A 57671-nucleotide genomic window follows, 5' to 3' on the forward strand; every position below is an offset into this window, starting at 1 on the left:
GCGGCTGGCGGGATAAAAGTGAATTTTCGGGCACATTCGGAGTTTGGCTCGCGGTCGGCGGCATGAAGGCGAAATTTTCGGGCACATTCGGAGTTTGGCTCGCGGTCGGCGGTATGAAGGCGAAATTTTCGGGCACATTCGGAGTTTGGCTGCGGTCGGCGGCATGAAGGCGAAATTTTCGGGTACATTCGGAGTTTGGCTCGCGGTCGGCGGTATGAAGGCGAAATTTTCGGGCACATTCGGAGTTTGGCTCGCGGTCGGCGGCATAAAGGCGAAATTTTCGGGCACATTCGGAGTTTGGCTCGCGGTCGGCGGCATGAAGGCGAAATTTTCGGGCACATTCGGAGTTTGGCTCGCGGTCGGCGGCATGAAGGCGAAATTTTCGGGTACACCATTTGCGGAAATGAAAGCGCGTCTTCCGAAGGACGGCACTGTCGGACGCATGCTTATCGTTTGAACGGCAAGCGGCATCCCCAACCTGCCAAACTCCATGCATGGTTAGAAATACCCCAGTTGAAAAAGCGCGGGGATCGCCTCCAGAAAGCGATCCCCGCTCCCCGCGTTAGCGCAACGCAGGCTGAAGCGTATGCGTCCGATCGTCGAACGTCCTTCCTTCCAACAGGCCGATCAGCGTATTCGTCACGATCACCTCGACCTTGTTGTCGCCCGTTCGAAGAAGCTCGACCGGTCCGAACCAGACGTACGGCGTCCATGGACGAACGCCGAGCGAGACGCCGTTCACCCGTATTTCGACGACGTCGTGGATGGCTTCGTCCCAGTCTTCGAACCGCAACTCGAAGCGATCGGCGGCGACCGGCAGGCTGTCGATCGCCGCCGTCCGCTCGAAAATCAGGCTGCCCGCGAAAAACGGAAACCCGTCCGTAACGCCGCCCCGCAGCTCTGCCGCTTCCGGAAGTACCGTCAACGCGACGCCCTGCTCTCCGCCGCGAACGCCAAAGTCGCCGAACAGGTAGATCGCGTCCGCGACCCCGTCCCAGTCCCGTTCGACCGTGACATCCACGGCGATCGTATTCCGCCCGAGCCGCAACGCGTTCCGAACATCGCGGACCCTGTTGGCATGATCGTACACGAACCGAGGCGCGAATTGATCCGGAGCGAACGGCGTATCGTTCACCCAAAGCGTATGCGCCCCGGAAATCGCGCCCGCGTCCCGGAGCGCGAAGCAGGCTTCCGGCAGCCGTTCGACGTCGAACGTTGCCTCGTATCTGCAGCGGACCGGATAGGCGATGCCCAGCCGCATCGGCGTGCCGAACAGTTGGCGGAACCGCAGCGGCAAAGCGAACGCCTCTTCGGAAGCGATGTCCTCGCATTGGTCGATAAACGTCTTTGCCTCGACGAGACCCGCGCGGACAAAGCCCTCCGCTCCCTCGACCGACAAGACGAACTTGTCGAACCGCACGGCGTTGGCTCGGTCCGCGGAGACGCGCCACGGTCCGGCGCTTTCGATCCGCCACGGCCACGGCGGCGAAGCCTCAGCCGAACTTGCGCCCGCGGCCGGAGCCGCATGCACGGGGTCCTCATGCACCGGGGCCACATGTACCGGAGCCGCATGCACCGGGGTCGCGTGCACCAGGGCCGATGCATACGGCGCCAATTCCAGCCGCACGTCCCACGACCCGTCGGGCCTTCGCTCCGCGGCGAGCGGGGACGACTCGCCTGTCTCGGGATCGAGCAGCTCGAACCGCATCCCCCGGGCGCCCGGCTCGCCTGCCACGCGCAAAACAGGCGCGATCCATCCGTCTTCCTGATGCGTCAGAAAGATGAGCGAAGCGCCGTCCTTCAACAAACGGCGATGCAGCAGAAGCGTCTTTCTCTCCGAATCCGCGCGAACGGCAGACGGCAGCCGCTTCTCCAGCAAAGGCACCAACGAAGACGGCGAAACCGGCGTCAGCGCCGCCCGCATCCCGGCAGGCACGGCGTCGCCGGGCCGCAACGATTCGGTCGGCAGCTCGCCGACCGCGATGACGAGTCCGCCCGCCTCGCGAAACGCGACCAGCTTCCGCCAAGCCGGCTCCTCCAAATTCGTCATCGGGGGCAGCACGACCGCTTCGTATCTCGCGTCCCCGAGACGCAGAGTCCCTTCTTCAATCGAGGCCTCCCCGAGCAGCTCCGGGTCCAGATGGTCGAAGTCCCGCTGGGCGATCGTCAGCGTTTTGCAGACGCCGGCCCATGCCTCTTTCAGCCGCTCGAGCTCGGCTCGTTCCGCTTCGTCGTTTCCGCCGTATTGAAACTCGTGAAACGGATTGCCGAGATGCGTCCAAAAGGTCGTGGTCGGATCGACGACGGCGATCGGGCGGTCCGGCCGCCCGCGGCTCATGACGTAAGAAATCCGTCTCACGTAGTCCCCCAGCTTCGCAAAATGCGACCAATACGGATTTTGATAAAACTGGGAAGGCGGCGCGTCGTGCTTCGCGAGTCCGTCGATCGAATAAAAAAAGGCATGAAAATTGAAAAAGTTCGTTCCGAGCGCGGCCAATCGGTCGATCATCCACCGCGCGTCCTGCAGCGTCATCGACCAGCCGACGCTGTGGAAGCATTCGATCAGCACCCGCTCGCGGGACAGCTGGTTCGCGAGCGAACTGATCATCTTCGGGTTGTAGCGCAGACTGTACGCGCAGCGCCCGTGGCCCAAAATCCAGTCGAGCGAGCGCCCCAGCTTCTCGTGGCCGCTGTCTCCGCCCGGCACATGGCTGAATCGTTGCGTCGTCATGCGCACCGAAGGCACCTCGGCGGCGTAACGCAAGCCGTGCTTCTCGCACCAATCGCAAACCTGCTTATGGTACGAGCTTCGCAGCAGCTCGTGCACGGTTTGATAATAATCGTAGCGTACCCGCGCAGCGCCCTCGGCCGCCGAATCGTAGAGCGCATGAATATGCTCCAGAAGGTCATACCCGTTTCGCGCAAGGAACGCATCCGGCAGCCTCGGAGACCACGGCATCGGTCCGAGCAGGCCGATCTCGTCGGTGAACATGCCCTGAATCGTCGAGCCGAAAAATTCGCCCAATTCTTCCGCGTACCGGTCGTGCGTCAACGCGATGAAGGCGGCCATCGCCTCTTCGTTGCAAGGATCGACGAACGTGCCGTAATACTTGAAATCCTTAACTTCCTCCTCGAGGAAGCAATGGACTTCCCAGGACTCCGCTCCCTTCGGGGCCGTCCATGCCAACCGCTTGACCGTGTCGTACGTAAAAAACCGTTTTCGATTGTACGCGGTCAGCCCGGCTTTCTGAAACACCGGCTCCGCCTGATGATTGCCGACATGGCGGGAAACGTCCACGGCCCGCGGCCAATCCCGCCGCCCCGTCGCCGCGTCGATCGGCACCGCCCGCGCGGAAAGCAGCCGCGCCCATGGCAGCATCGCGTCGCACGTGCCGCCGCCGGGAACCGGCACCGTGCGATGCTGAAGCGTATATTGCTTCGCCTCCGGATGCGCAAGCGTCACTTCTCCACCCGCGATCCCGCTTGGGTACGGGTACTCGTCATACAGCCATACCTCCAGCCCGTACCGGGCCGCCGTCGCGACCGCCAGCCGAACCTTGGCGAACCATAGATCCGATAAATACGGGATTTGCAAGCCTTGCCGCGGGCAAATGAAGAACCCTCCGAGCCGGCCGGACGCCATCTCTTCGATCTGACGAACGATCTCGCCGTCTTCCATCGCTCCGTTCCAAAACCAGAACGGATGAATGCCGTAAGCCGAAGCCGGCGACCGGAACGCCTCCATTTCAAACGCTCGCGTCGCCGCGGCTTTGCCATCCGATCTTGTTCTCATCATCCTACCGCCTTTCGGCGAAGGCGTCAGCCGCCGGTTCGGCTTATTTCCCGATAATGGGTCGGCGTGACGCCTTCCTTCTTTTTGAACAGCCGGTTGAAATAACTGTGCTGATAGCCGACGCTTTCGGCCACCTCGCTTATTTTTAGGTCCGTATCCCGCAGCAGCTCGCGCGCCTTTTCGAGCCGGATATCGGTCAAGTAATCGATGAAATTGACGCCGACGATTTCTTTAAACATCTTGCTCAAAATAAACGGGCTGATTTTCAATCGATCGGCGCACGAATCGAGCGAAATATCCGAACGGTACGATTCGCGCAGCAGCTCCGCCGCCTTCTCGATCGTTTGCCGCATTTGCGCATTCTGCTTTTGCGACAGCTCGCGAATGAACGGGCGAATCACCTTGCGGTCGAACCAATCGGGCAGCGCGTCGGATTCGCGAACGTGCAGCAGCTGCTCGTACAGATTCGCGCCTTCGTATACTTGCTGGGCGTTGAGGCCCGATTGCAGCACGACGCGCAGCAGGCTCCCGAGAAGATGCAGCATGCCCTGCTTCAACGCCCCCTCCTTGACCCCCGCCTCCGCGAACGCCTGCACAAACGCGCGCACGCCGGCAACCGCCTCGTCGGCGTTGCCGACTCGCACGGCGTGCAGCGTCTGCCGCTCAAGATCGAAGGGGTAATCCGGCGCATGGTCGCGCCCGGCGTCGTCCATCTTCTCGATGTCGATGATCAGATTCCCTTCCCCCGCGTGACGGAAGCCGGCCGCCAGCTTCGCCTCCTCGAACAGAACCGGCACCGACTTTATCGAGGCCGTCGTGCGGCCGATGCAGATGACGGCCTGCAGCTTCAAGTACCGCTCGATCGACGCGAGCAATTCCTCGCTCGCCCGGTAGACCGCTTCCTCGAACTGCTCCCTCGACATGCGGCTCGGAATCGCCACCAGCAGCCCCAGCGACAGGTCTTGAAAGTTGACGACGTCCGCCCGGATCGGGAACGTGGCGACGATCTCCTCCACCATATTGGCGGCGGCGAACGTCACGAGTCCCTCATCGCCGTCGGAGAATCGGCCCTCAAGCTTCGAGAAGCCGAGCAGCTGGATAAGCACGATGCAGAACCGACGGTCCCGAGCCTCGCCGCCGAACGATTCGATCCGGTTGATCAGTTCATCGTCCGTATACGCGTACATATAGCCGTGAAGCAGCTGCATAAGAAAACCTTCCCGCAGCTGCGGCAGCTGTTCGTCCAGTCGCCGCTGCAGGATTTGGCTTTCGCGGGACAGATGGTTCCAGTGGGTTTCAATGAGCTCGAACTCGTTCCTCGCTGCCCGCTCCGCCCCGGCCTCGGACTTGACGACGCCCGCCAGCTTCATCAGCCTGTCGATCGGCGAGTACAGCCGCCGCGAGACGAACCACGAGCCGACGGCCGCCAAAAGCAGCAAGCCGCCGCTCGTGTACAAAATCATTTTCGAAAGGAAAATGACCGGCGCGGTAATGCTCGTAAGCGGCGCGGCCGACGCGTAATGCCATTCGACGCCCATGCGCGCAAAGCTGCCGTGCGTGACGGAGTACCGATTCGATTCCCAGTCCAACAAAAATGTCTCGGCGCTTTTTTCGGTTCGTAAAATCTCTTCCATGATGACGGCATCAAGCTTCGACGGCGCGTTTCCCTCCGAAATCGTGTACAGCCACTGGCCCTTGGAGGCGTCATACAGAAAGGACGTTCCCTGGTTGTACGGCGTAAGCGTTTGGACGAGCTGCAGAACCTTTTCTTTTTCCAGATACAAAACGAGCGCGCCGAAGGGATCGGCCCCGCCTAGACTGTGGATCTTATGAACCAGCATGACCGTCCCGTTGCCGCCCGACCAATACAACGACTTCTCCGCGGACAGGAGCGCTTGATACGGCTCGCTTCGCTCCGGCGTCAGACGATCGTACCGATCCGGCGTAAATACGACCGATGCGGGCTCCCGCAAATACAACTCGACCCGGCCGATCAGCGGGTTCGATCCTTCCATTACGAGCAGCGTCCGGTAAATCTCGTGAATTTCCTGGTAGTTATTCGCAAAATCGAGGTTTTTCAGGTTTTCGGTAAACTGAGGGTCGAACGCCCAATGCGCCATGGACTGTTCCAAATACGAAAACTGTTCGTCCATCGTCTCCACGGTTTGGACGAACTGCTCGTCATGCACCTGCTGCAGCTCGGTTTCGATTTGGTTTTTGCTCACGATATACAGCACCCCGCCCACGATCAGGCCGGGCAGGCTGGCGAAAATAAGAAACGTGAGCAGGCTTTTGCGATAGTGTCCTCGGAGCATGGGCAGACCGTCCCCCCGGGCCAACGCCCTCCTCGTCGCGTTCGAAGGGAGGGCGTGCCGTTCGTTACTTGTTTTTATAGGCTTCGTTTATTTCTTCCGTCATCTTCTTGAAGGTTTCGTTCGATGCGAGCGAAGCGACGAAAGCATCCCAGTCTTCGATCGTCTTCTGGCCGAGAATGACCTTCGTCTTCAAATCCTGCACCGTTTTGCGGAATTCCGGCAAATACGACTGACCCGTTTCCGAAACCAAGGGGGCCCCGACGTTTTCGACGCTCGTCTTTTCCCGCTCGTCCTGGATTTTCTTGTAGAGCTCCTTCGCTTCGTCGGGGAACGTCACCTTCACCGAGCTCGCATAAGGGTCTGCGACGTATACGATTTGGCTGTATTCTCCGATCGCGTCGGCGGTGATCTTCTCGGCGTTCAGCACCGCTTCTCCGTTCTGCAACGTATGGTGGATGCCTTCGATGCCTTGCTGATGAAGCTTGAAGACGCCGTCCGCGCTCCAGCTGTCGAGCATGGCCAGAATTCTCTTCATCTTGTCCTCGGATACCGTTTTCGGAATCGCGTTCAAACCGGAGTAACCCGAGCCTTTCGGATTGTATTCGTTTACATTCGTAAGCGGATACAGATCGGTAAATGCCAAATCCGGCACGGTCGCTTTCAAGGCTTCGTAATATTCCTGCATCGCGCCCGCCTTCTCGACCAGAATGCCGGCTTTCCCCGCCTTGAACATATCCTTGACCTGCGAGAGCTTCAGCGACGCGAAGTCAAGCGGGATCAACCCTTCGCGATACGCATTCGTCAAATAGACAAGCGATTCGCGCGTTTCCGGGGTCACCGTCAAATTCACCAGCGTTCCGTCTTCTTGAAGCTTCCACTCGCCGTATGCCCGATTGAACATGCGCTCTACCTCGGCCAACAAGCCCATGCCGTCCGGATCCGCTTGCCCGGCGAGTCCGATCGTGTCGTTTTGGCCGTTGCCGTCGGGATCCTGCGTTGTGAACGCCTTCATAACCTCGTACAATTGTTCCGGCGTCGTCGGCTCCGGCAGCCCTACGTTCTCAAGCCAATCCTTGCGGATGATGTAGAACGCCTCTCCTTCGACAGGCCGCGGGCGCGGTACGCCGTAGTTGGCGCCCTTGATCGAAGTCATCTCCCACGCGATCGGAGCGATTTTGTCCTTCAAATTCGGGTACTGATCGATGTAGGGCGCCACATCCCAGAAAGCCCCTTGCTCCGCCGCTTTCCGGAAAACCGGATCGGACGGATTCGCAACGAGAATCAAATCCGGAATATCGCCCGAGGCAAGCGTGACGTTAAACTTGTCTTTATAGTTATTTGCGGATACCCACTCGATGTCCAATTTCGTGTTGGTGGCCTCTTCGATCTTGAGCTCGACCGGATTGTCGGCGGCAGGCGGCGCCGCGCCGAAAAACTGGCTCATGATTCGAATGCTCTCGGGCGTTGCCGCCTGCGACGACGGCCCGGATGACGCCCCTCCTTGCGTTTCGCCGGCTCCGCCTCCGTTGCCGCACGCCGACAGCGCGGCGGACATGGCCATCAGTCCGGCAAGCAGCCATGCCGCCGGCTTCTTCCTGTTTTTCCATAGACGAATCATCGAAGATCCTCCCTTGTCCATTTCATAATATATGATACGGTTTCATAGAGAAACCCTTATCATCCCTTGATCGAACCGACCATGGCGCCTTTCGCGAAATGCTTCTGCAAGAACGGATAGACCGCGACGATCGGGGCGATGGCGATGACGACGGCGGCCATCTTCAACGTTTCGCTTGGCGGAGGCTTCATGAGCGGATCCACTTCTCCGAGGCTGCTGCTTGACGCATCGATCAGCATGTTCTGCAGCAGCACCTGAATCGGCCATTTATCGGAGTCGTTCAGATACAACAGGGCGTTAAAATACTGGTTCCAGAAGGACACGGCGAAAAACAACCCGAAAGCCGCCAGCGCCGGCAGCGAGAGCGGCAAAATGATCCGGAAAAACGAAGCGATGTCGTTGCAGCCGTCGATCGCGGCGGCCTCGTCGAGCTCCTCCGGTATGCCGTCGTAGAAGCCCCGCATCAGAATGACGTACCATCCGCTCGTAAGCGAGACCAGGATGACCGACCAGATGCTGTTGATGAGCGACAGCTCTTTAATCAGCAAGTAGTTCGGGATGATGCCGGGGCCGAACAGAATCGTGAACAAGATGCACAGCTGGATTAAACGACGTCCTCTCATCCGCCGCCGGGACAGCGTGAAGGCGAGCGCAGACGTGACAATCAGGCTGCATGCCGTGCCGACCGTCGCCAGGAAGGCGCTGACGCCGAGCGCTTTCGGGAAGGCGGGCGTCGACAGCAGGTAGCTGTACGATGCGAGCGACCACCGCTCCGGAAACAGGACAAGAGGTTTCTGAAGATATTCGATCGGATCCGTGAAGGAAACGACGAACACGTAATACAGGGGGAACGCGGTCACGATCGACAGAAGCCCGAGCACGGCGGCATTTGCCATTTGAAACCCGCGATCCCCAAGCCTTTTCGACGGCATGGGAATGACCCTCCTTTTCTTCAATAGACGCCTTCTTCGCCGAAGCGCTTCGCGAGCGAGTTGGCGAGCAGGACGAGCGCAAGGCCGACGAGCGATTTGAAGAGGCCCACGGCGGTGCTGTAACTGAATTCTCCCTGCTGAACGCCGACGCGATAGACATACGTATCGAACACCTCGCCGACTTCGGACACCGCTCCGTTATACATAAGGAACACTTGCTCGAAGCCGACCTCCATGATGTCTCCCAGACGCAGGATCAGCAGGATGACGATCACGTTCCGGATCGCCGGCAGCGTAATGTGCCACATCTGGCGCAGGCGATTGGCGCCGTCCATGCGAGCCGCTTCGTACAGCTGCGGATTGACCCCCGCCATCGCGGCAAGAAAGACGATCGTGCCCCAGCCCGCTTCCTTCCAGATAGATTGGATCGTCAACAGGAGCCAGAATCCGTCGGGATTGGTCAGGAAGTCCACCCGTTCGAAGCCGAATGCCGCCAGCAGCTGATTGATGACGCCGTCCGCCCGAGAGAGCAGCATGAAGCTGAGACTGGCGATGATGACCCACGAGAGAAAGTGCGGCAAATAAATGATCGATTGCACCGTCCGTTTGTAAAGCTCGCTGCGCACCTCGTTGAGCAGGAGCGACAGCACGATCGGCAGCGGGAAGAAGAGAAACAGGTTCATCAGGCTGATGCCCATCGTATTGCGAAATAGCATGAAAAAATCGGGGTTCGAGAAAAATCGCTGAAAGTGCTCCAGGCCGACCCACTCGCTCTTTCCCATTCCAAGGAACGGAGAGTAGTCCTGGAACGCGATCAGGATGCCCCACATCGGCAAATATTTAAAAATCAGGAAATACAAAAGCCCCGGCAAGGCGAGCATATATAAATATTTGTCTTTGACGATGCTCCGCCATAAGCCGGGGGAAGCGGCTTTCGACGCCGCCGGCCGCACCCCTTGCATCGAAACCGGTTTTTCCAAGCGCATCACGACCTCTCCATCGACTGATCTGTTGATGCCCCTTATCGTAAGACTCGCGTGTTTTTCCTGCAATTGGACTTTATTGCCCGTCGCAAATTCCGGTTTGCACTTTGTTGCGGGATTTGACTTATTCTGAAAAAGCAGGCGCAGCAAGGGCCGCCCCGGTCGGGACGGCCCTTGCCGCAGCCCGGCGGAAGAGGGGAGTGGCGGAATTCGCGCGGCAACCGTACGATCGCATTCGGCCCGAGATTCGAATGGAAGACGAGGGCGGGAATCGGCTTGGATGCGAAGCCCGGTTTCGTCTCGCCGAAGAGAGCGAAAACGGGCCGACCGGCGCAAAGCGGATTATGCAAGGAGATAAAGGGGGAGTGAAGGCAAAGGGGGGACGGCTATGTCGGTTTCCGCCAATAATAAATGGCCAGCTGCGTGCGGTCGCGCAGCTGCAGCTTGTCGAGAACGACGGACAGCGTATTGCGAACGGTTCCTTCGCCGATCAAAAGCTGGGCGGCGATTTCGCGGTTGGAGCAGCCGTGCGCGACGAGCTCCGCGATCTCTTTCTCGCGCGGCGTCAGCTCCTCCGTCCGTTCCCGGTCCGGCTGCACGAGCCGTTTGAGCGCATCGCCGTCCAGCACCGACGTGCCGGACATGAGCAGCCGCAGCTGCTGGGCCATGCCGCTTGCCTTGCCCGACTTGATCAAATAGCCTTCGGCTCCGGCCAGCAGCGCGAGACGAATGCTTTGTTCGTCCTGGAACGTCGTCAGCATCATGATCCGGATTCGCGGCCATTGCGCTTTGATCTGGCGCGTCGCCTGGATGCCGTCGGCGCCGGGCATGCGGATATCCATCAGCGCGACGTCAGGCTGCGTCTTCGCGCAAAGCGCGATCGCGGCGGCGCCGTCGCTTGCCGTGCCGGCCACCTCGATGTCCCGCTCGCGCCCGAGCAGCAGCTCCAGGCTTTGGCAGACGAGCGGATCGTCGTCCACGATGACGATTTTCATCGCCGCATCTCCTTTCTCGCTCCTTGCTTGGCCGGATTTGGCCGAGCACCCTCCCGGATGAAACCTGCAATTACGCAGGCTTTTCCTGCAAACCGCGATGCTTGCGGAAGCAGAAATACAATAGTGCAGTTTTTCTGAACGAACGGGCTCAAAACAGAACCTTCGCTCCGGCAAAACCTGCACATTCGTATGAATTTCACCCTCTGTCGGCCGTTTCGGCTTAAAAGGATGCAGATTTGCAGGTTCCGATGATTCGCCGGTCAGATAACGAAAAGACGATTCCGCCGGCAAAAGCTCCCCGTCGCAAGCTTGAAGCCCCTCGCCGGCTGGCCGGAGACGTTCGCTCTTTATTAACCGTCTTGCCTAATCGCCAGAGCCGCCATTGCCGCACATGCTGCGGCGTCCTTGACGTCGAAGCGGCTTACAGGCCTTCGCGCTCCGTTTCCTCCGGCTCCAGCGGCAGCACGCACACCAGCTTGAAGCCCTCGCTCCTGTCGACGGAAAGGCTGCCGCCGACGGCGCGCGCCCGCCGACGCAAATTTCGCAGGCCGATGCCGCCGCCTTCGTTCGCGGCTTCGCCTTCGCTCCGCCCGATCGGGCCCGCGGCGCCGTCATCGTGCACGTCAAGCCGCACGATATGCGGACCGACGTCCAACGATACGTCGACCCTGTCGGCATCGGCATGGCGCGCAACGTTGGTCAGCGCCTCTTTCAGGCACGCCTCCAGTATCGTCCACTGGTAGGCGGGAATGCGCGCCGTATCTCCGAAGCGGTGAAACCGGATCGGACAGGCGGCAAAGTCGCGGCATACCTCTTCGAGAAGATCCGCGCCGACCGGCGTCGCCGGAATCATGGCGCGCACCGTCTCGCGCATATATGCCGTGCCGCTCGCCAGCCTTCGCTCGGCTTGACCGAACAGGTCGTCCGCCCGCGGATCGCCCTCCTTCCGCAGCTGGTCGAACGCCTGAAGCGCCAGCGCAGCCGCGGTCAGCTCGTGCCCCGCGTGGTCGTGCAGCTCGGCGGCAATCCGGCCGCGCTCGGTCAGCGCCGCAAGCCGCGCCGCATCGACGTTCGCCTGCAGCAGCTCGGTTTTCAGATGCTCCAGCTCGTAACGATCGCGTCGCGCGCGGTCGGCTTCCCGCCGGCTGGCGGTCAATTGCACCGACCACGCCCGCATCGCCCAGCCGCCCAACGCCCCCTGCGCGAGCACGGCAAGCGAGATCAGGGCGGGCCGATCGGACAGCAGCAGAACGCTTGCGGCCGGAAGCGCCAGCCACAGCCTGCCGGCGAGCGCCGCTTCGAACGCCGGCAGCGCCAGGGCGTACCACGCCTCGGGCCAGGCCGCGGTGCAAGCGAGACAAGCCGCCTGGTCGAGCAGCACCGTCCATCCGGGCAGCGCCAACCGCCAGCGGGCCGCCGCCATGATCGCAAGAAACAGCAGCAGGACGACTCCCGCGACGCCGCTTCGGCCGGACAGCCAAAGCGCGGCGAGCAGGAGCAATCCCGCGAAACGCCAGAGCGCGATGCCGGTTCCGGGCGTCCAGGCGTCCGATCCGGACGCCGCGCCAAACCCGCCGGGTCCGTTCGTCATGGTCGTGTCAGGCCATCCTCCTTTTGCTGCCGGTCAACACGAACAGCAGGGTAAACATCAGCAGCATGCCGACCGGGACGATCAGCTTCGTACAAGACGCTTCGAACGAAGCCAGCGTCATGCCTTCGGCCAGCCAGTACGTGGGCAAAATCATCGCCGCGCGCCGCATGAACGGCGGCATGATTTCCACGGGCCAAAATAATCCGCCTACCATACATAGTAGCATAATGACACCGCTCATGACGCTGAGCGACGCTTCCTTGTTGCGGAACAGAGAGCACCACGCGAGCGAAAAGCCGATCGCCGTCATCGCAAAGCAGGCAAATAGCAAAAACAGCGCGAACGGAGCGGGAAACGCCTCCCCGTGCGCGAGAATTCCGCCGGCGACGGCAACGGCGGCCTGCGCGATCAGCAGCAGCGCATAGGCCAGCAGATTTTGCAGCAAATACCGGAAATGGGTGACCGGCGCGGCTCCGATGCGCACGACGACCCGGCTCATCCGGTCTTCGAGGATGATATGCACCAGTTTGGCCGCGGCGAACAGCTGAACGATGCCGAAGTACCGGTAGCCGACGGGCAGCGGCGACCCCTCGTTCGGCGGCCAAAACATGACGAGCAGCGGGGCGACCAGCAGCAGGCCGAGGTTGTAAACATTCCGCAAGCTTCGCTTGAGCGCGAAAACGAAGATGGTCATATCAGCCTCTTTCTCCCCAGCAGCGCGGCAGCCCCGGCGCATATCGCCGTCGCGGCCAGCAGCAGTCCCAGAAAGACGTAAGCCGGGGCTTTATCCGTCTCGTGAGCCATCGCGAAAATCGCGTTCATCCCGAGCGAGATCGGGTTGCCGTACGTAGACAGAAAATCGAAAAACGGCGTATTCGGCAAAGGAAACATGATGCCCGCAAGCAGCATCGAACCGAGGCCGTAGACCTCGGACAGCCGTTCGGCCGTTTTGAAACGGCGGACCGTCAACACAAGAAGGAGGCATACCAGTTGCGACAGAAACGAAACCGTCAGAACGACGAGCATGACCCAGGGCAAAGGGCCCCAGTTCGCGCCGTAAACCCAGTCGGTAAACAGGATAAGAACGAGCCCCTGAAACGCGCTGAACAGCGTGCTGGCCAGAAGCAGCGAATAGCCGTACGCGTCGATGCGCAGCGGGAGCGAACGCATCCGCCATTTAAACGGACGGAACAAGTCTTCATGAAAATAATGCAGCGTATACGAGCCTCCGATCGTCTGGAAACCGATCACGAAGCTGGCCGCGATCCAGTCCATCCCCGTGCGGCCTTCCCCGCTTGCGCCGATTTGTCCGCTGACGAGTCCGATGACGGAAATGAGGCCAAGCGGGGTAAGAACGAGCAGCGCCATCGCCAAATAGGAGCGCGAAAGCCGCAGCAGCGAGTACCGGAAAAGATGCCAAAACATCGCTATTCCCTCCCGCCGTCGCGCAGCTGCTTGCCGGTCAGCGTCAGAAACACGTCCTCCAGGTTCGGCTTTTCCGCGTTAACCGAGCGAACCCCGCCGGCCTCCCTCGCGATCGCCAGTACCCGGTCGAGCGTATCCGTTCCCGCCCGGGAAACGATCAGCAGCCTGGAGCCGTCCCGCGCGACCGTCTTGACGCCGTGGATCGCCCGCAGCTTGGCGAGCAGCGGCTCGCCGGGCTCCGCCACTTCCAGCGTCATTTTTTCTTCGTGCTGGATATGGCGGACGAGGTCGTCGACCGTGCCCTGGGCGATGACGTGGCCTTGATCCAGAATGACGACGCGGGAGGCGAGCGCCTCGACCTCTTCCATGTAATGCGTCGTATACAATATCGTCGTCCCCCTGCGCCGAAGCTCCCGGACGGATTCGAGAATATGATTGCGGGACTGCGGATCGATGCCGACGGTCGGCTCGTCCATGATGAGCAGCTTCGGGCGGTGGACAAGCGCGCAGGCGATATTCAGGCGCCGCTTCATGCCGCCCGAAAACTTGGCCGGCGTCTTTTTGGCGTGCTCCGGCAGCCCGACGAACGCCAGCGTTTCCGCTATCCGCGTCTTCAGCGCGTTCCCCTTTAACCCGTAGATGCCGCCGAAAAAAGCAAGATTTTCCGCAGGAACCATATCTTCAAAAATGGCGATATCCTGCGCGACCAGGCCGATGTCCCGCTTGATGTCGAGAAGGTGGCGGCGCTGGTTTTTGCCGAAAACTTCGATGCTTCCGGAATCGATGCCGACCAGACCCGCCAGGGCGTGAATCAGCGTCGTTTTGCCTGCGCCGTTCGGGCCGAGCAGTCCGAGAATTTCGCCTTCGTGAATATCCAGATCGACATGATCGAGCGCCAGAGCGTTTCCGTACCGTTTGACGATATTGCGCAGCTTCGCGACTTGCATCCGATCCCTCCGTTCGACGATTGTCTTCTTTCATTATGACGGGAAGGACGGAAAAGTTTATAGTTACAAATGTAACGATTGCGGCGGAAAAACGCCGCCCCGGGGTACTACATTCCGTAGAACCCTCGTTTTCTTTCGATCTATGCAAGTTGGAACTGCACGCAAAGTCGGCAACGGTCTAAAATAAAACCATCAAACATGCATGGCGCCGCGCGGGTTCCATAAAAAAAGCCTGACGGCGTCCTTGGAAAAACAGAACTCCCGGGGATGGTGAAGGGTGGAGAATTCGGGCGGAAGGTCGAAGCGTGCGCGCGGCATGCGAAATGAGTCCTATTTACCCGACTGAGTGCTGCTGCATGCGTCTAATCGGTTCAGATGAGTAATCGTTACCCAACTGTGTGCGGCCACATGCGTCTAGCCCGTCCGGATGAGTCCTATTTACCCAACTGACTCCGGCCGCATGCGTCTAGCCGATTCAGATGAGTCCTATTTACCCAACCGGCTTCAGCCGCATGCGTCTGTCTGGTTCAGGTGAGTCCTATTTACCCAACCGGCTTCAGCCGCATGCGTCTAACCGGTTCTTTTATTCTGAAAAAGTTGCAAAGGGGGAACCCGGCATGGACATGCATCATGACGACGGCGGGCGCCCCGAGCGCCCCGCATCACGCCGGGAGCTCCGAACGCCCCGGAACGGCGAGCCCGCCATCCTGCTCGTGGACGGGCACTGCATCCTGTGCCAGGGCATAACCCGCTTCGTCGCCAGGCACGATCCGCGCGCCCGCTTCCGGTTCGCCTCGCTCCAGTCCCGGCTCGGAAAGCGATGGCTGGCCGAACGCGGCATGGCCGCCGACCGCCTCGATACGTTCGTCCTGATCGAACGCGGACGGCATTATACGAAGGCGGACGCCGCGCTTCGGGTATTCCGCGGGCTGCCCTGGCCGTGGCCGCTGCTGTACGGTTTGCGAATCGTCCCCTCCGGCTTGCGCAACGCGGTTTACGATTGGGTGGCGCGAAACCGGTACCGCTGGTTCGGAAGAAGCGAGGCGTGCTTGGTGCCTGACGAACGGCTGAAGAGCCGGTTTCTCGAAGACGAAGAGTAAAGGAGAAGCGTGATGAAAAAAGAACCCATTTACGTGGAGCTGCCCATCCGCGCCGACATGGACGCGCTGTGGCGGCATACCCAGACCCCGGAGCTGCACGAGCGTTGGGATTTGCGCTTTTCCTCGATAACGTATTTGCCCCGGCCGAACGACGGTTCCCCGCAGCGGTTTCGATATCGGACGCGGATCGGATTCGGCCTCGACATCGAGGGAACGGGAGAAACGAAAGCGCGGACGGATTTGCCGGACGGCGGACGGCTGTCGACGCTGCGGTTCGGCTCGGAGCAAACCATTTCGCTCATCCGGAGCGGCGGCGGCTACTGGCGCTACAAGCCTGCGATCGAGGGCGTCGTCTTTTCCACCCGGTTCGATTACGAGACGCGGTTCGGCGCGGCCGGACGCCTGTTCGACAAGCTGCTGTTCCGCCCGCTGTTCGGCTTCGCGACGGCGTGGAGCTTCGACCTGCTTCGCCTTTGGCTGGAGCGCGGGATTTCGCCCGCGTCCCTCATTCGCCAGGCTCTCGTTCATTACGGATGCGTCGCCGCGCTTTCGCTGCTCTGGCTGTATCAAGGCCTCGTGCCCAAGCTGCTGTTCGCCGAAACCGGAGAGGCGGAGCTGCTGCGGACGGCCGGCTTGTTCGCCGGCTTCGAAACGGAAGCCGCCTACGTTCTCGGCGCCGCCGAGATGTGCGCCGCGCTGCTGATCGCGGTCCTGCACCGCCGCCGCTGGCTGTACGCGCTTCATGGCGCGGCGCTCGCCATTCTTTGCGCCGTCGCCCTCGCGACGGCGCCCGAAACGGCGGCGGCTCCGTTCGGCCCCGTCCCCCTCACCCTATCCATGCTCGGGCTCGGCTCGCTCGCCGCCCTTACGCTTCGGGACTTGCCGGACGCCGGACGCTGCAAGCGAAAGCCCGAGGCCCCAGCCTTGTCCAACACCCCCTCGAACGGAGGAACGCGCGATGACATCCATTTATCGGCAAGCATTGGGAACTGATTTCGATCGGCTTCACCCCCGCATCCGGGAGCGCTTCGGCTTCGGCAGCGAGGATGGCGTCGCTTCGGTCGGCTTCGGGGTCATGGACCGGATCTGGTATTCCAAAATGGCCGCGCTGCCGCTTCATATCGGAACGTACCGCCGCATCCTGTTTCCGCAGGGCGGGGTGCGCGTACCTTTTTCCATCGACAACTACGCTTATAAAGACGGCTTCGGCCGGGAATCGGTCACCTGGTGCCGCTCCTTCCGGTTCCCTGATGCCGTGCGCCGGTTCGACGCCACGATGATTTACAGCCGCAAGCGCGGCAAAATCGTCGATTATCTGGGGACGAAGCAGCATTTGGCGGTCGACCTCGATGTATCCGTGGCCGAAAACGGCGGCATCCGCATCCGCTCGGGCGACCAGCGGTTTTACGAAGGGCGGCTCGCCTTTCGTTTTCCCGCGCCGTTTACCGGCGTTGCCGACGTTTGCGAATGGTACGACGACCGCCAGGAAACGTTTAAAATATCGGTTCAGGTCGTCAATCCGCTGATCGGGACCGTGTTTCGCTACTACGGCCGTTTTCAGGCGCAGCTTCGCGAGGTGGGGCCGGGCGGCATTCCGGCGGACGTGCTGCCGATGCGGGAGGAGATCCGGGAGTGACCCGGAGGGTTGCAGCGCGCGCTGCTTTGCGAACGGAGCATTTTCTATGCCGCGCAAGGAATGGTAAAATCAAGGGAACCCCATCCATTTCCGAAAGGATCGTGTTCCCATGAGTTACGCGGATTATTTCGCCGGTCAGCGCGAGCGGCATTTGGACGAATTGAAGCAATGGCTGGCCATTCCGAGCATCTCCGCCTTGTCGGAGCATAAGAAGGACATCCAGGCGGCCGCAAGCTGGCTCGCCGACGCCTTGACGAGGGCGGGTATGGAGCAGGTGGAAATCCATCAAACGGACGGGCATCCGATCGTGTATGCCGAGCATATGCACGCGCCCGGAAAGCCCACGCTGCTCATTTATGGCCATTACGACGTACAGCCGGTCGATCCGCTGCATCTGTGGACAAGCCCCCCCTTCGAACCGGAAATCCGCGACGGCAAGCTGTATGCGCGGGGAGCCACGGACGACAAGGGGCAGCTGTTCTTGCATATCAAAGCCGTAGAGGCGATTTTGCGGCAGGAAGGAAAGCTCCCGGTCAATATCAAGTTCTGCATCGAAGGCGAAGAGGAAATTTCGGGCAAAAGCCTGCCCCAATTTTTGACGGCCTATAAGGACAAGCTTTCGGCCGATGCGGTCGTCGTTTCGGATTCCTCGCTGCTCGAGCGCGGCAAGCCATCCATTTGCACCGGACTCAGGGGCCTCTGCTCGATGGAAGTGACCGTATCGACCGCCAATACCGACCTCCATTCCGGATCCTACGGCGGCGGAGTGCCGAATGCGCTGCACGCGATGGCGTCGCTGCTCGCCTCGCTTCACGACGAAAAGGGCCGCGTCGCCGTGGAAGGCTTCTACGAAGGCGTTCCCGAGCTGAGCGAAATGGAGAAGGCCGATATGGCCAGCTACAATCCGGACGAGCGGAAGCTCGCGGAAAAGCTGGGCCTGGACGCGCTGTACGGAGAGGAGGGCTTTTCGTTCGCCGAGCGGATCGGGGCAAGGCCCACCCTGGAAGTGAACGGCATGTACGGAGGGTTCCAGGGAGAAGGCAACAAGACGGTCATCCCGAAGGAAGCCCACGCCAAAATCACGTGCCGGCTCGTGGGCGGCATGGATCCGCAGCGGACGCTCGACCGGATCGAACGGCATATGAAAGCGTACATCCAGCCCGGCGCGAAGCTTCATTTCAAACCGGGCGAGAAAGCGCTCGCCTTCAGCTGCGATCCGACCCACCCTTTGCTGCAGCTGGCAGCCGACGCCTATGAGGAAGTGTACGGCGCGCGCGCCGTATTCACGAAGGACGGCGGCTCGATCCCGGTCGTGGCGACGTTCGCCAGCGTCCTGGGCGCCCCGGTCGTCATGATGGGCTTCGGCCTTCCGGACGAGAACCTGCACGCGCCGGACGAGCATCTCAACCTGGACAATTTCGATAAAGGGCTGCTGACGCTCGTCAACTACTTCCGCAAGGCGGCGCAAGAAGCCGTTTTTTGACCGTATGCCCACATGCATGCGCAAGCCCCCTCTCCCGCCGGGGCGGGTCAAGCGCCTTTGGAAAAAGGATGGACGAATTGCCGTTCATCCTTTTTTTGCCGATTTGACGCGCCGCCCGCCGTTCCCCCCTTCCGTTATTTTCATATCGTAATATGACTTTCTTTTATCCGACACGGAGGGGCTGATCGCATGGAGGCCCGCCAAGGCTCCGCGAACGCCCGCAAGGGCGTTTCCATCATTACGTGCACGAAGCGCCGGAACTATTTGGGGAACCTGCTGCAAAATTACGCCAGGCAGCGCTGGGCCAAAAAGGAGCTGATCGTCGTCGTCAACGCCGATACGATCCCTCTTGCGCCCTATCTCGAGCTGGCCAAAAAAGCGAAGCGCGTCCGCATCTACCGCCTGCCGGAGCACGTTTCGCTCGGCGCCTGCCTGAATTTTGCCGTCCGGCAAGCGAAATACGATTATATCGCCAAGTTCGACGACGACGACTATTACGCCCCCCTGTACGTAAGCGACGCAGTGCGGGCGATGGAAAAAACGGGCGCCGACATCGTCGGCAAACGATCTCACTATATGTACTTGAACGGAACGCGAACGCTCATTCACCGGTTCCCGGGCGACGAAAACCGGTTCGTTTCCAGGCTTCCGGGAGCGACTCTCTTTTTCAAGCGCGCCGTTTTCCGCAACGTTCGGTTTCCTCATCTCAACGTCGGGGAGGACGACCGGTTCTGCCTTCGAAGCAAAAAGAAGGGATACAAGATTTATTCCGCGGGCAAGCGCCACTTCGTCGCCATCCGCAGGAAAAATTCGTCGGGACACACTTGGATCGTCAGCGACAAAGAGCTGATTTCCCATCATCGGACGATTCCGAACGTGAAGGACTACAGACGGTTCGCGCAAGGCCGGAAGGGGTAACGGACATGCGTAAGGTAACGGTTATCACATGCACGAAGAGGCCGGGCCAGCTGCGGAATCTTTTTCGTAATTTTGCGAGGCAGAGCTACAAGAACAAGGAGTTGATCGTCATCCTCAATCATCGCGATCTGAGGAGGAGCGAATACGAAGCGGCGGCGGCCTTGTACGGCAACGCGAGAATTTACCGGCTTCCCGAGAAGGCCACGCTCGGAAGCTGCCTGAATTACGGCGTGCGGATGTCCGATTCGCCGTATATCGCCAAATTTGACGACGACGATTACTATTCGCCGCATTATTTGGCGGAATCGATGCGGATCATGGAACGGACGAAAGCGGACATCGTCGGAAAACGGGCCCACTTCATGTATTTGAACGGCAAAAAAACGCTGCTGCTGCGCTACTCCCGCATGGAGAATCGCTTTGTCCGTCTCGTGCAGGGCGCGACGCTGCTCGCGAGACGGCGCGTATTCGCCAAAGTGACGTTCCCGGACCGCACCCGCGGCGAGTGCGTCCGGTTTTGCGCGGACAGCGCGGCCAAAGGCTTTAAAATCTATGCCGGCAGCCGATATAACTTCGCCGCCGTCCGCCAGCCCGGTTCGAAGGGCCACACCTGGATCGTCAGCGACAAAAAGCTGCTGGCCCGGCGGGCCAAGGCGATCAAGGCGGCCGATTTCAAAACGGCGGTCACCCGGGAAGTCCGGTAAAGGCCGAATTTCCCTTCTTGGCCTGCGCGATCCGTCTAAATACTTCCAACAGACCCTGTTTTATCGAACATTTCTAATACGAACCTTAAAAAAAGACCGGCCGTGGGCGGCATGTACCGGTCCTCGACCCATGCGACGCCCATCTGCCTTCGGCAAGGGGATGGTCAACCGGCAACAACCTCAGCCGGTTTTCGTCCAATCCTTGCACCCCAGGGATCAGCGATACCCCGAGCCCCGAAGCGGTCAAACCGGCTACCGTATGCACCTCGTCCCCTTCGAATACAATCGACGGGGTTATCCCTGCTTCTTTAAGCAGATTGTCGGCAATCGTTCTCAGGCCGTATCCTTTTTTGAACGTAATCAACGGTTCGTCCCGAATTTCTTCAAGCCGGATGCTATTCCTGTCCGCCAGCCCATGGCCGGCGGGGACGGCGACGAACAGTTCCTCGGTCCACAGATGAGCCCAACGGAATTGTTCGGCCGCTCCGGGGGACGCGATCATGCAGATATCGATGCCCCCTTCCGCCAGTTGTTCCAGCAACGACGTCGTCGTGTTTTGGGACAATTTAACGCGAATTTGCGGATGGCGCTCGCGGAAGCCCCTTAACAAATCGGGGATGACGGACATGCCCATCGTATGCAAAAAACCGAGGGATACCTCCCCGGCCTCCGGATCCAGCATCCTTTGGAGCTCCTCCCTCCCTTCCTCGTACTCCCTCATCATGTTGTCTACGCGCTTCAGAAACCGACGTCCATACCGATTCAGCACGATCGAGCGGCCTTGACGTTCGAAAAGCGGGACGCCGAGCTCCTTTTCCAATCTCGAAATGGCCCGGCTCATGGCCGGCTGGGTGACGGATAACCGCTGCGCAGCTGCGGTCATATGCTCCATATGCCCTACCACATAAAAATATTCCAGCTGCTGCCACTCCACCGTGTTTTTACCCCCGTCGTCCTCATGCCCGCGAGTTATCGTAGACATAAGCAGAATGCATTGGACCCGCCCGAATATCGGCCCCTATACTGAATTCGTAACCGAAACCGAATTGGAGCGAAAAACATGCCGCATCTAGTAAAAAAAAGCCGAAACGGTCGGCGCATTTCGCAAAGCGTCGGGCTGGGCAGCATCGTGACGTTTGCCGTTCTGTACAGTCCACAGCCCGTCGCTCACCTTCTCTCTGCGGAATGGAACGTCTCTCCCGCCGCCGCTGGAGCCTCGATATCGGTCGCCACATTCCCGCTCGCGTTCGCGGCGCTTCTTGTCCCCGCGCTCTCCTCGATATGGGGAAGAGTGGCGATCATGCGTTGGTCGCTCGTATTCGCCTCCGTTTTCGCCATCCTGTCGGCATTCGCTGCGAACGTTCAGCAATTCCTCGTTTTCAGGCTGCTGATTGGTCTATCCGCCGCCGGGTTTCCCGCCGCGGCGATGGCCCATTTGACCGCCGAATTTTATTCGAAGGACGCTATGCGGCAAATCGGTCTTTACGTCGCCGGAACGGCTGTCGGAGGCTTTGCCGGAAGAATGCTGGTCGGCGCGGGGGCCGACCTGTTCGGCTGGCGGGCCGGCGTGCTCGCGCTGGGCGCCGCTAGCCTTGGCTGCAGCATCGCGTTCTGGCTCAGGCTGCCGGAATCTTCGAACGGCCGCCCGCGAAGCCGCCCCTTCTTCGGAAGCTGGCTGATCGGCCTACGGACAAGCTTTTCCTCACGCCGGCTGCTGGCCTTGTATGCGATGGGCTTTTCGCTGATGGGCGTTTACGTCGCCATATTTAATTATATCGGTTATGCCCTGAACGTCACCCCTTACTCCATCGGGCAAACGGCGCTAGGCCTGCTGTTCGTCGTCAATCTAGTCGGGACGTGGAGCTCCGTGCTGTTTGGCAGGCTGGCAGCCCGCCGTTCGCGCCGCTTTGCGCTTGTACTGGCGACGCTGATCGCGCTCGGCGGCATCGCGCTTGCCGGGCTGGATTCTCTGGCGGCAAAAGTGGTCGGCTGCGGCGCGGTCGCGTTCGGTTTCTTCGCCGGGCATGCAGTGGCAAGCGGCTGGGTCGGCCTGCTTGCCCCCGGCCAAGCCAAGGAATCCGCCCCGGCGGTTTACCTGCTTTTTTACTACGCGGGTTCGAGCATCGTCGGCTGGACGGGCGGCATCGTTCTGCGCCAGTATGGCTGGGACGGCCTTGTCGGCGCCGGTTTCGTCCTGCTCGCGTCGACCTTGGCGACGACGTATCCCTTGCTTCGGACGGCCTTTTCGACATCGCCGGCCGCGGTGGGGGAACCGGCTCACACGAACTCCCCGACCCACTCCCGGCGTACTTGAACGTGATCGAAATGCACGTACTCAAGATACAGCCGGCTGCCGTCGAACCTGCACGTCAGCCGGTTGCGAACCGGCGTCTCCACCCGGCATACGTCGATGACCAGCTCGCGATCCGAAAGCCACGTTCCGAGAGCATAAGAGAGTTCGCCGGCAAGCACGTTCTCCCCTCGCCACCCGTCGAAGCCGAACGAAAGACGCCGCTCCCTGCCTTCGGTCCGCCAGACAAGCGACCCCGATGCTTCGCCGAGCTGCAGTGCTACCTCCGTAACCTCGTCTTCCTTGTTCCGCGCCAGGCAGCGGAAGCTTCCGGCATAGGCTGCTGACCGCTCCGGGCGCGGCTCGGCGATCGACAGCCCCTCAAGCTCCCGTTCGAGTTCCGCGGACGCCGCGCCGGAGTCGGCGGGAACGCCGTCCAGGCTTGGCAGAAGGTGCTCCCACACGAGGTCGAGCACTCCCTGCATGTCCGCAGTCCCTCCGTGGATGGCGACGACAGCGTCGCGGTCGGGCAGGACGACGCAGAACTGTCCCATCGTACCGTCCCCGCGGAAAGCGTTATGCCGGCACTGCCAGAACTGGTAACCGTACCCCTCCATCCAGTCCGGAAACCGGTCCGGGGGAAGATCGTTCGTCGCGGAATCCGTCTGCGGCGCCGTCGCCGCCCGAATCCATTCCGCCGAAACGATGCGCTTGCCGTCCCACATGCCCTCGCCAAGAAGAAGCTGGCCGAGCTTGGCGACATCTTCAAGCCGAAGCCGCAGGCCCCAGCCTCCGATCGTGCCGCCGAGGGGGCACCGCTCCCAGGACGGGCTGCCGATGCCTAGCGGCCGAAACAGCCGCTCAACGGCATAATCCTCCAGAAGGCGGCCCGTCGCCTTCTCGATGACAGCAGCAAGCATATGGCTCGCCCCGCTGTTGTAGAAAAAACACCTGCCCGGCCTGGCCGCGGCCGGTGTTTCGCAAAAAGCGCGGACGAAGTCCCCGTCCTCGCGGTTGCCAATGCTCCGGATCAGCTCGTCTTCCAAAAAAGCGCGTTTTAGCTTTGACGTCGTTAAATTGCGGTCGTGCCCGGTCGTCATCGTCAGCAGATGCTCGACTGTCAGGCCTTCCATGCCGGATTCCTGGAACGCAATGGCGTATTCCGGAAAAAACCTGGCGACGGGATCGCTCACGGACAGCATGCCTTCGTCCGCGGCGATTCCGGCCGCGATCGATACAAAGCTTTTCGTCAATGAATTTGCGATGTGGGGCCGGTCCGGCCCGTAAGGCCGCCACCACCCTTCCGCGGCCACGCGGCCGTGCCTGAGCAGCATAAAACCGTGAAGGCCGATCTTCCGCTCGTTTGCCGCGCGGACGAATGACAGCACGCCGGAAGGCGCCACGTCTGCCTCTTCCGGTTTCGCCCGCGGCAGGGACGTATCATGATGCAGCATGTCTCGGTCGCCTCCTTTGCCTTTCCGGTTTACGATTTCATTTCCGACTCGTGCCACGATCGAAGCAAACGATTGCTCGCGGCGTTGATCGCGAGGAAAAATCCGATGCCGAGTAGCGAAGAAGACAAGCCGCACGCGAACAGATACGACGTCTCCAGACGCGAGGCCGCGACCGTAATCGAATAGCCAAGCCCGCCTTTGCCGCCGCCGATTCCCGCGATATACTCCCCGACGATCGCGCCCATGATCGACATCGAACAGGAGATTTTCAGTCCGCCCAAAATATACGGAAGCGCGGCCGGAAGCCTCAGCTGAAACAGTGTTTGAAGCTTCGAGGCATTGTAAAGGAAAAATAGATTTTTCAGGTTTTTGTCCGTCGAATTCAGCCCGATCAGCGTATTGGAGAATATCGGGAAAAAGCTAAGCAGGAACGAAATCGCAACGATCGCATTCATCCCCGCCCCGAACCAGATCACGATAATCGGCGCGACGGCCACGATTGGCACCGTCTGTAGCACGATCGCGTAGGGATAGACGCTGCGTTCTACCCACTTGGAGCAGGCGAGCAGCATTGCGAGGCTGATGCCGAGCGCGAGGCTGATCGCGAAGCCGAAAAGCGACTCGACAATCGTCGTGCTGACCGATTCCAGCAGCGCTCCCCGCTTCGCCAGAGCGGCCTGCCAAATATCCGACGGCCTGGGCAGCAAGTATTTGGGCGTTCCCGTCAAGGAAACGAGCAGTTCCCACAAGCCGACGACCGTTACCAGCACGAGGAGGGGCGGAACGATCTTTTCCAGTAAAGCTGCGCCCAATCCGCGCAAACGGCGGTTCTTTTCCCTTCGTACGGCGATTGCGGCATTTTCCATGAGTCAGCTCCTCCTTTTCAATGTTGCAGCGCTTCGGACACCCTGCGCACGTATTCGCCGAATTCAGGCGTCGTGCGAAACGCCTCTTCCCGCGGAAACGGCGCGTCGATGTCGATGACCTGCGAGATTTTGCCCGGACGGGGCGTCATGACGATTACCCTCGTCGAGAGGTAGACCGCCTCGAACACGTTATGCGTAATAAACAGCACCGACATGCGATCGCTCTGCCGCCAAATGCGGAGCAACTCGTTCTGGAGCGTCTGGCGTGTAATTTCGTCGAGCGCTCCGAACGGCTCGTCCATCAATAACAGGCGCGGCCGGGCGACGAGGGCTCTGGCAATGGAAACCCTCATCTTCATGCCGCCCGACAGGTGACCCGGGAGGGCTCTGACATAATCCTTCAACCCTACCAGCTCAAGCACACGCACGGAGTACTCCGTCCGCTCCCTGCGGGAGACGCCCCGAAGCTTGAGCGGCATCGCCACATTGTCGACCAGCGTCGCCCAAGGCAGCAGGGAATGCTCCTGGAACACAAAGGCCACCTCGTTTTTTTTCCGAGCTTCCCGCGGGTCCGTGCCCAGGACGGACAATTGTCCCGAAGTTTGGCCAGTCAAGCCTGCGATCATATTGAAAATCGTTGATTTGCCGCAGCCGGAAGGACCGACAAAGCTCAGGAATTCTCCCTCCTTGGCATGCAGGGATGCGTTCTGGATCGCGACGTTTCCGCCCGGATACACTTTTCCTACATCGTCAAGCTCTACCAGCAGACCGCTGTTTGTCATCTTAAGCTCCTCCTTGTCGGACGCGATCGGTTAAACGGCTTCAAACCCGCGGTAATCGCCGGACAGCATCGCTTTCAACATCCGGAAAAACAGGTCGAAATCCGCTTCGAGACACACCTCGACGTTCGGTTCCCCGCCCTTCCAGAACGGATTCGGCTCCGGATGGGGACGCGTGTCGATCGCATAGTAGCCGCGATTTTGTCCGCTCTGGCACTCCACCTCCGCGTAATAGCGAGCCGACTTCGTCATCACTTCGTTGACTAGGCAAATGGCGGTTGTGATCGAGTCCGGGTGGGTAATGCCGTCGATTCCGCCCAGTTCCCGGTTGAACCGGAGGGCGGAGCGGTTGATCTGCTGGTAAAAACGGGCGAGCGGCGTATCGATCGCTTGCAGCTCCCGCAGATGCTCTCCGCCGGCAACGCTGTGTATGCATGTGATGTCCCAGCCGACCGTCGTCGCCGCAAAGCCCGCCTGCAGAACCATTTGCGCAGCTTCGGGGTCGGCGTAAAAGTTAAACTCCGCGGAGGGCGTAATATTCCCCTGAAAATGCCGGGCGCCTCCCATAATCCACAAGTGCTTCACTTTGCCGGCGATCGAAGGGTCGAGCATATAGGCAACCGCAAGGTTGGTTAACGGCCCATGGGCGATGATTTCCAATTCCCCCGGATAGCGGTTGACTATTTCGACGATCGCTTGAGCCGCATGCCCGGACTGCGGCTTGATGCCCGGCGGGGGGAAATGGCTTTCGCCCATTCCATCCGACCCGTGGACGAACGATGCCGCAATACGGGGACGCAGCAAAGGACGGGCGCAGCCCTCATAAACGGGCACTTGCCGTTCTCCCGCCCACATTTCGACTGTCGTCAGAGCATTGCGAGTACACATGTCCACCGGTATGTTGCCGTGCACGGTAGTAATGCTTTCGAGCTTGGCGCCCGGCCAGCGCAAGGCGAACAACAAGGAAGTGACATCGTCTCCCGCCGTGTCCGTGTCGATCAGCAATCGTTTCATCTTGGAAGTCAGCTCCTGTCAATATAAATGGCGGCGCAAAATGCCGAAATCGATGAGGCCCGGGCAGTAAAGTTCGCTCGAAGCGAACAGGGGAACGTCGGATTGGGCATAGCCGATGTTCTCGAACGAAAGCAGGGGCGTGCCTTCCGGCAATCCGAGCAGACTGGACAGCTCGCCGTCCGCGCTCTTGGCGACAAGGCTGGCGACTCCGTAGGCAACCGGGCCGAGGCCGTACTCCGTCAAAAAGCGGAACGTATCGACTGATTTCAGCTTGGAAATGTCGCCTTCCCCCGGAAGGATGGACAGCGGCACAATGTCGCGGCATAAGATGGCCGGCTTGCCGTCCGCCGTAAACAGCTTGCGAACCGTTACCGACGCTTCTCCCGGCTTCGCGTTCAACGTTCGGGCAAGGTCGGGCGGCAGCGGGCCCTTTTCCAGCTCCAGCACCTCGATGTCCGCCGCGAACCCGGAATTCTCGATCAACGATTTGAATTCCACCCAGGCATCAAGCCGGGCGTGAATACGGGCCGCGACAGGATTGACGAACGTTCCGAGCCCATGACGGCGATGGATCAGCCCTCCCGCTTCGAGATCGCCCAAGGCTGCCCTCACCGTCGCGCGGCTGACGCCGAGCATGCCGGCGATCCGGCCCTCGGAGGGCAATCTTCCACCGTCTTCGAACCGCTCCTCCCGGATGATGGCAATGATCGATCTTCGCGTCTCGGCTACTCTGGAAGGGGCCGTATGGTTTTTCATCTTTGTCTCCTTCGGCGTTTTCGCGAATGTCGGACGTCTGACATCCGACATCCTTCGAAAAACGGAATTACAAGCGCGAACTCGGAAAAACAAACTCTTTCGGCACGAAAGCTTCCCTTCTGGCAAGCAGTTCTTCGACCGCTTGTTGGGCGTCCGCCATAATCGCCTCCACATTGCCGGTGAGCAGGCGCTTTCCCTCGACGAGCAGCTTGCCGTCCACCATGACCGTGTCCACGTCCTGGCCGCTTGCGGAGTAAACCAGATTGCTGACGATATTGTCGTACTTGCCGGTCAGAAACGGGGCCAAATGCGGCTTTTTGAAGTCGACGACGATGATGTCCGCCTTTTTGCCGATTTCCAGCGACCCGATCTCCCTGTCCAGCCCCAATGCCTTCGCTCCGCCCATCGTGGCCATCCGCAGCACCTCCCCGGCCTTCATCACTCGGGCGTCCAGGCGGCTGACCTTTTGCAGCAAGGGAACAAACTTCATTTCCTCCAGCATGTCCAGGTTGTTGTTTTCCTTGACGCCGTCGGTGCCGATGCCTACGTTGATGCCGCGCTCGAGCATGGCCGCGACAGGCGAAATGCCGGAAGCGAGCTTCAGATTGCTTACGGGGCAATGCGCCACGGACGTGCCCGTTTTTTGCAAAAGATCGAGCTCGGCTTCCTCCATCCAGACGCAGTGCGCAAGCACGGTGCGCGGTCCGAGAATGCCTCTGCGATGAAACAGTTCGACCGGCCAAACGCCGAACTTGTCGTGCAGATCCCGCGCCATCCGCTTTGATTCTTCTCCGTGGGTATGGATGCCGACGCCGTACTTTTCGGCCAGCTTTGCCGCTTGCTTATATGCGTCTTCGGTGCAATAGGCCAGGTGCTCCAGTCCGATCCAGACATGCACGCGCCCGTCCGCCGTTTCGTGCCGCTCTTCGATCAGTCGGACGTTTTTGTCCATCGATTCAAAGTAGAGGTAGGGGGATTGTCGGCCACGTAGGGAGACAGTACCGCCCGCATGCCGAGCGTCTCCGCGGCGTCCGCGCTCCGGTGCATGTACCGGTACATATCCAGCACCGTCGTCGTTCCGGCAAGGAGCGATTCCGCGTAACACAACATGGAGGCGGCGTGCGCTTCCGGCTCCGTCAGCGCCCGATGCTTCGGGTCGACGTGCTTGGCCAGCCATTCGAATACCGGCATGTCCTCCGCCGTTCCCCGGATCAGCCCGGAGTGCAGGTGCAGATTAACGAGACCCGGAAGAACAGCCTTGCCTGCGGCGTCGATAACGTCCGCTCCCGCGTATTTGACTGAAAGCTCTGCCGAAGGACCGATATCCGCAATGCGTCCGCCGCTTACCAGAACCGCGCCGTCATGCCAGATATCGTTCGTGGAGTTTACGGTAAGCACGGTTCCTCCCGTAATCAAATAGTCTTTTTTCATGCTTGCACCTCTTTAGTTTTGGGGTAAAAATTCCGTCGTATAGGCCTTGCTCACGTCCAGAGACGTATCGATCAGCCCGGCTTCCGCCATTTGGTCTTTCAGCGTGCTCCAGCGTTCGTCGCTCATGTACAAGACGCCATGCTCCGCCGCGTCGCCCCCGTAAATATAATCCCGTGAAGCTTCGGCGCTGTAGTCGAACATCTCGATCGGCGACTCCTCGTTGAAGGTCCGGATGTACTCGTTCATTTCCTTGTAATTGTCCTTGTAGTAATCCCAGCCTTTTTTCGACGCCTCCACGAAGGCTTTGACGATCTCCGGATTTTCCGAGATATATTGCTCCGACGTCACAAGCAGCATCGAGTACGGATTAAAGCCGGATAAATCGGATATCGGAACGGCTTCGAATTCGAACCCCGACGATAGCAGGCTGTAGCCCTCGCTTGTAACAAAGCCCTGGTTCGCCGAACCTTTATCGGTCATAAATGTCGCCATCGAGCCGGTATAAGCGATTTCCTTCACGTCCCGGGGGGCGAATTTTTTCTTGATATACTCCCAGTACCCGATGCCCGGCGTCAGGTAGATTGTCCGGCCGTTCAAATCCTCGGGATCGGCGATCGAATCGCCTTTATGGCTGAAGAACACCATCGGGCTTTTTTGGAAAATTGATGCCACCGCCACGATGGGCAGCCCCTCCTGTCTGGCGAGAAGAACCTGGTCCGCGCTTGCCATCGCAAATTGGTACTTGCCCGAGGCCACCAACTGGACGCCGGAAATTTGCGGGCCTCCGGGATCCAGCGTCATATCCAGTCCCGCTTCCTTGTAATAGTTCATTTTCATGGCGGCGTACTGTCCCCCGTGCTCCGCTTCCGCATACCAGTTCGTCACCTGCGCGACCTTCGTCAATTCCGACGGAATTTCGCTTGGGGCGGCCGGCGATTCCGCTTCTCCCGAAGCGCTCGACGAAGCCTGCGAGACTCCTCCGCTTCGGTTCCCTCCGCAGGCAGTCAAAGCGCCGACAAGCACAAGCGAAATCATGCAAATAAAAAGCCTGTTTCCCACTCTGCTCACTCCTCTTTTCCATTATCTCGAAATCGATCCTGAACTTCGGATTATTCGGGAACGATTATGTAAGTATTCATAACATATAAACCACGCAAATGTAACGGAAAATAAAATAATTAGAATTAAGCACAAAAAAGCGAAACTAAAATCAGAAACGCTAACAATAATTCAACCTATTTTCAGCATTTAATGTTATTTTTACCTATATATTTCTAGTATTTGGTTGTTAATTTTACATAACATGTTCATTATGAAACCAATTCCCCCAATGTTATGTAAACAAAATGTGAGTTTATTTCCGCCGCAAATATCGTTAGGCCAATTCGCCCGACCTAATGAAAATTCCTCCTTTCGCCCGCATTCTTCCTTCTGATTCCCTCCTCAAATTAAGTATAAAAGTGCAAAAAAAACTACGACAGCATAATCAACTAACAGGATTTTCCTGGAGGATGTCGAATACATAAGGGACACAAAATAAGTTGGAGTGTGCCCTTATGCTTTCGAAAAATCGCCTCGGCGCCGCGCCGAAAATCAATTTCCGACCCGAGTTGACTAACTGCCCGCATTGCGGGGTCAAGCTTAAGCGATCCCATACCGCCTGGAACAAAAAAATCACTACACTAACTGGTGTTATTCATGCCTGGAGCATGGCCTACATGTGTCCTAATGCAAGCTGCGTTCACACAGGCGTAGCCTATAAATCAGCGGAAGCCGAAATGCTGAGCATGAAGTATTCTTCTTATGGCTACGATGTGCTCGGCCTCGTTGGGGAGTTGCGTTTTAAGCAGCACCGCACGTGTAAAGAGATTGCAGAGTTGCTAAACGAGCGCGGGATTGTAGCTAGTGAGCGATATGCGCAAACACTCTATGAACGCTATCAAACCCTGCTGGCGGCCAGTCTTGACGAGCATGTAAGACAAAGCTTGGCGGAAACCACGGCACAAAATGGCGGCATCATTCTCTCCATGGACGGCGTCCAGCCGGAAAAAGGAAATGAGATGCTCTATGTCATTCGAGAGGTGTTCAGTGGCACAGTTTTGGCGGCTCAGAACATGAAAAGCGGAGCCGCTGGCGAATTACGCAGCCTCATCGAGCCAATTATTGAGTTGGGCTTCCCCGTCGTCGGAATCGTCAGTGACGGACAAGTTTCCATTCGTCAGGCATTCGAAACGCTTCTGCCGGATGTGCCGTATCAGTACTGCCAGTACCACTACCTTAAAGATATTGCCAAACCTGTTGTAGATGCGGATCGCAAACTCAAGATGGAGCTAAAGAAGAGCATGCGCGGCTTGCGGGAAGTCGAAAGGAAGATCGAGCAAGTTGAGAAGAATGCCGTGGAAGCTGCTCAAGCAAACGAAGGCGTAGCCACAGACACTTCATGTGTTAGGGCGGAAACCATTGCAAGCGAAGCGCAGGTTGCAAAAGGTTATGTCGCTGCGGTTCGCGCTCTGCTTCTGGAGGACGGGGAACCGCCGCTCAAATTGCCCGGGATGCTTATTTATGAACGAGCTCAAGCCATACAGGCGTCGCTTGCGCGGTGCTTGACTAAAAAAAGAGCCTCATCTCCTCCAAGGTCTGGTCAGAATTTTCAGCAAACTTGATGAGCAGGCCACCAGATATGCGTCTGTCGTTCGCTGGGCTACACCGCTAGCCCATATCGCGGCTACCTTGGCGCCAGACGAAGACAAGACGAGCGAAACGGTTGAGTGGGAAATGACCCAATTGCTCGGGTGGCTGAAACAGACTTACATCGATGAACAGGATGCCCCTATGGTGACCACTGTACTGAACTACTCTCGCGGCTTCTGGAAGGGACTGTTCACTAGTTACGATCACTACCACATCCCTCGTACGAACAACGATCTGGAACAGTTTTTCCGCCGAATGAAGGCTGTTCATCGCCGAATTACTGGGCTACGCAATTGGAACAGCTACATTGTGCGTAATGGAGAAATGATTGTACTTGTAGACGATGCACTTCGACAAAAACACATCATCGCCCGTTTAAGAACGGTGGGCTATGAAAAATATGCAACGCGCAAAGCACGATGGGACCGGCGGCTATCCGAAAGCGTTCAGCGTAGAAGATTTAACCGCCAGCCCATCGCTTTTCTAGAGAAACTGGAGGCACAATGGGATCAAATTATGTGAGTTAGTTAATTGTGCCGTCGTAGAAAAAAAAACGCGCCTTTGCAGGTGCGTCGATAATAGACCGCTTTTGGCTTGCACGACCGTTTTGCTTTGACCGCCGTAATTCGCCAACTCGCATTCAAGCTTTCGTTTCCGATTGGTCCACTTCGAGCAGATCGAGCAAAAACATGAAAATCGGAATGCCGATGATCAGTCCCCAAATGCCCATATAATGCTGGGAGAATATGAGGATGATGAACGTGTAGAACATCGGAAGCTTCGTTTTGTGGGCGTAGAGCCTGGGGTTAAGAAAGTACGTTTCCACCGCGTGGATGGCCAAAATCATGACGACGGTCCACAGCACCAGCGAAAAGCCGCCGACCTGGTAACCGATGATGCCGATCGGGATGAAGGAAATGACGACTCCGGCGACCGGAATGAGGCTGAGCAGAAACACCATGATCGTCAGCGCGAACAAATAAGGGAATCCCATAATCCATAAGCCGATCATCGTAAACGCGGTGTTGAAAACGGCGATGAGGAGCTGCACTTCGATCACTTTGCCGAAGGACGAGGTGAACTTCCGGCTGAAATATTCGAATTCGCTGTACACCCAGCTGATTTTGCTCGTGCGGAACTTTTCCGTAAATTTGACGATCTTGCCCCGCTGCAGCAAATAAAAAAAGCTTAAAATCAGGACGATCAGAATGATTTCCAGCCACTTGCCGAGCTTCCCGATGTAGTGGATGGCGCTTCCAAAGTATGCCTGATAGTCCACGTCTCCCTTTTCCAGGGCGTCGATCATCTTCTGAACGATCTCGTTGCTGTTCGGCGTCGTCAAAAACCGTTCGATGCTCAGAATCAAATCGCTGACCTGGCTGATGATTTTCGGGACGTAATTCGTGATTCCGTAGACAAGCCCTCCGGCGATCAGCACGTACAGCAGGACGACGACCACGGTGGACGATACCGGAAAGAAGCGGTTGAGGCCTTTCGTAACCAGGCTTTGCAAACGGCCCATGACGAACGTCACGAGGAACAGAAGCAGGAGCAGGTTAAGCATATGGCGAAGACTGAACAGCAGCAACACGACAAGCAAAAGAAATAAAATCCTTCGAACCCCGGTCTGGGCAAAAAACGTTCGCAGCGCTTCCATCGACTTCCCTCGTTTACATTCGTCTAAATCCTTTTTACGGGTAAAAGGATCCGGCGTTTCACTTTCGTTCACGCATTTCCTCCGTTCTCATTTTAGAGTACCCCTTTTCGATAAGCGAGGCAAGCTGAGAGGCCGCCTTTCTTTCGTTAATCGTGAATCCGCAGTTTCGCGGTTTCGTTGACTGTGGTTACGCCCTTCCCTTTGCGGCCTCCCGTTCGCGGCCGAATGTGCTACAATGGGGCCGTTCTTAAGCATCGACAGCCTGCTTGAATCCGGGTTGCAAGCGGTACCATACAACAGCTTATGCCGACAATCCGGCTCAATTTAACTTCATGTTGAACAGGGAAGGTAGGATGAAAAATGGAACAGGTCCGTTTCGGCATCATCGGAATGGGGAATATGGGAAGCGGCCATGCCGCAAGCCTGATGGCGGGGAAAATCAAGGGAGTCGCGCTCGCGGCGGTTTGCGAAGCCAGCGAGGCCCGCAGGCAGTCGATTCGCGAAACCTGGCCCGAGCTTGCCGTCTTCGAAACGTCCCGGCAGCTGTTCGAATCCGGCTTGGTCGACGCCGTTCTGATCGCGACGCCCCACTTCGATCACCCGACGAACGCCATCGCCGCTTTCGACCATGGGCTGCACGTATTGATCGAAAAGCCGGCGGGCGTTTCCGTGGCGCGCGTGCGTCCGATGAACGAAGCGGCCGCGGCGAGCGGCAAAACGTTCGGCATTATGTACAATCAGCGCATGAACCCCCTTTACGCCAAAGTCCGCGATCTGGTCGTCTCGGGCGAGCTCGGCGAAATCCGCCGCACGAACTGGATCATTACGAACTGGTACCGCCCGCAAGCTTATTACGATTCGGGCACCTGGCGCGCGACGTGGGCCGGCGAAGGCGGCGGCGTCCTGCTTAACCAATGTCCGCACCAGCTGGACCTGTGGCAATGGACGACCGGCCTGATGCCTGCCCGGGTCCGAGCGTTCTGCCATTTCGGCAAGTACCGGAATATCGAGGTGGAAGACGAAGTCACCGCCTATGTGGAATATGCCAACGGAGCGACCGGCGTGTTCATCACGACGACCGGCGAAACGCCGGGAACGAACCGCTACGAGGTGATCGGAGACCGCGGAAAGCTGGTCATCGAAGACGGGAAATTGCACTATTGGCGGCTGCGCGAGTCCGAGCCGGAATTCAACGCGCGAAATACCGTTTCTTTTGCGGCGCCCGAAGTCTGGCGGGTCGACGTCGGCGATTTCGGGCCGAGCCCCGAGCACGTCGGCCTGATGCAAAACTTCGCCGATGCGATCCTGCGCGGAACGCCGCTTGTCGCCCCGGGCGAGGAAGGCATGCTGGGCCTTTCCATTTCCAACGCGATGCATTTGTCTTCCTGGCAAGACCGCTGGGTGGAGCTGCCGCTGGACGAAAACGAATTCGAACGCCAGCTCCAGGCCCGAATCGACAATTCCGTTTATAAACGCGACGGCGTCGCCGCCGGCAAATAAAAGCGGCCGCCTCGTCCGAAACACGAAAGGAGTTCATTCCATGACCGGCAACAATCGCAGCAACGCCCTGTTCGGCAGCAGCAACGGCCAAACGTACGCGCCCTCCGCCGAAAAGCCCGAGAAGGTTTGCGGCCCCGGGGAATTCGCGATCGCCGCCGTCGCGCTCGATCACGGCCATATTTACGGCCAATGCCAGGGCCTCGTCGAAGCGGGAGCGACGATCAAATGGGTTTACGATCCCGACCCGGCGAAGGTCGAAGCGTTCCGAAAGGTATTCCCCGGCGCGCAGGCGGCCCCCTCCGAAGAGACGGTTTTTGCGGACGACGAGGTCCGTCTCGTGGCGGCGGCCGCGATCCCGAGCGATCGGGGGCCGCTCGGCGTTCGCGCGATGAGGGCGGGGAAGCATTATTTTACCGACAAGGCGCCGTTCACGGATCTCGCCCAGCTGGAGGAGGCCCGCCGGGCGGCTGCGGAAACCGGCAACAAATACATGGTGTACTACAGCGAACGGCTGCACGTGGAAAGCGCCGTGTACGCGGGCAAGCTCGTCCGCGACGGCGCGATCGGCCGCGTCGTCCAGGTGTTGGGCACCGGACCGCACCGGCTGGGTACCGGAAGGCCGGACTGGTTTTTCCAAAAAAGCCGGTACGGGGCATTCTGTGCGACATCGGCAGCCATCAGATCGAGCAGTTTTTGTTTTTTGCCGGGTGCAAGGACGCGCGCGTGCTGCACAGCAAAGTCGCCAACTACCGCAACCCGGGCCATCCCGAGCTTGAGGATTTCGGCGATGCGACGCTTGTCGGGGACAACGGGGCGACGAACTATTTCCGCGTCGACTGGCTGACGCCGGACGGACTCGGCACCTGGGGTGACGGCCGGACGTTTATTCTCGGCACCGACGGGTATATCGAGCTGCGCAAGTACATCGACATCGCCCGTTCCGGCAGCGGCAACCACGTCTATCTGGTCAACCACGAAGGAGAGGCGCATTTCGACGTGTCGGGCAAAATCGGCTACCCGTTTTTCGGCGAGCTGATCCTCGACTGCCTGAACGGCACCGAGAACGCGATGACGCAGGAGCACGCGTTCAAAGCCGCCGAGCTTTGCCTGATCGCCCAGCGGGATGCGGTTCGGGTCGGTTGACCGAAAGCAAGACCAATGCAAGCAAGACCGGCTCGGATGAAATCGCCTTCAAAACATGATACAATCGTTCAAAAGAGCGATGAACCCTGTCGGCGCGAACAGCCGGCGGGGTTCATCGAACGTTTGAAGGCGGGGGTACCGAGATGACCGTCTTTCCGATTGTTCAGTGGAGTCATCCGATCGATTTCGCTTACCGAAGCTCTGCGCCTTATGTCAACCCGACGTTCCACTCCCATGCCTTTTACGAGATTTACTACTTCCATGAAGGCCAGTGCACGTATTTGATCGGAGACCGCATCATGACGCTCTCGCCGGGCGATCTCATCCTCATGCACGGCATGACGCTGCACCGGCCGCATCCGCAGGCCGACGTCCCGTACGTTCGCTCGCTGGCTCATTTCGATCCGGCTTACCTGCGCCGCGCCCTGCCCCCCGAGACGGCGGAAAGCCTGCTTTTGCCATTCGACGAGCTCCGGAATTACCGGATTTCCCTGACCGGGGAGCGGCGCGAAGAAACCGAGCGGCTGCTTGCGGATTTGCACATTCTGAAGCAAGCCGCCGTTCAGCCCGAGACGGCCCGGCCCTTCGCTTACGAACGGTTCGCCCTGCGCTTTTTCGAGCTGCTCTACGTCATCAAGGAATGCTGCCTGCAGCCGGTCGAAGAGCAAGCCCACCGCTCGGAACGGGAGCGCCACGTTCAGAACGTCATCTCCTATCTGGAGAAGACCTACCACGAGCCCGTTACGCTGGCCTCCATCGCCGACGAACTCCATTTGACCAAAACGTATCTCTCGAACCTGTTCAAGGACGTCACCGGGACGACGGTGTTTCAGTACTTGTACAATCGGCGGATCAATCAGGCCAAAATTCTATTCCGGCTCGATCCCGGGCATTCCGTGGCCGAAGTGGGCAAGTCCGTCGGCTTCCCGCACGCGGCGCATTTCAGCCGCGTCTTCAAAGCGGCCGTCGGCTGCACGCCGGACGCCTATCGCCGCAAAATGGCGGAGCAGCAACGCACGTTAGCCGAAGCCGACATCTAAGCTGCCCGGCAAGCGAACGAATCGAGTAGGAGGAGGCGCCTAGCCTCCGTCCTCTCACACCACCGTACATGCGGGTCCGCATACGGCGGTTCCAAAAGGTTAACAAAGTGCTAAATAACGAGTAAGCAAACTTTTCAGCCCTTTCGCTTCCCAGTAGGAAGTCGGGAGGGCATTATTTGTGTTTCGAGACATTTCCCAAGCACCGCGTCTGGAGTTAGCCATGACAAAACACGCCCATTCTGGGACGCCGAGTGCTCGAAGCTCACGGATTCGAGTACGTACACGTTTCCATTGCTTCCATAAGCACATACGCAGTCTGCGGCGAGTCCACTGGTCGAGTTTCTCGCAGTGTCCCTTTGCCGATGCTAGTCGGAAATAGCCAATCCAGCCGATGAGATAGCGGTTTAATTGCATAATCCGGTTTTCCATAGACATCGACCGCGAACGGTTCGTCAGCTCTCGTACCTTCTCTTTAAACCGCGAAATGGTCTGTGGGGCTAACCGAATCGTCGCCTTTTTATCCCACAGGAAACTGAATCCGAGGAACTTACGGTTCCAAGGACGATCTACTGCGCTTTTCTCTCGATTCACTTTCAGTTTCAGCTTTCCTTCTACGAAGCGCGTTACCGACTCCATGACGCGTTCGCCTGCACGTTTACTGGCAACGAAAATATTGCAGTCGTCCGCATAGCGGACAAATCGCAATCCTCGTTTTGTCAGCTCTTTGTCCAAGTCGTCCAGTAGAATGTTCGCTAAAAGCGGGCTCAGAGGTCCCCCTTGCGGCGTTCCCTCTCCCGTCTTTTCGAACACCCCATTCGCCATAACCCCAGCATTAAGATAGGCGCGAATGAGCTTTAGGACACGCTTGTCCGTCACTTTCCTTGCTACTCTTGCCATGAGCATGTCGTGGTTGATTCGGTCAAAGAACTTCGCTAAGTCCATGTCTACCACCCATCGAAAACCTTCCTGGATGTAGTGCTGAGCTTGCTTTACCGCGTCATGCGCTCGCTTTCCGGGGCGAAAGCCGTAGCTACGCCTCGAGAAGTCCGCATCGAAGATCGGATTCATCACTTGTAGAAGGGCTTGTTGAAGAAAGCGGTCCATCACGGTCGGGATGCCAAGCAGCCTCACGCCGCCTCCGGGCTTGGGGATTTCCACTCGTTTGACGGGCATGGGTCTGTAGGTTCCCGCGAGGAGTTCGGTTTTCACCGTTTCCCAGTGCGTTTTCAGGTAAGCTTGTAGATTCGCTACCGTTACACTGTCCACACCGGGCGCCCCTCCGTTCTGCACCACTCGCTTGTAGGCGAGCCTAAGGTTATCTCCTTTGAGCATTCGTTCTAACAAGTCGTTATTCGCTTCGCGAGAGGAAGGGGCGACTTGTGCCGTCGTAGAACTCGGCGCTTCGGCATACCCTGACGGCTTCACCGCTTCTCTTTGCCGCAAGCTCTCTTGCGAGATATTCTGCTGTCTTTGCTCCTCGTGCGAACGCATCGGTTTCCTCTCTCCTTTCGGTTCAGCCCTTCCGGTTTCCGGCGTCCCGTACTCCCGTACTATGGCCTCTGCTGACTCCTGCGGATTCAGCACAGCCTTCCGACTGTGGTTACGAAGTAACTTCGCATTTTCCGCAGGTCTCCCCAGATAAGAACGTCATCTTTCTGCCCGCAACCACCCAAGTTTACAGGGAAAGCCCTTGGCGACTTTGGATTTCGTCATGTGTAGGTGACTCATCCGACTAACCCTGCCTCAAATTGAGTTCGTGTACCTTGGCTCGTGCATTTGCCTCCAGCTTCCTTCAGATTCCGCCTCGCGGCTGACACCCTTGCTCTTGGCTAACGGTAGGCGTTCGCCAGCCCCCGTTCGGGACTTTCACCCTAGAGATGACGCCCATGCTGGGCGTACTACGAAAAAACCGGCGGGGCGAACATCGCCCCGCCGGTTAAGCTTGTCCATCCTTTTTTACGAAACGGCCGGATGGCCGACAAACCGGACTTTCTTGCCCTTGTCGGACAAGCGCCCCTCGATTTTATCCAAGGCAAGCCTTGCGGTATGGTCCCATACCTGCGCGCCCGTCAGATCGATGCACACTTTGTCCGTTTCGTCGGCAAAATCGATCCGTTCGAGCAGCGTTTCGCTGGAGATGAAAAACAGCTGCCCGCGCACGCGGTACACTTTCTCATCCCCCCGCATTTCCTCCGTGACCTCGAGTCTGGCGGACTTCAGCGCATGCACGATAATGCTGAGCGCGACCCCGACGAGAACGCCGATGGCCAAATTATGCGTGACGACGACGATCGCGACGGTAGCCGCCATGACCAGCGCCTCGGAAACGGGAACGCGGCGTATCGTCCGGAAATAGTTCCAATCGAAAATTTCCATGCACACGTATATCATAAACCCGACCAGGGCCGCGATCGGAATCGCCGAAACGACGCCGCTCAGCGCGAATACGAGCACGAACAGCACGACGCCCGCTACGAGCGTGGACAGCCTGGAACGGCCCCCGTTTTTGACGTTGATGACCGATTCCGCAACCAGGGCGCACCCCGCCATGCCGCCCATAAAGCCGGTGACGGTATTGGCGATGCCTTGGCCGCGCATTTCCTTGTCCTTGCTCGTCTTCTCTTCGGTCAAATCGTCGATCATCGTCTGGGTCAGCAGCGTTTCCGCATAGCCGACGATCGCGAGCGACAACGAGACGGGAAGGATTTTCCACAGCGTATCCAGCGAGAACGGAACGTCCGGGAACGAAGGAATCGGAATCGAAGCCGTAATCGTCGCCAAATCCCCGACGGTCTGCATATTGCCGGGCAGCAGCAGGGAAACGACCGCCATCAGCGCAATGGCGATCAGCGGGGACGGCAAAGCTTTCGTGAATTTCGGAATCAGGTAAATCAGGATCAGCGTCCCCGCCGCCATCGCGTACATCGGCCACGATTCTCCGTCGAAGTAGCGCAGCTGCGAAATAAAAATAAGAATGGCAAGAGAATTGACGAAGCCGGTGATGACCGAGTGCGGGACGAGCCTCATCAGCTTGCCCATGCGAAACACGCCCATCAAATACTGCAAAATTCCCGTTAAAATCGTCGCGGCGAACAAATACTCGATCCCTTCGCTCGCCACCAGCGCGGTCATCAATACCGCCATCGAGCCCGCGGAGGACGATACCATCCCCGGCCGTCCGCCGAAAAAGGAAATGAGGATCAGAATGCAAATGGTCGAGTAAATGCTTACCATCGGATTGACGCCCGCGATAAACGCAAACGCGAGCGAGTCGGGGATGAGCGCCAGAACCGTCGTGATCCCCGCAATAATGTCCGGCCTGACGTTCGAAAACCAGGTTTGCCTCCATTTCTGAATCATATTTTGCTCCTTTTATGAACGATTTATTTCCGTTCAGCAAAAAGAGCAGGTCGAGGGCCCCTGCGCCCTGCCTGCTCTTGCATAGTCGATAGTGGTAGGCCCTGTGGGGATCGAACCCACGACCCGTTGATTAAGAGTCAACTGCTCTGCCAGCTGAGCTAAGGACCTGCAACGTTGAATATAATATCACAGAAAAGCTGGTCGTGCAAATGAAATATTTGGGATTTCCGATTCCTTTCGCATCGGGCGCTTTTTCTGCGCAAGAACGGCCCGCGGTTTATGCTATAATGAAGCGAATCAAGCAAAAATATCAAAATCGCTGCAGAGCCCGAGGTGCGCCGTGAACAAAAAACAATATCAAAAACGCAATCCGAAGCCGCAGGCCAATCCGAACGCCAAACCGGATGCCAAACCGCAAAACCCCCTCCTGCTGTCCGTTTTGGGCGTAATGCTTATCGTATTCGGCGTCGTGGACATGCTGATCCTGGATCTGTGGGTAGGCATCGCCCTGACGGCGCTCGGCCTCGCGCTGGGCGCGATCGGCCTGAACAACTACAACAAAATCAAAAAGCGCTAGCCCGGCAGGTTCGCGCTTTTCTGCAGCGCTAAACGGTATTAGCCGCATTTCAACATAAAGCGAGTTGGATTTTATGCATTTATTGTCGGTTGAACATCTATCCAAAAGTTTCGGAGACCGCATGCTGTTCGAGGACGTTTCGTTCGGCGTGGCGGAAGGAGACCGGATCGGCATCATCGGCGTCAACGGAACCGGCAAATCGACGCTGCTTCGCGTGATTGCCGGACTCGAGCCGGCCGACTCCGGAACGGTCGTGACGGGCAGCCGGATTCGGGTGCGGATGCTGGCCCAGGAGCCCGTTTTCAAGCCCGGGGAGACGACGCTTGAACATGTGCTCGGCGGGGATGCGCCCCAACTGGCCGCCGTTCGCGAGTACGAAGAAGCGATCGCCGGGCTCGAACGCAATCCCGGGGACGGCGCGCTGCAAAAGCGGCTCATCGCCGCTAACCAGCGGATGGACGAGCTCGATGCGTGGCAGCTCGAAAGCGACGCGAAAACGACGCTCTCGAAGCTCGGCATTCGCGATTACGAAGCGAAGGTCGAGACGCTGTCCGGCGGCCAGCGCAAGCGCGTGGCGATGGCGGCGGCGCTGCTGCAGCCTTCGGACGTGCTCATTCTCGACGAGCCGACGAACCATATCGACAACGAATCGGTCGCATGGCTCGAAGCCGCCCTGCAGAAGCGCAAAGGCGCGCTGATCATGATCACGCACGACCGGTATTTTCTCGATCGCGTCAGCAATCGCGTCATCGAGCTGGACAAGGGACGGGCCTACTTTTACGAAGCGAACTACAGCCGGTTTCTGGAGCTGAAGCTGGAAAGAGAAGAGCGCGAAGCCGCCTCCGAGGCGAAGCGGCAAAACCTGCTGCGAAACGAGCTGGCCTGGATCCGGCGCGGCGCTCAAGCCCGGTCGACAAAGCAAAAGGCCCGGATCGACCGCTACGAAGCGTTGAAGAAGCAGGCGCCAAAGGCCGGAGCGGCCAAGCTGGACATGTCCGCCGTCTCCTCCCGCCTCGGCCGCAAAATCGTCGAGCTGGACTCGGTAAGCAAACGTTTCGGCGAACGGACGGTCATTCGCGATTTCAGCTATATCGCCGTTCCGGAGGATCGCGTCGGCATCGTCGGGCGCAACGGAAGCGGCAAGTCGACGCTGCTGAAGCTCATTGCCGGCAGGCTGAAGCCGGATTCCGGCACCGTCACGCTCGGCGAAACGGTCAAAATCGGCTGGTTTTCGCAAGAGCACGAAGAGATGGACGGAAACGTCCGCGTGATCGAATATATTCGCGAAGGATCGGAGCAAGTCCGGACGGCGGATGGCACGACGATCTCGGCTTCGCAGATGCTGGAGCGGTTCCTCTTTCCTCCGGCCGCCCAGTGGACGCCGATCGCCCGGCTGTCCGGCGGCGAGAAGCGAAGGCTGCAATTGCTGCGCGTGCTGATGGACGCGCCGAACGTGCTCCTGCTCGACGAGCCGACGAACGATTTGGATGTATCGACGCTTTCCGTGCTGGAGGATTATCTCGACGATTTCCCCGGCGTCGTCTTCGTCGTTTCGCACGACCGCTACTTTCTCGATCGGACCGTCGACCGCATTTTCGCCTTTGAAGGAGACGGCGAAATCGTTCGCCATGTCGGCAATTATTCGGATTACGAAGCGCATGCGAGAGCTCGCGGCGCAGCGGCTGCCGGTGCGGACAGCGACGATTCGCGCGGCCGCGGCCGTCCTTTGCCCTCCGCCGGGCGGGAGGAGAGCAGGCCCCAAGCCCAGGAGCACCGGGAGAAGCCGCTGAAAATGTCGTACAAGGATCAAAAGGACTTCGAGCAGATCGACGGCTGGATCGCGGAAACGGAAGCCGAACTGGCGCAAATCGCGACCCGGATGGAAGAGTTCGCGAGCGATTCGATGATGCTGCAGGAGCTTGCGGCGGAGCAGCAGCGGACCGAGGAGAAGCTGGAAGCGCTGCTGGACCGGTGGACCGAGCTGAACGAGCTGGCCGAGAAAATTGAAACGCAGCGCAAGAAATAATCGGCTTTAAACACACAAACGGGATAATGGCGTTACGCCATTATCCCGAGAGTGTCTCAGTTCCAACCATTGCATTCACCCATTATCATGAAGAAGTTCGCGAAAGGCACTAGGTTTAGCTGCATTCTCCTCCGCCAGATGCTCGACCTTTTTCAAGTTCGCTTCCGATACCGTGAAAAAAAGGCTTTCCCTGTTCCACGGATAGTCGAAGTACACTTTGCGGTCCTTCGGATCGAATGCTTTCACCTGATTCAGATTGACCAGATTCGTACGGTCCAGCCGTTCGAAGCCGAAGTCGCTCAACAAAAGGTGAAGCTCGTCCATCCGGGTCGGGTAGTAATAGACGTCATCCTTCGTATAAAACTCCGGACCTTTGGCCGTAGGGCGAACTGCAACAAGATTCTCTACGCTGACGGCACATGGTTTCCCCTTGCGATCAAGCAAAAAAATCTGTTGCGACATTCGGCCACTCCTTTTCGGCTATTACCGTTTCAACTCGTCGGGAACCTCCGGCCGATGGAACAAAAATTGGCACGCAGTCGACGCGAAAGCTACGGCGACAAGCGCCAATACGCGGGAAACGACAGTTACGGCATTACGCTTCATTTTTCAATCTCCTCCTATTTATTCGGATGGTTGAAGCCGCCTGAATAAAATGAGCCACTGCAACAGTGGAACTGAGCCAAAAGAAATTAAGCGATACGATGAAGACCGATGCCAGCTTGAGCAGTGGAAAATATCGGTCCGGGATGCGCGTGTGGCCTTTCAGATTGGAAGGCGCGAAAAGGAGAAGCAGGACGGCACTGACGGCAATGACCGCTTGCGTCCACGTATCCGTCAACGGAATATGCGGGACGGCGACGACGCAGACGACGGACAGAACCGAGCACTGCAGCGCGGTGCGCAGATGCGCCCCGCCGGAAACGAATTTGAGGACCATGAACGCGGCCAATCCAAGCATGGTTTGGCCGAATTTTCCGGTTATCGCTCCCGCAAGGCCAATAACCAATATCGTAAAAAAGAGATTAAGCAAAATGACGAGAGAGTATTTCATCACTTCGACGCTGGCCGTTCCCTCCGGCTCCGCGTTCTTGAGACGCTGGGCGAGCCGCAAAGCCATCGATTCAATCATCGTCTTCACGATCCTTTTTTACCGAGATGACAATCAAAGCGATTAACGCCAGGAAGAACAAGATCGAAATCAGCAAATAGGGCGGATTGGACGCTGCGATATAAAGCATGTTCGCCGCCACGACCAAAATGATCGAAAGCAGCAGGAATATCAAAAAGGGAACGTTTTTGCGAACGAAAATCCGGCTTCGCGAAAACCGGCTCGCTTCCCCGATAAAGCTGAAGCCGCCGTTTTGAAGCTTGGTCGCCATTCCGCACAATGCCATTATCGCGGCGGTGGCGGCCTGGATCGCAAAGGCTTCGAACGTGTACGATTCGATTTTCAGCTGGGCTCCGTTAACATGCGATATAACGCCGACGATCATCCACTGAACGATGGAGTTGACGACATAGCCGGTAATGACCATAACCGCCGAATTAAACACGTGCAATCCCAAAAAGATCGTAATGAACGCGATATGAACGACCACGTGAACGAGCGGCGAATACACCTGCAAAGATTCCGCTTGCAACGAGTTGGAGGCAAAGCTTAGCACGATCGCATACAGAACGAATTTGTATATGTTCTCCCGAACGTTAAACCGGAAGAGGACTAGAATCAAGTAGATAAATGCGATGTACTCCAGGGAAGAGAAAAAGATGAAGCCGACAAATTTCATTCCCTTTGGTGCCTCCGGTAAGTATAGGTTAATAGCCCTACTTCTATTCTATCAAATTTCCAAAATTAATCATCCCTTTTTTATAGGCAAACCGCATAAATCGCCGATTTTATTTTTTTCTTCACGCGAAGGCGACATGCGTATTAAAATGTTGAGGGACGACGCAAAGAAAAAAGACGAAAAAAGGAGCCGCGCAGCATGACCGTTCGAGCCATATTGCCGTTCGGAGAATCCGTTTTGAGGAAAAAGGCAAAACCCGTCGAGGAAGTGACGCCAAGAATCGTCAAGCTGCTCGACGATCTGAAGGATACGTTGTACGCCGCGGAAGGGCGCGCCGGACTCGCGGCGCCGCAAATCGGCATTTTGCGCAGGGCGGTCGCGATGGACTGCGGGGACGGCTTGATCGAATTGGTGAATCCGGAAATCGTGGAGCGGCGCGGAGAACAGCTCGGAGCCGAAGCCTGTCTTTCCTTTCCCGGATATGCGGGCGAAGTAAAGCGCGCCCAATATGTGAAGGTGAGAAGCCTGAATCGCGCCGGCCAACCGTTCGAGCTGGAAGCGGAGGGGTATCTTGCGCGCTGCATTCAACACGAGGTGGACCATCTGGACGGCATTTTGTTTATCGATCACGTCAAGGGGGCTTATTTGTACCACGAGCAAACGGGCGAACGGATTTCGCTTCCGGACGTGCGCAAGCTGGCGGATTCGGGCGAACTTTAACGTTTTGAACAGGAGGAAATTCAACATGGGATCCATCAAGCACTTGATTTTCGACTTTGACGGAACGCTCGCCGACACGCTGCCGGTCATGATTCGCGCGCTCGGCAACGCCTTCCGCAAGCATGACGGCCGGGAGCTGGATTTCGGCGATTTCAACCGGATGAGCGGGCCTTCGGAGCTCGGCATCATTCGCCTCCATCTGCAGCGTCAAGAGTTCGCGGACGCGGCCATCGAGGAATTTGTCGCCGAATACGAGCTTTACCACGAAGAAATGGTCGAAAAAAACGAGGAGATCGCGTCGCTGCTTCGGGATTTGCATGACGCGGGAGCAGGCCTTGCGCTGTTCACGGGCAAATCGCGCCGGACGCTCGACATTTCCCTCGCCAAGCTCGGACTTGCGCTGCCGTTCGATCGAATCGTCACCGGGGACGACGTCGCGAAGTCCAAGCCGTCTCCGGAAGGGATCCTCCAAATCCTCGACGCGCTTGGCTGGAACCGCGAGGATACCGTCTTTGTCGGCGACAGCAACGACGATATGCGGGCGGGCCGCGACGCCGGCGTCCGCACGTTCGCGGCCCAATGGATGCCGACCGTGCAGGCGAAGGAATATCCGATCCCTCCCGAGCGGGTGTTCGCGAGTTTAGGAGAGTTCAGAAGCTATCTGGCCGAACACGTGCCGGGCTTTCTCCGATAACGGACAAGCCCTTTCCATCGGTCGGCCATCGGTCGGCCGGCTTCGCCCGGCCGGGCTATACCCGGAACAAGCCGTACCCCTCGAGCGGAACGACCGGATTCCGGTCGACGGCAAGCCCGTCCGTGGCGCCGCGCAAAGCGACGTCGACCAGCCATTTCGTGAACGGCGCAACGTTCATCGTCTCCATCTCCCGCAAGCTGTAGAATCCGGCGGCGTCCACTTCGTCTTCGTCGGGGGTCGGTTCTCCGCCCGCGTATTCCATCTCGAAGGCGATGTATACGTTATGGATGCTTCTCGGCTGATCGCGCAGCGCGACGATCCCCTTCACCCTGGCTTCGACGCCGCACTCCTCCGCCACTTCCCTGACGATCGTCTCTTCGATCGGCTCCAACTGCTCGATGTAGCCGCCGGGGTTCGTCCAATACCCCTTGCCGGGCTCTTGCGCCCGGCGCACGAGCAGCACCTTGTCGTCCTTTACGACTAACGCCCCTACTCCGATGCTGTAATTCCCCCAATAAACGAAGCTGCATTTCGTGCATGCCCTTCGCGGCGCGCCCCCGATCTCCCGGGTTTCCATGGCGCTGCCGCAGGACGAGCAATAATTGACTTCCACGTTGTCACCGCTCTTTTTTCTTTGATTTCGCGAGTTTATTCAAGCCCGCAAATCGAACTTCCCGTTTTTCTTTTTCATTATACCTCATCTTCGCCAACAGCGCAGCGGCCACCGGGTTTTCCGAATCGACGAACCCGCGCCAGTTCTGTTTGCCTAGCTCTACTTTCAAATATTGAAAATGCAGCACGGAATGACCCGGGAGAGCCATCTCCAATTCGTTTCACCCCCAAATAGAGAGTACAAACAAACTTTCCTCTTGACATTTTGTAATCGACCCAATAATCGCCGAGAAGGCATTTTTCCTTGCCTAACTCTTGGAAAGTAGGGTGATTGTAATGATGCTTGTTTCCCGTTCTCATCAGGACTACCTCGCCTTCGTAAGCGAAAAGTTACGAAAGGAATACAATTCACCGGAAGCCCTGCTGTTGTTGCAGCGCTACTACAGCGACCTTATCTAATGCCGTGCCCGAGTGTTAACAGGTCATTCCTATTGGATAGGTGGATTAATTTTAGGGGATGATAGCGCGATAGCGTCTAATGAATATTGTGCTTACGGAAGTTTCCGCCCTTCACTTCCGCTATGTCGTACACAATAATAAAGGCTTTATCGTCGACCTCGTTAATGATTTCCCTCATCTTGCTTTCTTCCAGGCGGTTGATTACGCATGTAATTTCTGTAAACTGCTCATTGGAATAACCGCCGTGTACAAACGTGTAGGTCGAGCTGCGCCCCAACCGGTCGCGAATCGTCTGAATCATTTCTTCCGCCTTATTGGTAATGATTTTATACGTTTTGGAGCCGCTGAATCCTTCCTCTACGATATGAATAACCTTGGAAGCGATAAAGTAGGCAATCGCCGACAAAATGGCGCCTTGAAGCCCAAAGACCGTCGAGACGATTACGAAGACGAACAGGTTCAGGAATAAAATCAGGTCGCTCGTTCCGAACGGCATCCTGCGGGATAGCAGCACGGCCAACATGTCAATCCCGTCCAGAGCGCCGCCGTTGCGCAGCGCCAGCCCCATGCCAAAACCGATAATAATGCCGCCGACAACGGTGATCAATAACGTATCGCCCTTAATAATCGTCGGGATATGGTGCATCACCGTCGTACCGATCGCCAGCGACGCAATGCCGAGCACCGAATAAATCGCAAAGCTTCTGCCAATCTGCTTATAACCCAAGAAAATAAAAGGGATGTTGATCAATGCAAGCAGAACGGCCAAGGGCAGGCCGGTCCAATGCGAGCCGACGATGCTCAGGCCGGTCACGCCGCCATCCGATACGTTGTTGGGGATGAGTACCGCTTCCAAGCCATAGGCCGTAATAAAACCGCCGGCAATTACCGTAACTGCCTTCATGATCTTTTTTCTGATTACAGCTTGTCTAGATACTGCTCCCACTTAGGTTCCTCTTTTCTTTATCTCGTCAAACCGAACGCAGCGAACGTTAGAGACACCTGTTGGAAGCGTTGTTCCCAACGGCATTCCTCATCTAGCCGCCATAGCCTGGTTCGTTGCCTTACAATTTTACCGTTATAAAACGGATAACTGCAAGATTTTCAAGAAAATTGTATCGGGTGTTGGGGAGCTTATGCAAAAAAAGCAGCCTTCCGGAGGCCGCTTGTAACAAACGCCCCCGACGCCCTTAAGGGACGCCGGAGGCGCTGGATCGTGAAGCTGGACCGTGAAGGACAATCCGACTGTTGCAATGTTGCAGGTCAATTCCGGCTCGCCCAGATGACGACGCGCGTCTTCGCGTATCTCTGTCTCCTTGTGCAGCACATGCTTCGCCAGATTGCGAATGCCGTGCAGCGGCGTCTTCAATTCGTGCGACGTCCGCTGCAAAAATTCGCTTTGATCGTGAATATAAAAGATGACCGTTAACATACGGTCGGTGCGACATGCGAATATTCGTAACTTTGATGCCGATGACAGGCGGCGCGGTTGCAGCGACCGTTTTTGCCAGCCGGGAAAAGTCCTCTTAATTTCCATGTTCAAATAACGTTGCTTCAAGTCGCCCATGGTATAAACGGACACGGTATTACCGAAAGCCCCGCTAAAAACGGAGCTTTGACAGCAATCTTTTAATGTTTGAGTTACAATAGCCGATCTCCACCCAATGCCATAAGAACGAATCATCGCACGATCCATGAAATCACCGCTGCCCTGCTGGCGCTGAAAGCACACGAGCATTTGCAAATACGTACGGGACCCGCATTTCCACTCGAATCCTTAAAGCTTACGGATTGATAAATTGCATCGCCTGCAGCATCCGCTTCAACAGGACGGCGCCTTGCGCGCGGGACGCATATTCCCGGGGACCGAACTTCGTTTCGGTCAAACCGTGAATGATGGAGGCTCCGGTCAGCCGCCCCACCGCGGCGTCCGCCCATGGCGCGATGTCCGCTTCGTCGGCGAACGTTCTCGCCATCGCCCCGTTCGCATCCGGCGCATGTCCGGCGTACTCCATCGCCCTGACGATCATGACCGCCATTTGTTCGCGGGTAACGGGAGCCTCCGGCCGGAACGTCCCGTCCTCAAAACCGTCAATGAGCTGATGTTGTTGAGCGGCCCGAACGGCCCCCGCATACCACGCTCCCGGCGCCACGTCCCGGAAAGGCGTCGAACCGTCTGGTTCATCGTCCAGGCCGAGAGCGCGCACGAGCATGGCGGCAAATTCGGCGCGGCTGATGTGATCGTCCGGCACAAATCGGTCTTGCGTTCTTCCTTCGACAAGCAGCTTGTTCGCCATCAGGACGATATCCTTTTGCGCCCAGTGCCCGTTCAAATCCGCAAACGAATGATCCGATCGGATGACCGAATAAACGCCGTTATAAGGCGAACGAATCGTCACCAGGGGTGAGCCCTCGTTCGAGAAGACAGCCGGCGTGAACCGCATCCGCCCGTTTTCGTCGATGCGTACGGCTGTCGCTTGATCCGGATTGGCCGGTTCGGGCAGAGCGGTCGTTAGAGTCGCGTACGTTCGGCCCCAATCAATGCTGCTGCCGTCGTTGGCCTGAAGCGAATACACGACCGGATGAGGGAGCAGCGGCTCTCCCCCCGCTCTCGCGATCGCTCCGTTCACGGCGTCGCTGACGGAACCCGCAGCCACAGCGATCTTGAAGGTAACGGCCGCTTCCCCCGGAACGCCTTGGAGGACGCGGAGCGGAATGCGCAGGCCGTTTCCATTAACGCGCCATTCCAACAGGGCGTCGGGACGAACTTCCAGCGCGTGAAGCAGCGGAGCGGCCGGAAGGTCCATCTGGACTGAATCTCCGATGTCTTGCGCTTCGATCTTAATGCCACCCGGCTCGGTTGCCAATGCTTCGGACAATTGCTCCGCCGTCGGGAAAATCCGGGTTATGCGTTGCCCGTCGGACGCTTCGTACGATGCGTCCACCCACTTGACCACCCCGTTGATTTTGACGATTACCTGGTGGATGGCAGCAGGCTCGTCGCTGCCTGAGGATTCGTTCGTTCCCGAGTTCCCCGTATTTTCGGAGCCATCGGAGCCATCGGAGCCGTCAGAGCCGTCAGAACCGTCAGAGCCGTTGGAGCCATCGGAGCCGTCAGAGCCATCGGAGCCGTCAGAGCCATCGGAGCCGTCAGAGCCGTCAGGAGCCGTGACCGTCACCGTGCGCGTCGCTTCTGCGGCGGCATTGCCGGATGGATCTTCCACACTGTACCGCAGCGTATACTCGCCCGCTTGGCTTGTATCTACCGTTCCGGTCACGACAATGCGATCGGAGATGTCGCCGTAATAGGCATCGGTCGCTTGCGCTCCGGGATCGGCAAACGCTGCGCCAAGCGGCACGCTCATCACGGGATCGCCGAGCAGCGTGAGAACGGGAGGCTGCGTATCTTGCACATAGACCGTGCGCGTCACGGTCGCAGCCGCATTGCCTGCGGCATCGGAAACGTTATAGGTCAGCGTATACGTGCCGAGTGTCGACGTATCCACCGTTCCGGTCACTATAATCGAAGCGGAAAGGTCGCCGTCCTGCGCATCCTGCGCCGTTGCGCCGGGATCGGCAAACGGACTGTTCGCTTCCACCGTCATGGGATTCGGTCCGTTCAAATAAATCGCCGGCGCGTCCCCGTCGTACACGTAAACATCGCGGATGACCGAGGCGGCATTGCCGGATGGATCTTCCACACTGTACCGCAGCGTATACTCGCCCGCTTGGCTTGTATCTACCGTTCCGGTCACGACAATGCGATCGGAGATGTCGCCGTAATAGGCATCGGTCGCTTGCGCTCCGGGATCGGCAAACGCTGCGCCAAGCGGCACGCTCATCACGGGATCGCCGAGCAGCGTGAGAACGGGAGGCTGCGTATCTTGCACATAGACCGTGCGCGTCACGGTCGCAGCCGCATTGCCTGCGGCATCGGAAACGTTATAGGTCAGCGTATACGTGCCGAGTGTCGACGTATCCACCGTTCCGGTCACTATAATCGAAGCGGAAAGGTCGCCGTCCTGCGCATCCTGCGCCGTTGCGCCGGGATCGGCAAACGGACTGTTCGCTTCCACCGTCATGGGATTCGGTCCGTTCAAATAAATCGCCGGCGCGTCCCCGTCGTACACGTTCACATCGCGGATGACCGAGGCGGCATTGCCGGATGGATCTTCCACACTGTACCGCAGCGTATACTCGCCCGCTTGGCTTGTATCTACCGTTCCGGTCACGACAATGCGATCGGAGATGTCGCCGTAATAGGCATCGGTCGCCTGCGCTCCGGGATCGGCAAACGCTGCGCCAACCGGCACGCTCATCGCGGAATCGCCGAGCAGCGTGAGAACGGGAGGCTGCGTATCTTGCACATAGACCGCGCGCGTCACGGTCGCAGCCGCATTGCCTGCGGCATCGGAAACGTTATAGGTCAGCGTATACGTGCCGAGTGTCGACGTATCCACCGTTCCGGTCACTATAATCGAAACGGAAAGGTCGCCGTCCTGCGCATCCTGCGCCGTTGCGCCGGGATCGGTAAAGACGCTGTCTGCTTCCACTGTCATGGGATTCGATCCGTTCAAATAAATCGCCGGCGCGTCCCCGTCATACACGTTCACATCGCGGATGACCGAAGCGGCATTGCCGGCGCGGTCCGTGACCGCATATTGAATCGGGTAATTTCCGAGGCGCGACGTGTCCACGGCGCCCGAAATCGTGATGGACGAAGCCGGAATCGCGCCGTCGATCGCATCGGTCGCAACCGCCCCCGGTTCCGTATACGTCCCGCCTTGCGGGATATTCATCGGATTGCTGCCGTTCAGCGCAAGCTCCGGCGCCGTGTTGTCCAGAACGAACGCGTTCGATACCGCGTCGGCGACATTCCCGGCCCCATCCCGCGCGCGGATATGCAAATACCAGTTGCCGTCTCCGCTTGTCTGCCGCAATGGGTCGCCGCTGGCGAAAGCCGTCCAGCCGTCGGCGGGCGTTTCCACGCTTTGCGTCCAGGCGTATTGCAGCGAGGCTGCGTCGACGCCGCTTTCCGCATCCGTCACAGTCACGGTGCTTTCCGCCGTTCGCGAAGGCGTCGCTTGGCCGTTCGCGGCGAACTGAACGTCGGGAGGCGTACCGTCTCGCAGCACGGTAATCGTGTACGTTCGAGGCGGCTTCAAATACGGTTCAACCCGAACAGGGATGACCGTCGATGCTCCCGAGACGCTTACGGTCGCCGTGCTGCCGCTGGCTTGCGGCTGGTTGTCGACATACAGCTGGGCGTTAGCCGTGTCCGCCAGCGTTGCCTTGATATGCACGCTCGATTCCGACAGGCCGACGAAGGTATAAGCGGTGACCGAAGGGGAAAACGCGGGATCCATATCGCCCTCCTGCACCGTCAGGCCGCTCAGACGGTCATTGCCCGGCACGTCCGTTTGACCGTAATAATCACTATCTCCCGGGCCGGCTCCCCAAGCGACGACGGTGCCGTCCGCCTTCAGTGCCAGCGAAAGAGTCCCTCCCGCCGCGATCGCCACCACCCCGGAGAGTCCGGCAGGCACATCCGATTGACCATAAAAATCATCACCCCAGGCGACAACGGTGCCGTCCGATTTCAGCGCCACCGAATGAAGCCCTCCCGCCGCGATCGCCACCACCCCGGTAAGCTCGGCCGGAACGTACGATTGACCATGAAAATCACCACCCCAGGCGACGACGGTACCGTTCGCTTTCAGCGCCAGCGAATGAAGCCCTCCCGCCGCGATCGCCACCACCCCGGAGAGTCCGGCAGGCACGGTCGTTTGGCCACCAGTATTACTTCCCCAGGCGACGACGGTGCCGTCCGATTTCAGCGCCAGCGAATGAAAACCTCCCGCCGCGATCGCCACCACCCCGGAGAGTCCAGCCGGCACGGTCGTTTGACCATAATAGTTATCTCCCCAAGCGACGACGGTGCCGTTCGATCTCAGCGCCAGCGAATGTTGCGTTCCCCCCGAGACGGCCTTCACGCCGGAGAGCCCGGGCACGTCCGTTTGACCGTAACGGTTATCTCCCCAGGCGACAACGGTGCCGTTCGCTTTCAGTGCCAGCGAATGATACGATCCCGCTGCAATTGCCGTCACCTCGGTAAGCCCGTCCGGCACGGTCAATTGGCCAAGTTCCGGGTCGTCGTCTCCCCAGACATCTCCCGGGCTGCCTCCCCAGGCTTCGACGATGCCGTCCGACTTCAGCGCCAGCGAATGAATCGATCCCGCCGCGACAGCGCCACCCTTGACCGGCTTGGCAAGCCCGTCCGGCACGTTCGTTTGACCCTCATCATTATTTCCCCAGGCGACGACGGTGCCGTCCGACTTCAGCGCCATCGAATGAATCTCTCCCGCCGCGACCGCCACGATCCCAGTAAGTCCGGCCGGCACGGTCGATTGACCAAACGTATTACTTCCCCAGGCGACGACGGTGCCGTCGGCTTTAAGCGCCAGCGAATGATTCAATTTCGCCGCGACCGCCACGCCACCGGAAAGCCCGGCCGGCACGGTCGATTGACCACTACTATTATTTCCCCAGGCGACGACGGTGCCGTCCGATTTCAGCGCCAGCGAATGATTCTCTCCTGCCACGATCCCCGCCACCCCGGTAAGTCCGGCCGGCAAGTTCAATTGACCATAAAGATTATTTCCCCAAGCGACGACGGTGCCGTCCGATTTCAGCGCCAGCGAATGCAACGCTCCCGCCGCGATCGCCACGACCCCGGTAAGTCCGGCCGGCACGTCCGTTTGATGTTGACTATTTTTTCCCCAGGCGACGACGGTGCCGTCCGATTTCAGCGCTAGCACATGAGCGCCTCCCGCTGCGATCGCCACAACCCCGGTAAGTCCGGCCGGCACGTCCGTTACCCCATTATGATTATCACCCCAGGCAACGACGGTGCCGTCCGATTTCAGCGCCAGCGAATAATTCGCTGCCGCTGCGATATCGATCACTTTCCCCGGCCCGGCAAGCTCGGCCGGCACGTCCGTTTGACCAGCGCTATTGCTTCCCCAAACGACGACGGTGCCGTCCGACTTCAGCGCCAGCGAATGATAGGCTCCCGCGGCGATATTCACAATTCCGCTTCCCACTTCCGTCTGCGCCGCATTGGCCTCCCCGGAACCGTAAGGAACCGCCGCAGTCAGCAGCAATACGAAAGACAGAATAAGAGGAATGAGCTTTCGGCTTTTTGGAAAGAACATGATAGACACTCCCACATTCTATGAACTAGTTTACTTATATTATCCAATTTCTCGTCATTCATCGAATTGCGGCCTATAAAGGCGGTTTTAATATGGTGAGTTCCGATCTCTCCGTAAGTTCCCCGCCTTGCCGCTGTGCGGTCCATGCTGCGACCACGGGCCGCCGCGTCATCCCGTTCGACACGTACAATATGTTTACCGCGACGGCCGTTCCGAGGTGGCCCTTTCGGCTGTTTTGGTTTCCGACGTATGGTTAGAAAATTCGAAGTCGTCTTTCCCGCTGGCATGCAAATCGCTGTAAAGCGATCCTCTCAGCCTAATCACAGAGCAAGTCCGTTCCGCCGGAGACGGGGCGTCAGCCCCGCCGTCCGATGGAACCGGCTTACGGTACCGGAATGAACTTCTCCGTGCCGTCCTGTTGCTTCTCGTAGGAATGGTCCATGGATGCTTCCTGGATATAGCCGTACGCCCAGTGGGCTTGCGTGACGTCCGGCCATTGCTGCGGCAATCCGATCAGCGGTCCGCGGCCCAGCAGTCTGTCGATCATCGTGACCGCCTCGGCGCGGGTCAGCGTCGAATTCGGGCGGAACGTGCCGTCCTCATACCCGTATACGATACCTGCCGCATTCGCTTGCTCGATGACGGCTTTCGCCCAGCTTCCGTCGATATCGGCAAATCCCGCGCTTGCGCCCGTTGCACCGGGCAGCAACGGGGAGATCGCGCTCGCCATCTCCGCCCGCGTGATCATCGCGTCCGGCTTGAAGCTGCCGTCGGGATAACCGATCATGAGGCTCATGCCGGAGGCGCGGTCAATGTACTCCTTCGCCCAATGCGCATCCCCGACGTCCGGGAAATCTCCAGGTGCCGCGTCCTCATCCCGGTCGAACACCCTGACCAGCATCGCGGCGACTTCCGCGCGGGTTACGTTTCGGTCCGGAGCGAACGTCCCGTCGGCATAACCGAAAAGAAACGCTTGATGCTCCGGATTCATCCAATGGACGACGGTAAACGTGCCCGTCTTGCCGGCGGAGCCGGGAAAGCGGATCCCCAGCCGATCTTCGCCGTCATAGGGGACGATGCTTCCTCTCGCCAGCTCCTTCGTGCCGTCGTCATACAACGCGAAGACCGCGACTCTCTTCAGCTGTTCGTCGTTGAGCGGCGCACCGGTCAGCGGCAGAATCGCCTCGTATCCGCCGCCGGTCGCGTTCGATCCGATCGTCATCGGACGGCCGACGGTTTCGACCGTGCCGCCTCTCGCGGCTTCGAGTACGAGCGGATCCGTCGTTGCCAGCGATTCGATCGATTCGAGGTCTTTTTCCCTGGCCGGTTCGATGCGAAAACGAAGCCCGTCCGTTCCCCCTTCGAGCGTTGCGTCCGGGATGACGACACGCGCCCGCGTCGCGGAAATCTCCATCCGGATCTTGCTTTCGGACAGCAAATCGACCGAAGCCTTCGGGAACGTCACGACCAGCTCGACGTCCCCGTTATCTTCGTCCGGGATGAGCATCTTCGCGAAATCGGAACCGAGCGCCCTGAGCTTGTCGATCGCTCGGGCCGCCTGCTCTTCCGTCAGTTCGACCGCCGCTTGCCGGCGTCCGGCGTTGGCAGACGAACGGACGATATAGGCATTCGATACGAGGGACCCGCCGTTGCCGTCAACGACTTGAATCGTAGACCGTCCGGAGTCAGAATCGGAGTCCGGCGTTGACGGCGTCGACGAATTCGGGGCGCGCGGCGTCGCGCTCGCCTCGTTCGAGTATTCGCTGACGTCCGCGGCGTTGTGCGCCTTCACGGCGAAATAATAGGTCGTATCGTTGACAAGACCTGTTGCCGTGTAGGCAACCTCTGTCACCGTGGCGAGCGGCATTGGATCGTATGCACCTGATGCGGTGCCGATATACAAGCTGTAATAGACGGCTGACGTGACCGTGTCCCAGGCCAGTGACACTTGACCGTTGCCGGGGGACGCCCTGAGATGGGCAGGAGGACTCAGACTCCACTGGGCATAGACGGTCACATCGCCGCGACGGTCGTCGCGTCGAAGACGGTTCCGCTGCCGTCCGGCAGCGTGTTCCATCCCGCGAACGCATAGCCGGGACGGGTCGGCGGGGCGGGGAGGGCAGCCGCCGGCTCGCCGTCCGTCACGATCAAGGTCGAGGGGGTCGCCTCCGTATCCCCGCCGTTCTTATCGAACGTGACCGTGTGGGAAACCGTTTCAAGCTTTTTGATCTTGTAGTTGCCGTTGTCCGATACATACAGATTCCCGTTAGGGTCCAGATCGATCCCGATAGGGCCTCTCAGTTCCGCCGATGTCGCCGGGCCGCCGTCGCCGGAATCCCCGAAGTCGCCGGTCCCGGCAATGGTCGTGATGATGCCGGTCGAACTGATTTTCCGAACGATGTGATTGCTGTTCTCCGCGACGTACAGCGTTCCGTTGTCGTCTACGGTGAGTCCGATCGGTTGCCACATAACGGCCGAAGTCGCAGGCCCGCCGTCGCCGGAATAGCCGGAAACTCCCGTGCCGGCCACCGTACTGATATTCCCGGATGTATCTATTTTCCGCACCCGATTGTTATTTCGGTCCGCGATGTACAGATTCCCGCTGCCGTCAAAGTCAATGGAATACGGAGTATTTAACTGCGCCGAAGTCGCCGGGCCGCCGTCGCCGGAATAGCCCAGTTGGCCCGTGCTCGAGCCGGCCACCGTGGTGATGATGCCGGACGTATCCACCTTGCGTACGCGCTCGTAGCCGAGTTCCGTTATGTACATATTCCCTTCGCTGTCGAAGGCCACGGACGAAGGTAGTCGCAATGTGGCCGAAGTCGCCGGGCCGCCATCCCCCGAAGGGATGGAAATGTTCGCGGCGACTCCGGGCCTTCCGGCTACCGTCGTAATGATGCCGGACGTATCCACTTTCCGAATCACATGATTATACTGATCCGGAATGTACAGATTTCCGTCGGCGTCTACGGCAATATGGTAAACGATGTTGATTTGGGCCGAAGCTGCCGGCCCTCCGTCTCCGGAGAAGCCCGCTGTGCCGGTTCCGACGATCGTGTCGATCGTATAGTTCTCCGCCGCATAGGCGCGGCTCCCCCAGTCGGCCGGCAGCAGGGGGACCACGTTCAGCAACATGATCGCCAACGCGATAAGGAGCA

47 protein-coding genes, 1 tRNA gene and 2 pseudogenes (1 of these 50 only partly in view) are annotated in these 57671 nt (G+C 58.6%); 16 read left to right on the forward strand and 34 right to left on the reverse strand.

Annotation, left to right across the window (positions count from 1 at the left end):
- Positions 1-562: 562 nt before the first annotated feature.
- The 10 genes from JW799_RS02250 to JW799_RS02295 all read right to left on the reverse strand — a co-directional run bounded on the left by JW799_RS02250 (position 563) and on the right by JW799_RS02295 (position 14599).
- Positions 563-3793: a glycosyl hydrolase gene (locus tag JW799_RS02250; protein ID WP_139787220.1), complete on the reverse strand. Its 3231-nt coding sequence runs from the start codon at positions 3791-3793 to the stop codon at positions 563-565.
- A 26-nt stretch (positions 3794-3819) separates the two neighbouring features.
- Positions 3820-6108 (reverse strand): helix-turn-helix domain-containing protein, encoded by a 2289-nt coding sequence (locus tag JW799_RS02255; RefSeq protein WP_205428543.1) that lies wholly within the window; start codon positions 6106-6108, stop codon positions 3820-3822.
- Positions 6109-6172: 64 nt separating this feature from the next.
- Complete coding sequence (locus tag JW799_RS02260) at positions 6173-7726, reverse strand: extracellular solute-binding protein (RefSeq protein WP_080836247.1); 1554 nt, start codon at positions 7724-7726, stop codon at positions 6173-6175.
- Between the two features lie 59 nt (positions 7727-7785).
- Positions 7786-8658, reverse strand: a complete 873-nt coding sequence (locus tag JW799_RS02265) for a carbohydrate ABC transporter permease (RefSeq protein ID WP_080836245.1) — start codon at positions 8656-8658, stop codon at positions 7786-7788.
- A 20-nt stretch (positions 8659-8678) separates the two neighbouring features.
- Positions 8679-9620 carry an ABC transporter permease gene (locus tag JW799_RS02270; RefSeq protein WP_240353476.1) on the reverse strand — a complete coding sequence of 314 codons (942 nt, stop codon included), beginning with the start codon at positions 9618-9620 and terminating at the stop codon, positions 8679-8681.
- 407 nt (positions 9621-10027) lie between these two features.
- Positions 10028-10636, reverse strand: a complete 609-nt coding sequence (locus JW799_RS02275) for a response regulator transcription factor (RefSeq protein WP_080836239.1) — start codon at positions 10634-10636, stop codon at positions 10028-10030.
- A 421-nt stretch (positions 10637-11057) separates the two neighbouring features.
- Positions 11058-12227 (reverse strand): sensor histidine kinase, encoded by a 1170-nt coding sequence (locus tag JW799_RS02280; protein ID WP_080836237.1) that lies wholly within the window; start codon positions 12225-12227, stop codon positions 11058-11060.
- Between the two features lie 7 nt (positions 12228-12234).
- A complete protein-coding gene (locus tag JW799_RS02285; RefSeq protein WP_205428545.1) occupies positions 12235-12921 on the reverse strand; it encodes an ABC transporter permease in 687 nt (228 codons plus the stop codon).
- On the reverse strand, positions 12918-13652 hold the full coding sequence (locus JW799_RS02290; RefSeq protein ID WP_080836234.1) for an ABC transporter permease: 735 nt from the start codon (positions 13650-13652) through the stop codon (positions 12918-12920). The genes JW799_RS02285 and JW799_RS02290 overlap by 4 nt, the downstream gene beginning before the upstream one ends.
- A gap of 2 nt (positions 13653-13654) precedes the next feature.
- Positions 13655-14599 carry an ABC transporter ATP-binding protein gene (locus tag JW799_RS02295; RefSeq protein WP_205428547.1) on the reverse strand — a complete coding sequence of 315 codons (945 nt, stop codon included), beginning with the start codon at positions 14597-14599 and terminating at the stop codon, positions 13655-13657.
- A gap of 617 nt (positions 14600-15216) precedes the next feature.
- Here JW799_RS02295 and JW799_RS02300 point away from each other — a divergent pair.
- The 6 genes from JW799_RS02300 to JW799_RS02325 all read left to right on the forward strand — a co-directional run bounded on the left by JW799_RS02300 (position 15217) and on the right by JW799_RS02325 (position 20440).
- On the forward strand, positions 15217-15699 hold the full coding sequence (locus JW799_RS02300) for a thiol-disulfide oxidoreductase DCC family protein (RefSeq protein ID WP_240353128.1): 483 nt from the start codon (positions 15217-15219) through the stop codon (positions 15697-15699).
- Between the two features lie 12 nt (positions 15700-15711).
- Positions 15712-16692 carry a DoxX-like family protein gene (locus JW799_RS02305; RefSeq protein ID WP_205428550.1) on the forward strand — a complete coding sequence of 327 codons (981 nt, stop codon included), beginning with the start codon at positions 15712-15714 and terminating at the stop codon, positions 16690-16692.
- On the forward strand, positions 16658-17335 hold the full coding sequence (locus JW799_RS02310) for a DUF4166 domain-containing protein (protein ID WP_205428552.1): 678 nt from the start codon (positions 16658-16660) through the stop codon (positions 17333-17335). Before JW799_RS02305 ends, JW799_RS02310 begins: the two co-directional genes overlap by 35 nt.
- A gap of 109 nt (positions 17336-17444) precedes the next feature.
- Positions 17445-18818, forward strand: a complete 1374-nt coding sequence (locus JW799_RS02315) for a dipeptidase (RefSeq protein WP_080836227.1) — start codon at positions 17445-17447, stop codon at positions 18816-18818.
- Between the two features lie 189 nt (positions 18819-19007).
- Positions 19008-19736 carry a glycosyltransferase family 2 protein gene (locus JW799_RS02320; RefSeq protein ID WP_080836226.1) on the forward strand — a complete coding sequence of 243 codons (729 nt, stop codon included), beginning with the start codon at positions 19008-19010 and terminating at the stop codon, positions 19734-19736.
- A gap of 5 nt (positions 19737-19741) precedes the next feature.
- Entirely contained in the window at positions 19742-20440 is a 699-nt protein-coding gene (locus tag JW799_RS02325) for a glycosyltransferase family 2 protein (protein WP_205428554.1), read from the forward strand.
- 35 nt (positions 20441-20475) lie between these two features.
- Here the strand turns inward: JW799_RS02325 and JW799_RS02330 are convergent.
- Positions 20476-21374: pseudogene (locus tag JW799_RS02330) on the reverse strand (LysR family transcriptional regulator).
- Between the two features lie 126 nt (positions 21375-21500).
- Here JW799_RS02330 and JW799_RS02335 point away from each other — a divergent pair.
- Complete coding sequence (locus tag JW799_RS02335) at positions 21501-22754, forward strand: MFS transporter (RefSeq protein WP_080836219.1); 1254 nt, start codon at positions 21501-21503, stop codon at positions 22752-22754.
- On the opposite strand, the gene JW799_RS02340 is transcribed toward JW799_RS02335, so the two are convergent.
- From JW799_RS02340 to JW799_RS02375, 8 genes are all read right to left on the reverse strand, one after another.
- The gene (locus JW799_RS02340) at positions 22718-24184 is read right to left on the reverse strand and encodes a serine hydrolase domain-containing protein (RefSeq protein ID WP_205428556.1); all 1467 of its coding nucleotides are present in this window, start codon (positions 24182-24184) and stop codon (positions 22718-22720) included. The two genes, JW799_RS02335 and JW799_RS02340, sit on opposite strands and share 37 nt — an antisense overlap.
- A 29-nt stretch (positions 24185-24213) precedes the next feature.
- Entirely contained in the window at positions 24214-25050 is an 837-nt protein-coding gene (locus JW799_RS02345; protein ID WP_205428559.1) for an ABC transporter permease, read from the reverse strand.
- Positions 25051-25067: 17 nt separating this feature from the next.
- Positions 25068-25832 (reverse strand): ABC transporter ATP-binding protein, encoded by a 765-nt coding sequence (locus JW799_RS02350; protein ID WP_080836214.1) that lies wholly within the window; start codon positions 25830-25832, stop codon positions 25068-25070.
- A 30-nt stretch (positions 25833-25862) separates the two neighbouring features.
- Complete coding sequence (locus JW799_RS02355; RefSeq protein WP_080836213.1) at positions 25863-26843, reverse strand: nucleoside hydrolase; 981 nt, start codon at positions 26841-26843, stop codon at positions 25863-25865.
- Between the two features lie 18 nt (positions 26844-26861).
- Positions 26862-27599 (reverse strand): GntR family transcriptional regulator, encoded by a 738-nt coding sequence (locus JW799_RS29145; protein WP_176220780.1) that lies wholly within the window; start codon positions 27597-27599, stop codon positions 26862-26864.
- A gap of 67 nt (positions 27600-27666) precedes the next feature.
- Positions 27667-28551, reverse strand: a complete 885-nt coding sequence (locus JW799_RS29150; protein WP_205428561.1) for an amidohydrolase family protein — start codon at positions 28549-28551, stop codon at positions 27667-27669.
- Positions 28530-29030: an amidohydrolase family protein gene (locus JW799_RS29155; protein ID WP_205428564.1), complete on the reverse strand. Its 501-nt coding sequence runs from the start codon at positions 29028-29030 to the stop codon at positions 28530-28532. The genes JW799_RS29150 and JW799_RS29155 overlap by 22 nt, the downstream gene beginning before the upstream one ends.
- A gap of 12 nt (positions 29031-29042) precedes the next feature.
- Positions 29043-30089, reverse strand: coding sequence for an ABC transporter substrate-binding protein (locus JW799_RS02375; protein WP_205428566.1), 1047 nt, complete (start codon positions 30087-30089; stop codon positions 29043-29045).
- A 497-nt stretch (positions 30090-30586) separates the two neighbouring features.
- Between JW799_RS02375 and JW799_RS02380 the strand changes: the two genes are divergently transcribed.
- Positions 30587-31693: a transposase gene (locus tag JW799_RS02380; protein ID WP_205428568.1), complete on the forward strand. Its 1107-nt coding sequence runs from the start codon at positions 30587-30589 to the stop codon at positions 31691-31693.
- 112 nt (positions 31694-31805) lie between these two features.
- Positions 31806-32243, forward strand: a complete 438-nt coding sequence (locus JW799_RS02385) for a hypothetical protein (protein ID WP_139787218.1) — start codon at positions 31806-31808, stop codon at positions 32241-32243.
- 118 nt (positions 32244-32361) lie between these two features.
- Here JW799_RS02385 and JW799_RS02390 read toward each other — a convergent pair whose 3' ends face one another.
- Entirely contained in the window at positions 32362-33378 is a 1017-nt protein-coding gene (locus JW799_RS02390) for an AI-2E family transporter (RefSeq protein ID WP_080836200.1), read from the reverse strand.
- 360 nt (positions 33379-33738) lie between these two features.
- Between JW799_RS02390 and JW799_RS02395 the strand changes: the two genes are divergently transcribed.
- The 3 genes and pseudogenes from JW799_RS02395 (at position 33739) to JW799_RS02405 (ending at position 37061) form a co-directional block, all read left to right on the forward strand.
- Positions 33739-34878 carry a Gfo/Idh/MocA family protein gene (locus tag JW799_RS02395; RefSeq protein WP_080836198.1) on the forward strand — a complete coding sequence of 380 codons (1140 nt, stop codon included), beginning with the start codon at positions 33739-33741 and terminating at the stop codon, positions 34876-34878.
- 40 nt (positions 34879-34918) lie between these two features.
- Positions 34919-36021 (forward strand): annotated as a pseudogene (locus JW799_RS02400) (Gfo/Idh/MocA family protein).
- Between the two features lie 143 nt (positions 36022-36164).
- A complete protein-coding gene (locus tag JW799_RS02405; protein WP_205428569.1) occupies positions 36165-37061 on the forward strand; it encodes a helix-turn-helix transcriptional regulator in 897 nt (298 codons plus the stop codon).
- Positions 37062-37160: 99 nt separating this feature from the next.
- On the opposite strand, the gene ltrA is transcribed toward JW799_RS02405, so the two are convergent.
- From ltrA to JW799_RS02420, 3 genes are all read right to left on the reverse strand, one after another.
- Positions 37161-38552: a group II intron reverse transcriptase/maturase gene (gene ltrA, locus JW799_RS02410; RefSeq protein WP_080832919.1), complete on the reverse strand. Its 1392-nt coding sequence runs from the start codon at positions 38550-38552 to the stop codon at positions 37161-37163.
- Positions 38553-39017: 465 nt separating this feature from the next.
- Complete coding sequence (locus JW799_RS02415) at positions 39018-40421, reverse strand: SulP family inorganic anion transporter (RefSeq protein ID WP_080836192.1); 1404 nt, start codon at positions 40419-40421, stop codon at positions 39018-39020.
- Between the two features lie 92 nt (positions 40422-40513).
- Positions 40514-40589: transfer RNA gene (locus JW799_RS02420), tRNA-Lys, on the reverse strand.
- A 172-nt stretch (positions 40590-40761) separates the two neighbouring features.
- On the opposite strand from JW799_RS02420, the gene JW799_RS02425 reads away from it, so the two are divergent.
- Together JW799_RS02425 and JW799_RS02430 are read left to right on the forward strand one after the other, a co-directional pair.
- Complete coding sequence (locus tag JW799_RS02425; RefSeq protein WP_080836190.1) at positions 40762-40998, forward strand: hypothetical protein; 237 nt, start codon at positions 40762-40764, stop codon at positions 40996-40998.
- Positions 40999-41071: 73 nt separating this feature from the next.
- On the forward strand, positions 41072-43024 hold the full coding sequence (locus JW799_RS02430; RefSeq protein WP_080836188.1) for an ABC-F family ATP-binding cassette domain-containing protein: 1953 nt from the start codon (positions 41072-41074) through the stop codon (positions 43022-43024).
- A gap of 75 nt (positions 43025-43099) precedes the next feature.
- On the opposite strand, the gene JW799_RS02435 is transcribed toward JW799_RS02430, so the two are convergent.
- The 4 genes from JW799_RS02435 to JW799_RS02450 are packed head-to-tail and all read right to left on the reverse strand — an operon-like array spanning position 43100 to position 44814.
- Positions 43100-43486: a LytTR family transcriptional regulator DNA-binding domain-containing protein gene (locus JW799_RS02435; RefSeq protein WP_080836186.1), complete on the reverse strand. Its 387-nt coding sequence runs from the start codon at positions 43484-43486 to the stop codon at positions 43100-43102.
- 21 nt (positions 43487-43507) lie between these two features.
- The gene (locus tag JW799_RS02440; RefSeq protein ID WP_080836184.1) at positions 43508-43630 is read right to left on the reverse strand and encodes a cyclic lactone autoinducer peptide; all 123 of its coding nucleotides are present in this window, start codon (positions 43628-43630) and stop codon (positions 43508-43510) included.
- Complete coding sequence (locus JW799_RS02445; protein ID WP_080836182.1) at positions 43620-44156, reverse strand: accessory gene regulator ArgB-like protein; 537 nt, start codon at positions 44154-44156, stop codon at positions 43620-43622. The genes JW799_RS02440 and JW799_RS02445 overlap by 11 nt, the downstream gene beginning before the upstream one ends.
- The gene (locus tag JW799_RS02450) at positions 44149-44814 is read right to left on the reverse strand and encodes a hypothetical protein (protein WP_080836179.1); all 666 of its coding nucleotides are present in this window, start codon (positions 44812-44814) and stop codon (positions 44149-44151) included. The genes JW799_RS02445 and JW799_RS02450 overlap by 8 nt, the downstream gene beginning before the upstream one ends.
- A 198-nt stretch (positions 44815-45012) precedes the next feature.
- On the opposite strand from JW799_RS02450, the gene def reads away from it, so the two are divergent.
- Together def and JW799_RS02460 are read left to right on the forward strand one after the other, a co-directional pair.
- Complete coding sequence (gene def / locus JW799_RS02455) at positions 45013-45534, forward strand: peptide deformylase (protein WP_080836176.1); 522 nt, start codon at positions 45013-45015, stop codon at positions 45532-45534.
- A gap of 25 nt (positions 45535-45559) precedes the next feature.
- Positions 45560-46228, forward strand: coding sequence for an HAD family hydrolase (locus JW799_RS02460; protein ID WP_080836174.1), 669 nt, complete (start codon positions 45560-45562; stop codon positions 46226-46228).
- Between the two features lie 55 nt (positions 46229-46283).
- Here JW799_RS02460 and JW799_RS02465 read toward each other — a convergent pair whose 3' ends face one another.
- The 7 genes from JW799_RS02465 to JW799_RS29500 form a co-directional block, all read right to left on the reverse strand.
- Positions 46284-46841: an NUDIX domain-containing protein gene (locus tag JW799_RS02465; RefSeq protein WP_080836171.1), complete on the reverse strand. Its 558-nt coding sequence runs from the start codon at positions 46839-46841 to the stop codon at positions 46284-46286.
- A gap of 77 nt (positions 46842-46918) precedes the next feature.
- A complete protein-coding gene (locus JW799_RS02470; protein ID WP_205428570.1) occupies positions 46919-47200 on the reverse strand; it encodes a hypothetical protein in 282 nt (93 codons plus the stop codon).
- 175 nt (positions 47201-47375) lie between these two features.
- Complete coding sequence (locus JW799_RS02475) at positions 47376-48203, reverse strand: YitT family protein (RefSeq protein WP_080836170.1); 828 nt, start codon at positions 48201-48203, stop codon at positions 47376-47378.
- A 174-nt stretch (positions 48204-48377) separates the two neighbouring features.
- On the reverse strand, positions 48378-49043 hold the full coding sequence (locus JW799_RS02480; RefSeq protein ID WP_205428571.1) for a hypothetical protein: 666 nt from the start codon (positions 49041-49043) through the stop codon (positions 48378-48380).
- Positions 49044-49083: 40 nt separating this feature from the next.
- The gene (locus JW799_RS02485) at positions 49084-54513 is read right to left on the reverse strand and encodes an immunoglobulin-like domain-containing protein (RefSeq protein WP_205428572.1); all 5430 of its coding nucleotides are present in this window, start codon (positions 54511-54513) and stop codon (positions 49084-49086) included.
- Between the two features lie 382 nt (positions 54514-54895).
- Positions 54896-56461, reverse strand: a complete 1566-nt coding sequence (locus tag JW799_RS02490; RefSeq protein ID WP_205428573.1) for an S-layer homology domain-containing protein — start codon at positions 56459-56461, stop codon at positions 54896-54898.
- Between the two features lie 65 nt (positions 56462-56526).
- Positions 56527-57671, reverse strand: the 3' portion of a protein-coding gene (locus tag JW799_RS29500; RefSeq protein WP_205428574.1) for an NHL domain-containing protein. Its footprint extends 31 nt past the window's final position; only the last 1145 of its 1176 coding nucleotides appear in the window; its start codon lies off the right edge, out of view; it ends in the stop codon at positions 56527-56529.

This window comes from Cohnella algarum (assembly GCF_016937515.1).
Classification (GTDB): domain Bacteria; phylum Bacillota; class Bacilli; order Paenibacillales; family Paenibacillaceae; genus Cohnella; species Cohnella algarum.

Coding starts and splice junctions, on each gene's coding strand:
- JW799_RS02295 (WP_205428547.1), bottom strand. CDS start 14,599: ATGCAAGTCGCGAAGCTGCGCAATATCGTCAAACGGTACGGAAACGCT.
- JW799_RS02390 (WP_080836200.1), bottom strand. CDS start 33,378: ATGGAAGCGCTGCGAACGTTTTTTGCCCAGACCGGGGTTCGAAGGATT.
- JW799_RS02355 (WP_080836213.1), bottom strand. CDS start 26,843: ATGAAACGATTGCTGATCGACACGGACACGGCGGGAGACGATGTCACT.
- ltrA (WP_080832919.1), bottom strand. CDS start 38,552: ATGCGTTCGCACGAGGAGCAAAGACAGCAGAATATCTCGCAAGAGAGC.
- JW799_RS02415 (WP_080836192.1), bottom strand. CDS start 40,421: ATGATTCAGAAATGGAGGCAAACCTGGTTTTCGAACGTCAGGCCGGAC.
- JW799_RS02475 (WP_080836170.1), bottom strand. CDS start 48,203: ATGAAGGCAGTTACGGTAATTGCCGGCGGTTTTATTACGGCCTATGGC.
- def (WP_080836176.1), top strand. CDS start 45,013: ATGACCGTTCGAGCCATATTGCCGTTCGGAGAATCCGTTTTGAGGAAA.
- JW799_RS02335 (WP_080836219.1), top strand. CDS start 21,501: ATGCCGCATCTAGTAAAAAAAAGCCGAAACGGTCGGCGCATTTCGCAA.
- JW799_RS29155 (WP_205428564.1), bottom strand. CDS start 29,030: ATGAAAAAAGACTATTTGATTACGGGAGGAACCGTGCTTACCGTAAAC.
- JW799_RS02445 (WP_080836182.1), bottom strand. CDS start 44,156: ATGATTGAATCGATGGCTTTGCGGCTCGCCCAGCGTCTCAAGAACGCG.
- JW799_RS02470 (WP_205428570.1), bottom strand. CDS start 47,200: ATGAGAACGGGAAACAAGCATCATTACAATCACCCTACTTTCCAAGAG.
- JW799_RS02405 (WP_205428569.1), top strand. CDS start 36,165: ATGACCGTCTTTCCGATTGTTCAGTGGAGTCATCCGATCGATTTCGCT.
- JW799_RS02300 (WP_240353128.1), top strand. CDS start 15,217: ATGGACATGCATCATGACGACGGCGGGCGCCCCGAGCGCCCCGCATCA.
- JW799_RS02320 (WP_080836226.1), top strand. CDS start 19,008: ATGGAGGCCCGCCAAGGCTCCGCGAACGCCCGCAAGGGCGTTTCCATC.
- JW799_RS02270 (WP_240353476.1), bottom strand. CDS start 9,620: ATGCAAGGGGTGCGGCCGGCGGCGTCGAAAGCCGCTTCCCCCGGCTTA.
- JW799_RS02430 (WP_080836188.1), top strand. CDS start 41,072: ATGCATTTATTGTCGGTTGAACATCTATCCAAAAGTTTCGGAGACCGC.
- JW799_RS02440 (WP_080836184.1), bottom strand. CDS start 43,630: ATGAAGCGTAATGCCGTAACTGTCGTTTCCCGCGTATTGGCGCTTGTC.
- JW799_RS29150 (WP_205428561.1), bottom strand. CDS start 28,551: ATGGACAAAAACGTCCGACTGATCGAAGAGCGGCACGAAACGGCGGAC.
- JW799_RS02310 (WP_205428552.1), top strand. CDS start 16,658: ATGACATCCATTTATCGGCAAGCATTGGGAACTGATTTCGATCGGCTT.
- JW799_RS02315 (WP_080836227.1), top strand. CDS start 17,445: ATGAGTTACGCGGATTATTTCGCCGGTCAGCGCGAGCGGCATTTGGAC.
- JW799_RS02450 (WP_080836179.1), bottom strand. CDS start 44,814: ATGAAATTTGTCGGCTTCATCTTTTTCTCTTCCCTGGAGTACATCGCA.
- JW799_RS02250 (WP_139787220.1), bottom strand. CDS start 3,793: ATGAGAACAAGATCGGATGGCAAAGCCGCGGCGACGCGAGCGTTTGAA.
- JW799_RS29145 (WP_176220780.1), bottom strand. CDS start 27,599: ATGAAAAACCATACGGCCCCTTCCAGAGTAGCCGAGACGCGAAGATCG.
- JW799_RS02345 (WP_205428559.1), bottom strand. CDS start 25,050: ATGGAAAATGCCGCAATCGCCGTACGAAGGGAAAAGAACCGCCGTTTG.
- JW799_RS02255 (WP_205428543.1), bottom strand. CDS start 6,108: ATGCTCCGAGGACACTATCGCAAAAGCCTGCTCACGTTTCTTATTTTC.
- JW799_RS02275 (WP_080836239.1), bottom strand. CDS start 10,636: ATGAAAATCGTCATCGTGGACGACGATCCGCTCGTCTGCCAAAGCCTG.
- JW799_RS02395 (WP_080836198.1), top strand. CDS start 33,739: ATGGAACAGGTCCGTTTCGGCATCATCGGAATGGGGAATATGGGAAGC.
- JW799_RS02325 (WP_205428554.1), top strand. CDS start 19,742: ATGCGTAAGGTAACGGTTATCACATGCACGAAGAGGCCGGGCCAGCTG.
- JW799_RS02280 (WP_080836237.1), bottom strand. CDS start 12,227: ATGACGAACGGACCCGGCGGGTTTGGCGCGGCGTCCGGATCGGACGCC.
- JW799_RS02290 (WP_080836234.1), bottom strand. CDS start 13,652: ATGTTTTGGCATCTTTTCCGGTACTCGCTGCTGCGGCTTTCGCGCTCC.
- JW799_RS02350 (WP_080836214.1), bottom strand. CDS start 25,832: ATGACAAACAGCGGTCTGCTGGTAGAGCTTGACGATGTAGGAAAAGTG.
- JW799_RS02305 (WP_205428550.1), top strand. CDS start 15,712: ATGAAAAAAGAACCCATTTACGTGGAGCTGCCCATCCGCGCCGACATG.
- JW799_RS02285 (WP_205428545.1), bottom strand. CDS start 12,921: ATGACCATCTTCGTTTTCGCGCTCAAGCGAAGCTTGCGGAATGTTTAC.
- JW799_RS02265 (WP_080836245.1), bottom strand. CDS start 8,658: ATGCCGTCGAAAAGGCTTGGGGATCGCGGGTTTCAAATGGCAAATGCC.
- JW799_RS02340 (WP_205428556.1), bottom strand. CDS start 24,184: ATGCTGCATCATGATACGTCCCTGCCGCGGGCGAAACCGGAAGAGGCA.
- JW799_RS02460 (WP_080836174.1), top strand. CDS start 45,560: ATGGGATCCATCAAGCACTTGATTTTCGACTTTGACGGAACGCTCGCC.
- JW799_RS02260 (WP_080836247.1), bottom strand. CDS start 7,726: ATGATTCGTCTATGGAAAAACAGGAAGAAGCCGGCGGCATGGCTGCTT.
- JW799_RS02435 (WP_080836186.1), bottom strand. CDS start 43,486: ATGTCGCAACAGATTTTTTTGCTTGATCGCAAGGGGAAACCATGTGCC.
- JW799_RS02485 (WP_205428572.1), bottom strand. CDS start 54,513: ATGTTCTTTCCAAAAAGCCGAAAGCTCATTCCTCTTATTCTGTCTTTC.
- JW799_RS02385 (WP_139787218.1), top strand. CDS start 31,806: ATGACCCAATTGCTCGGGTGGCTGAAACAGACTTACATCGATGAACAG.
- JW799_RS02380 (WP_205428568.1), top strand. CDS start 30,587: ATGCTTTCGAAAAATCGCCTCGGCGCCGCGCCGAAAATCAATTTCCGA.